37 protein-coding genes are annotated in these 41,484 nt (G+C 73.2%); 15 read left to right on the forward strand and 22 right to left on the reverse strand.

All coding sequences use genetic code 11. The features are described 5' to 3' along the window. Window positions 1-166: 166 nt before the first annotated feature. Window positions 167-1,024, reverse strand: a complete 858-nt coding sequence (locus tag ACWEN6_RS28500) for an LLM class F420-dependent oxidoreductase (RefSeq protein ID WP_452574447.1) — start codon at window positions 1,022-1,024, stop codon at window positions 167-169. A gap of 183 nt (window positions 1,025-1,207) precedes the next feature. Continuing rightward, window positions 1,208-2,380: an FAD-dependent monooxygenase gene (locus ACWEN6_RS28505; RefSeq protein WP_452574449.1), complete on the reverse strand. Its 1,173-nt coding sequence runs from the start codon at window positions 2,378-2,380 to the stop codon at window positions 1,208-1,210. A 185-nt stretch (window positions 2,381-2,565) separates the two neighbouring features. On the opposite strand from ACWEN6_RS28505, the gene ACWEN6_RS28510 reads away from it, so the two are divergent. The 5 genes from ACWEN6_RS28510 to ACWEN6_RS28530 all read left to right on the forward strand — a co-directional run bounded on the left by ACWEN6_RS28510 (window position 2,566) and on the right by ACWEN6_RS28530 (window position 8,746). After that, window positions 2,566-3,528, forward strand: coding sequence for a TetR family transcriptional regulator (locus tag ACWEN6_RS28510; RefSeq protein WP_452574451.1), 963 nt, complete (start codon window positions 2,566-2,568; stop codon window positions 3,526-3,528). A gap of 87 nt (window positions 3,529-3,615) precedes the next feature. After that, window positions 3,616-4,758 (forward strand): carbohydrate kinase family protein, encoded by a 1,143-nt coding sequence (locus ACWEN6_RS28515; protein WP_452574453.1) that lies wholly within the window; start codon window positions 3,616-3,618, stop codon window positions 4,756-4,758. Between the two features lie 185 nt (window positions 4,759-4,943). Further along, the gene (locus ACWEN6_RS28520; protein WP_452574455.1) at window positions 4,944-6,395 is read left to right on the forward strand and encodes an MFS transporter; all 1,452 of its coding nucleotides are present in this window, start codon (window positions 4,944-4,946) and stop codon (window positions 6,393-6,395) included. Between the two features lie 106 nt (window positions 6,396-6,501). Continuing rightward, window positions 6,502-7,272, forward strand: coding sequence for a GNAT family N-acetyltransferase (locus ACWEN6_RS28525; RefSeq protein ID WP_452574457.1), 771 nt, complete (start codon window positions 6,502-6,504; stop codon window positions 7,270-7,272). A 40-nt stretch (window positions 7,273-7,312) separates the two neighbouring features. Next, window positions 7,313-8,746, forward strand: a complete 1,434-nt coding sequence (locus tag ACWEN6_RS28530; RefSeq protein ID WP_452574459.1) for an MFS transporter — start codon at window positions 7,313-7,315, stop codon at window positions 8,744-8,746. A gap of 101 nt (window positions 8,747-8,847) precedes the next feature. On the opposite strand, the gene ACWEN6_RS28535 is transcribed toward ACWEN6_RS28530, so the two are convergent. The 5 genes from ACWEN6_RS28535 to edd form a co-directional block, all read right to left on the reverse strand. After that, window positions 8,848-9,306: a hypothetical protein gene (locus ACWEN6_RS28535; RefSeq protein WP_452574461.1), complete on the reverse strand. Its 459-nt coding sequence runs from the start codon at window positions 9,304-9,306 to the stop codon at window positions 8,848-8,850. After that, window positions 9,303-9,470, reverse strand: a complete 168-nt coding sequence (locus ACWEN6_RS28540; RefSeq protein ID WP_452574463.1) for a hypothetical protein — start codon at window positions 9,468-9,470, stop codon at window positions 9,303-9,305. The genes ACWEN6_RS28535 and ACWEN6_RS28540 overlap by 4 nt, the downstream gene beginning before the upstream one ends. Window positions 9,471-9,942: 472 nt before the next feature. Beyond that, on the reverse strand, window positions 9,943-10,557 hold the full coding sequence (eda, locus tag ACWEN6_RS28545; protein WP_452574464.1) for a bifunctional 4-hydroxy-2-oxoglutarate aldolase/2-dehydro-3-deoxy-phosphogluconate aldolase: 615 nt from the start codon (window positions 10,555-10,557) through the stop codon (window positions 9,943-9,945). Then, the gene (locus ACWEN6_RS28550) at window positions 10,554-11,702 is read right to left on the reverse strand and encodes a glucokinase (RefSeq protein WP_452574466.1); all 1,149 of its coding nucleotides are present in this window, start codon (window positions 11,700-11,702) and stop codon (window positions 10,554-10,556) included. Before ACWEN6_RS28550 ends, eda begins: the two co-directional genes overlap by 4 nt. Next, window positions 11,699-13,801 (reverse strand): phosphogluconate dehydratase, encoded by a 2,103-nt coding sequence (gene edd / locus ACWEN6_RS28555; RefSeq protein WP_452574468.1) that lies wholly within the window; start codon window positions 13,799-13,801, stop codon window positions 11,699-11,701. The genes ACWEN6_RS28550 and edd overlap by 4 nt, the downstream gene beginning before the upstream one ends. 141 nt (window positions 13,802-13,942) lie before the next feature. On the opposite strand from edd, the gene ACWEN6_RS28560 reads away from it, so the two are divergent. Next, window positions 13,943-15,199 carry an ROK family transcriptional regulator gene (locus tag ACWEN6_RS28560; RefSeq protein ID WP_354924369.1) on the forward strand — a complete coding sequence of 419 codons (1,257 nt, stop codon included), beginning with the start codon at window positions 13,943-13,945 and terminating at the stop codon, window positions 15,197-15,199. On the opposite strand, the gene ACWEN6_RS28565 is transcribed toward ACWEN6_RS28560, so the two are convergent. Further along, window positions 15,117-15,839, reverse strand: a complete 723-nt coding sequence (locus tag ACWEN6_RS28565; RefSeq protein WP_452574470.1) for a DUF2470 domain-containing protein — start codon at window positions 15,837-15,839, stop codon at window positions 15,117-15,119. The genes ACWEN6_RS28560 and ACWEN6_RS28565 overlap by 83 nt on opposite strands. Before the next feature lie 145 nt (window positions 15,840-15,984). On the opposite strand from ACWEN6_RS28565, the gene rpsD reads away from it, so the two are divergent. Further along, window positions 15,985-16,599, forward strand: a complete 615-nt coding sequence (gene rpsD / locus ACWEN6_RS28570) for a 30S ribosomal protein S4 (RefSeq protein WP_452574472.1) — start codon at window positions 15,985-15,987, stop codon at window positions 16,597-16,599. Window positions 16,600-16,709: 110 nt separating this feature from the next. Here rpsD and ACWEN6_RS28575 read toward each other — a convergent pair whose 3' ends face one another. The 3 genes from ACWEN6_RS28575 to ACWEN6_RS28585 form a co-directional block, all read right to left on the reverse strand. Beyond that, window positions 16,710-17,579, reverse strand: a complete 870-nt coding sequence (locus tag ACWEN6_RS28575; protein ID WP_452574474.1) for an ion transporter — start codon at window positions 17,577-17,579, stop codon at window positions 16,710-16,712. 222 nt (window positions 17,580-17,801) lie between these two features. Next, entirely contained in the window at window positions 17,802-18,035 is a 234-nt protein-coding gene (locus tag ACWEN6_RS28580; protein WP_452574476.1) for a hypothetical protein, read from the reverse strand. A gap of 52 nt (window positions 18,036-18,087) precedes the next feature. Further along, on the reverse strand, window positions 18,088-19,452 hold the full coding sequence (locus ACWEN6_RS28585; RefSeq protein ID WP_452574478.1) for a S8 family peptidase: 1,365 nt from the start codon (window positions 19,450-19,452) through the stop codon (window positions 18,088-18,090). A 412-nt stretch (window positions 19,453-19,864) separates the two neighbouring features. Between ACWEN6_RS28585 and ACWEN6_RS28590 the strand changes: the two genes are divergently transcribed. Continuing rightward, window positions 19,865-21,913, forward strand: a complete 2,049-nt coding sequence (locus tag ACWEN6_RS28590) for a spermidine synthase (RefSeq protein ID WP_452574480.1) — start codon at window positions 19,865-19,867, stop codon at window positions 21,911-21,913. A gap of 123 nt (window positions 21,914-22,036) precedes the next feature. Here ACWEN6_RS28590 and ACWEN6_RS28595 read toward each other — a convergent pair whose 3' ends face one another. Then, window positions 22,037-23,602, reverse strand: coding sequence for an LCP family protein (locus ACWEN6_RS28595; RefSeq protein WP_452574482.1), 1,566 nt, complete (start codon window positions 23,600-23,602; stop codon window positions 22,037-22,039). A 665-nt stretch (window positions 23,603-24,267) separates the two neighbouring features. After that, a complete protein-coding gene (locus ACWEN6_RS28600) occupies window positions 24,268-25,239 on the reverse strand; it encodes a neutral zinc metallopeptidase (RefSeq protein ID WP_452574484.1) in 972 nt (323 codons plus the stop codon). Window positions 25,240-26,206: 967 nt separating this feature from the next. Between ACWEN6_RS28600 and ACWEN6_RS28605 the strand changes: the two genes are divergently transcribed. Further along, window positions 26,207-27,076 carry a LysR family transcriptional regulator gene (locus ACWEN6_RS28605; protein WP_452574486.1) on the forward strand — a complete coding sequence of 290 codons (870 nt, stop codon included), beginning with the start codon at window positions 26,207-26,209 and terminating at the stop codon, window positions 27,074-27,076. Window positions 27,077-27,162: 86 nt separating this feature from the next. Continuing rightward, window positions 27,163-28,014, forward strand: coding sequence for a dihydropteroate synthase (gene folP, locus ACWEN6_RS28610; protein ID WP_452574488.1), 852 nt, complete (start codon window positions 27,163-27,165; stop codon window positions 28,012-28,014). On the opposite strand, the gene ACWEN6_RS28615 is transcribed toward folP, so the two are convergent. The 4 genes from ACWEN6_RS28615 to ACWEN6_RS28630 are packed head-to-tail and all read right to left on the reverse strand — an operon-like array spanning window position 28,005 to window position 32,222. After that, a complete protein-coding gene (locus ACWEN6_RS28615; protein WP_452574490.1) occupies window positions 28,005-29,429 on the reverse strand; it encodes a pyridoxal phosphate-dependent decarboxylase family protein in 1,425 nt (474 codons plus the stop codon). The genes folP and ACWEN6_RS28615 overlap by 10 nt on opposite strands. A gap of 58 nt (window positions 29,430-29,487) precedes the next feature. Continuing rightward, on the reverse strand, window positions 29,488-30,117 hold the full coding sequence (locus ACWEN6_RS28620) for a TetR/AcrR family transcriptional regulator (protein WP_354924342.1): 630 nt from the start codon (window positions 30,115-30,117) through the stop codon (window positions 29,488-29,490). 55 nt (window positions 30,118-30,172) lie between these two features. Further along, window positions 30,173-31,558 carry an ATP-binding protein gene (locus ACWEN6_RS28625; protein ID WP_452574492.1) on the reverse strand — a complete coding sequence of 462 codons (1,386 nt, stop codon included), beginning with the start codon at window positions 31,556-31,558 and terminating at the stop codon, window positions 30,173-30,175. Beyond that, a complete protein-coding gene (locus ACWEN6_RS28630) occupies window positions 31,548-32,222 on the reverse strand; it encodes a response regulator transcription factor (RefSeq protein ID WP_354836057.1) in 675 nt (224 codons plus the stop codon). Before ACWEN6_RS28630 ends, ACWEN6_RS28625 begins: the two co-directional genes overlap by 11 nt. A 263-nt stretch (window positions 32,223-32,485) precedes the next feature. On the opposite strand from ACWEN6_RS28630, the gene ACWEN6_RS28635 reads away from it, so the two are divergent. The 3 genes from ACWEN6_RS28635 to ACWEN6_RS28645 are packed head-to-tail and all read left to right on the forward strand — an operon-like array spanning window position 32,486 to window position 35,950. Then, entirely contained in the window at window positions 32,486-33,637 is a 1,152-nt protein-coding gene (locus ACWEN6_RS28635; protein ID WP_452574494.1) for a LolA family protein, read from the forward strand. A 2-nt stretch (window positions 33,638-33,639) separates the two neighbouring features. Beyond that, entirely contained in the window at window positions 33,640-34,656 is a 1,017-nt protein-coding gene (locus ACWEN6_RS28640; RefSeq protein ID WP_452574496.1) for an ATP-binding cassette domain-containing protein, read from the forward strand. Continuing rightward, entirely contained in the window at window positions 34,643-35,950 is a 1,308-nt protein-coding gene (locus tag ACWEN6_RS28645; protein ID WP_452574498.1) for an ABC transporter permease, read from the forward strand. Before ACWEN6_RS28640 ends, ACWEN6_RS28645 begins: the two co-directional genes overlap by 14 nt. A 159-nt stretch (window positions 35,951-36,109) precedes the next feature. Here ACWEN6_RS28645 and ACWEN6_RS28650 read toward each other — a convergent pair whose 3' ends face one another. Then, a complete protein-coding gene (locus ACWEN6_RS28650) occupies window positions 36,110-36,868 on the reverse strand; it encodes a YcnI family copper-binding membrane protein (RefSeq protein ID WP_452574500.1) in 759 nt (252 codons plus the stop codon). Between the two features lie 499 nt (window positions 36,869-37,367). Further along, window positions 37,368-37,946 (reverse strand): MFS transporter, encoded by a 579-nt coding sequence (locus ACWEN6_RS28655; protein WP_452574502.1) that lies wholly within the window; start codon window positions 37,944-37,946, stop codon window positions 37,368-37,370. A 320-nt stretch (window positions 37,947-38,266) separates the two neighbouring features. On the opposite strand from ACWEN6_RS28655, the gene ACWEN6_RS28660 reads away from it, so the two are divergent. Continuing rightward, complete coding sequence (locus ACWEN6_RS28660) at window positions 38,267-38,779, forward strand: hypothetical protein (protein ID WP_354836047.1); 513 nt, start codon at window positions 38,267-38,269, stop codon at window positions 38,777-38,779. Window positions 38,780-38,907: 128 nt separating this feature from the next. On the opposite strand, the gene ACWEN6_RS28665 is transcribed toward ACWEN6_RS28660, so the two are convergent. Genes ACWEN6_RS28665 through ACWEN6_RS28675 form a run of 3 tightly spaced genes read right to left on the reverse strand, consistent with a single transcriptional unit; the run spans window position 38,908 to window position 41,189 of the window. Then, the gene (locus ACWEN6_RS28665; RefSeq protein WP_452574504.1) at window positions 38,908-39,684 is read right to left on the reverse strand and encodes an ABC transporter ATP-binding protein; all 777 of its coding nucleotides are present in this window, start codon (window positions 39,682-39,684) and stop codon (window positions 38,908-38,910) included. A 5-nt stretch (window positions 39,685-39,689) separates the two neighbouring features. Then, entirely contained in the window at window positions 39,690-40,487 is a 798-nt protein-coding gene (locus ACWEN6_RS28670; RefSeq protein ID WP_452574506.1) for an ABC transporter permease, read from the reverse strand. 6 nt (window positions 40,488-40,493) lie between these two features. Beyond that, window positions 40,494-41,189, reverse strand: coding sequence for an ABC transporter permease (locus ACWEN6_RS28675; RefSeq protein ID WP_452574508.1), 696 nt, complete (start codon window positions 41,187-41,189; stop codon window positions 40,494-40,496). A 45-nt stretch (window positions 41,190-41,234) separates the two neighbouring features. Between ACWEN6_RS28675 and ACWEN6_RS28680 the strand changes: the two genes are divergently transcribed. Then, a partial coding sequence (locus ACWEN6_RS28680; RefSeq protein ID WP_452574510.1) for a hypothetical protein occupies window positions 41,235-41,484 on the forward strand: 250 nt, incomplete at its 3' end.

Below are 41,484 nucleotides of genomic sequence, written 5' to 3' on the forward strand. Positions count from 1 at the left end.
CCCCGACGCCCGTTTCGCCGCGGTGGAGGTGCGTCAGATCATGGACATGCCGAACGAGCCGATGTGATGACCAGCGGCGAGGAGGCCGAGGATCCACCGCGCCGACCTGCGCGGCGGCTCCCCACCGCTCCGGCGCGTCATCTGGTGAGCGAGAAGCGCCGGCGCGTCATCCCGTGAGAGAGAAGCGTTCGGCGAACGCGGACAGTTCCTCGTGGCGCCGGTCGGGGTCGGCGGCAGTGGGGTTGACGACGACGCGGGTGACGCCTTCGGCGGTGAGGGCCTCGACCTGGGCGGCGGTCATGTCGATCGACCCCCACCGCGTGTACTCCAGGGCGCCTGGGTCGCGGCCCGCCCCGGCCGCGGTCCAGCGGGCGAGTTCCACCTGTGCGGCGCGCTCGGCGGGGTCGAGCGCGCCGCCGGGGAAGTAGCCGTCGCCACGCAGACCGGTCCGCCGGGCGGCCGCCCGGCTCGAGCCGCCGATGTGGATCGGGAGACGCGCGACCCCGTGCGGCTTGGGGTAGCTGCACACGTTCTCGAAGGAGAAGAACTCTCCGGCGAAGCTCACGCCCTCCTCGCCGCCGGCCCACAGCAGCCGCATCACGTCGATCGCCTCGTCGGCCCGCCGGCCGCGGGTGCCGAAGTCGACGCCCACCGCCGCGGCCTCGCCCGGCAGGGTGCCGAGCCCCACGGTCAGCAACCGCATCCGCCCCCGGGACAGCACGTCGATGGTCGCGAGCCGCTTGGCGAGGACCACCGGATGGCGGTACGGCAGCAGCAGCACGCCCGTGCCGAGCAGGATCCGGCTCGTGGCCGCCGCGACGAAGCTCAGGCAGTCGAGAGGGTCGGCGTACGGCAGCGTCGGCGGGATCTCGTAGGGCCCGAGCTTCGCGCCGGGGTACAGCACCAGGTGCTCCGGCAGGTACAGCGACTCGAACCCCCGGTCCTCCGCGTGCCGCGCGAAGGCGGCGATCTCCTCGGGATCGACGCCGTGATACGCCGTGTTGTAGCTGACCCCGAACCTCATCCGCCGTCCCTCCGCCACCCGGCGGCCTTTCTCGGCGGCCGGGACCTGTCAGACCAGGGCAACGTTAGAACCCTGCCACCGGCGTCAAGGCAAGCCGTCCGTCACGGAGAAGTCCCGCCACCGGGAAGGGATGCGGCCGGAGGAGGCGGCGGCTGCCGGTGGTGTGCTCCTCGGGGCCGTTCGTCACGCGGCTTGACGGTGTGAGGTGAGGCGGCGTCTGGTCCAGACGCCGGCCGCCGCAAGCGGCCACAGGCGGGTGGCGAGGTTGCGGGTGAGGATGCCGGCCGAGGTCGCCGGGATCATCATCGCGGCGGCCTGGTCGACCCCCCGCTGCTTGGGCTCGACCAGCATGCGATGCCGGGTCTCGAACCGTTCGAAGGCCGCCGCGTGGTCGGCGGGGGAGGCGGCGAGTTCCTCGGCCAGGGTGTGGGCCCCGGCGATGGCCAGGGTGGAGCCGTTCCCGAACAGCGACACGCACGACGCCGCGTCGCCGAGCACCGCGACCCGGTCGCGTGACCAGCGGGGGAGGTCCACCACGCTGACCGAGTCGAAGTAGAGGTCGTCGGTGGACCGCACCTGCTCCAGCAGCTCGGGCACCCGCCACGAGCCGCCCGCGTAGGCGTCGGCGATCATCCGCTTGTGCTGTCCGGCGTCGCGGTGGTCGAAGTCCGGCACCATGGGCCCGCGGAACATGAACGCCGCCAGGGCGGGGCCGCCCATCGAGGGATGCACGGCGACCGCCCTTCCCGGAGTGTTGTGCATGACGACGTGGTGCGGGTCCTCGGCCGGGCGGTCCAGGCGCAGCGTCGCCACCCAGACCCCGGCGTGCCGCACGTAGCCGGGCTCCGGCCCGAACGCCAGCCGCCGCACGGTCGAGTGCAGGCCGTCGGCCCCGATCACCAGGTCGAAGCGCCGGGGTGCGGCGCGCTCGAAGGTCACCTCCACTCCGCCCGGGTCCTGGCTCAGGGTGGTGATGGAGTCGCCGAACAGCAGCTCCACGTGGTCCCGGCTCGCCTCGGACAGGATCGAGGCGAGGTCTCCGCGCGGCAGTTCGACCTCACGGCTGCCGGCGGCGCGTTGCACGGCGCGCATGTTCACCCGCCCGACGCGCCTGCCCGCGGCGTCGACGAAGCTCAACCCCCTGACGTCCGTGGCCGCCTCGCGCAGGCGGGGCATGATGCCCATCCGCTCGGCGACCTCCACCGCGGGGCCTCGCACGTCCACCGGGCTCCCGCTGGACCTGACCGTCGTCGCGCGCTCCACCACAGTCGGCCGCATGCCGTGCCGCGCCAGCCAGTACGCCAGCGTCGGCCCGGCGATGCCCGCCCCTGATATCAGCACCGTGCGCCCCGCCATCACGCTCTCCCGTCTCCGCGCCGTCATCCGACGGCCGGTCCCCGCCGATCCGCTCTGTGGCGGGCCGGGTCCTCCTCCTCGGCGCCCTGCGGCGCGCGGAGCCCCGGCGGCCATCCGCTGACCATCGGTCAGGACGAGACGCTACCTTCCTGTCCAGCGGTCAGTCAACCGCTATGCTGATCCCCATGGCAGCGACACCGCCGGACACCCGCACCCGCATCCTCCAGGCCGCGCTGGAGGAGTTCGCCGCGCGCGGCTACCACGCCACGTCGATCCGCGAGATCGCCGAACGCGTGGGCGTGACCAAGACGGCGGTGCTCTACCACTTCCCGGGGAAGGCCGAGATCGTCGGCGCACTGGCCGCGCCGATGCTGGAGGATCTCGACGCGGCCGTGGCCGCCGCCGCGCGGTCGGCCGAGCCGGTCGCGGCGAAGTGGGCCGTCATCGAGGGGCTCGTCGAGGTGTGGCTGGCCCACCGCTATCTGCTGCGCATGAACCTCTACGACCTGGCGCTGGCCGTCGAGAACACGATCTTCCACCGCTTCCGCGACGCCATGATGCGGGCGAACGCCCTGGTCGCGGGGCCCGACCCGGACTTCGAGCGGCAGGTGCGCGCCTCGCAGGCGATCGCGATGCTCTCCGACCCGATCGTCTTGTTCGCCGACGCCCCGGCCGGGGCCCTGCGCGCCGCGGTGCTGCGCGGGGTGCGCCTGCTGCTGGACGCCGCGCCGGACCTGTCCGCCGGGCGGACGGAGGGCTCCGCGCCGGACGGCCTCGCCCGCGCGGCGGCGGAGGTCCGCCTGCCGGACGGTCCCGGCCGGCCGGAGGACGGCGGCGCGGCGGACGCCCCCGCCCTGGTGGGGCGCGGCGCCTCCGGCGGCTCCGCCCCGCTGGGCGGCGGCGCGTCCGACGGTCTCGCGCTACCGGCGGAAAGCGGGGTGGGGCAGGCCGGAAACGACGCCGGAGCCGCCGCGGCGACCTCTGGAGTGGCCCGCGGGCGGCGGGGACGGCCGGGAGTGATGAGCCCGGCCATGGCCGAGACGGCCCGCCGCATGCACGCCGCAGGGAGCACCGCCGGCGAGATCGCCGCCGCGCTCGGCGTCTCCCGCGCCACCGTCTACCGGCACCTCCCCGGACCCGGCCAATAATGAGACAGTTTATTGAGACAATTTCGAGACAGCGTCGTCCCGGACGGGGATCAGGGTAGAGAGCCGGAGCGGAAGGGGTGGGCGCACGTGCACCGAGGTGAGCGTCCGGAGGGCGGCGCGCGACAGGAGGGGGCCGCGCGGCGGGCCACGGGGCAGGTGGAGGCCGGGCAGGGCGAGGTGGGGCAGGAGCGCGTGGGGCAGGAGCGCGTGGAGCAGGGGCGCGTGGAGCGGGAGGACGCGGGGGAGCGGTACGACGTCGTGGTGATCGGCGGGGCGGGCGTGGACACGACCGTCTACGTGCCCGAGCTGCCGCTGCCGTACGCCGACACCTACGGCGTGCCGCCCGTGGTCGACCGCATCGGCAACACCGGCAGCGGCGTCGTGCTCGGCTGCCACGCCCTCGGACTGCGGTCGCTGCTGATCGACCTGATCGGCGACGACCCGCAGGGAGCGCTGATCCGCGACCACCTCGCCGCGCGCGGCGCCGGCTTCGCCTGGGCGGTCGTCCCCGAGGGCACCCGGCGCAGCGTGCTCCTCGTCGGCCCCGACGGGCGGCGTACCTCGCTGTACGACGCCCGCGCGGCCGCCGGGCAGCGGCTGCCCGGCGGCCTCTACCGGCCCGCGATCCGCCGTGCCCGGCACGTCCACGTGTCGATCACCGACTTCTCCCGCCACCTGTACCCCGAGCTGCGCGAACTAGGCGTGCCCGTGTCGACCGACCTGCACGACTGGGACGGCGAGAACGACCACCACCGGGACTTCGCCTACGGCTCCGACCTGGTCTTCCTGTCCGCAGCCAAGCTCGCCGACCCCGTCGCGGTGATGCGCGCCATCGCCGCGCGCGGCCGGGCCACCACCGTCGTCTGCACCGCCGGAGCCGCCGGCGCCTACCTCCTGGAGGTCCCCCCAGGCGAGCTTGACGGACCCGCGGCGGTGGGGCCGGCGGGCGCGGGGGAGTGGGAGCGCGCCGCCTCCGCCGACGTGCGGCACTTCCCGGCCGCGCCCCTGACCGGGCCTGTCGTGGACGCCAACGGCGCCGGAGACGCCTTCGTGTCCGGTTTCCTCTACGGCCGGCTGCGCGGCCTGCCCGCCGCCGACTGCGTCCGCCTCGGCACCGTCGCCGGCGCCCACGCCTGCACCAGCGAGGGCACCCACGAGAACCCCATCGACGCGGGCACCCTGGCGCGTTCGTCCGAGACGGCCTGGCCGGGCCCGCTCACCAGCGGCTGACCGGGGGCGCCGTCCCCGGGCGCTCACCGTGCGCGCACCGTGCGCTCACCGGGCCGGGTCGGGGCCCGTTAGGACGCGCTCTCCCCGGGCAGAGGCCGTTGCCGTAGTCGCTGCCGGGGGCGGCCGAGGTTGGCGGCCGGTCCGGGCAGTGCGGACGCTAGGGGCGGGTCAACATGTCAGATGTCGTGCGAACGCTGGTCCCGGCGCGCCTGGACCGGTTGCCGTGGTCGCGGTTCCACACGCGGCTGGTCGTCGCGCTCGGAGTCGCGTGGGTGCTGGACGGGATGGAGATCACGATCGCCAGCGCGATCGGGTCGGTCCTGCAGGACAAGCACACACTCGGGCTGTCGGCGGTTCAGGTCGGGTTCACCGCCACCGTCTATCTCATCGGCCAGGTGGCGGGCGCGCTGGTCTTCGGCCGGCTGTCGGACCGCTTCGGACGCCGCAAGCTGTTCATCCTGACGCTCGCGCTGTACCTCGCCGCGAACGGCATCACCGCCTTCTCGCCGAACCTGGCCTTCCTGCTGGTCTTCCGGTTCTTCGCCGGCGCGGGCATCGGCGGCGAGTACGCCGCCATCCACTCGGCCATCGACGAGCTGATCCCCTCTCGCTACCGCGGCCGGGTCGACCTCGCGGTGAGCGGCACGTACTGGCTGGGCGCCATCATCGGCACCGCGAGCACCTACATCCTGCTCAACCCCGACCTCCTCCCGCTCAACCTGGGCTGGCGCCTCGGCCTGCTGATCGGCCCGGTGCTCGGCGCGGCCATCTGGGTGCTGCGGCGGCACCTGCCCGAGAGCCCCCGGTGGCTGCTCATGCACGGCAGGCACGAGGAGGCCGAGCAGGCCGCCGAGTCGGTGGAGAAGGCGGTGGCCGCCGGCGGGCACCGTCTGCCGCCGGTCGACGAGAGCAAGGCGCTGGAACTGCGCCCGCACGGGTCCCCGTCCTACCGGGAGATCATGCGCGTCGTCCTGCGGGAGTACCCGGGCCGCACCTTCCTGGGCGTGACCATGATGGTCAGCCAGTCCTTCCTCTACAACGCCATCTTCTTCACCTACGTGCTCGTGCTGAACACCTTCTACGGCGTGTCCCCCAACGACGCCTCGAAGTACCTGCTGGTCTTCGCGGTGGGCAACCTGGCCGGGCCGTTCATCCTCGGCCCGCTGTTCGACACCGTCGGGCGCCGGCCGATGATCTCCAGTACGTACATCGTCTCGGGAGTGCTGCTCGCGATCACCGGGTGGCTGTTCAAGCAGGGCGTGCTGACGGCGACGACGCAGACCATCCTGTGGTCGGTGATCTTCTTCGTGGCGTCGGCGGCGGCGAGTTCGGGGTACCTGACGGTGAGCGAGCTGTTCCCGCTGGAGATCAGGGCGCTGGCGATCGCGCTGTTCTTCTCGGTCGCCCAGGGCTTCGGCGCCCTCGGCCCGACGGTGTTCGGCGCGCTCATCGGCGACCAGGCCCACCCCGACCCGACCCGCCTGTTCTACGGTTACCTGTTCGCCTCGGCCCTCATGATCGGCGCCGGGCTGGTGGCGTGGTTCTTCGCGGTCAAGGCCGAGCGCCGGTCGCTGGAGGACCTCGCCCCGTCACTGTCGATGAGGGACGCCAGAACCAGTCCGGCCGCGGCCGGCTGACCCCCGCCCCCTCTGGAGCCGGAGCCCGAGCCGGCCCGCCCGCCGTCCGCGGCGGCGGGCCGAGCCCGGCTCCTGTCCAGGTGAGAGGGCATCGTAGGGTTCTCACGTGCAAACAAGGCAGAACGAGGACACCGCGGCCGCCGTGTGGATGGACGCGATGAAGATGTTCGCGCGGGCGCAGCCGAGCGGCTTCTCCCGCGACGGTGCGCACGGCACCTCGCAGGTGATCTCGGGCGCCGCGATGCCCCTGCTGAACGGGGTGTTCAGCAGCGCCCGGGAGCCCGACGCCGCCGAGATCGCGGCCTTCGCCGGGTCTCCGGAACTGCGGTCGATGCCGTGGAGCGTCCAGGTGCGCGGCGAGCGGTTCGACCCGCGCATCGCCGACACGGCCGCCGCTCACGGGCTGGCGCGGCGGTCCACATTGCCGTTCATGCTCAAGTCGCTGTCGCAGGCCGACGCGGCGGACGCCGAGGACGGCGCGTCCAAGGTGCGCCCGGTCGGCGGGGACGAAAGCGCGCTGTACCAGGCGATGCTGGCCGCCGGGTACGAGGGGCCGCCGTCGCTGTTCACCCCGATGTGCCTGCCGTCCGTCCTGGACCACCCCGCCATGCGCGCCTACGTCGCCGAGGAGGCGGGCGAGCCGGTGGCCACCTCGTTCGGCGTCTTCCTCGGCGACCACGTGGCGGTGTTCAACATCGCCGTCCTCCCGGCGCACCGGCGGCGCGGCCACGGCAGGGCCGCCACCGCGGCGGTGCTGCGCGACGGGTACGCGATCGGGGCGCGCACCGCGTTCCTGCACTCCAGCACGATGGGCGTCCCGCTGTACGAGAGCATGGGCTTCCACATCGCGGAGAACTGGACGACGTTCATCTCCTGACAGGCTCGCCATGGGTGAGTTGTCGCTACGCTGAGTGACCATGGTGAGGGTGGTCCGCAGTCTGGTGCCGGCGCGGCTCGACCGGCTGCCGTGGTCGGGGTACCACACGCGGCTGGTCGCGGCCCTCGGCATCGCCTGGGTCCTGGACGGCATGGAGATCACCATCGCGGGAGCGATCGGATCGGTGCTGCAGGACCGGCGCACGCTCGGGCTGTCGGCGGTCCAGGTCGGCTTCACCGCCACCGTCTACCTGATCGGCGAGGTCATCGGCGCGCTGGTCTTCGGCCGACTGTCGGACCGCTTCGGCAGGCGCAGGCTGTTCATCTTGACCCTGGGCCTGTACCTGGTCGCGAACGGCATCACCGCCTTCTCGCCGAACCTGCTGTTCCTGCTGTTCTTCCGCTTCCTGGCGGGCGCCGGCATCGGCGGGGAGTACTCGGCGATCCACTCGGCCGTCGACGAGCTGATCCCCTCCTACTACCGGGGCCGGGTCGACCTGGCCGTCAGCGGCACGTACTGGCTCGGGGCGATGCTCGGAACGGCGAGCACGTATGTGCTGCTGAACCCCGCGCTGCTGCCCGTCGACCTCGGCTGGCGCATCGGGCTGCTCATCGGCCCGGCGCTCGGCGCCGCCATCTGGGTGCTGCGCCGCCGCCTGCCCGAGAGCCCTCGGTGGCTGCTCATGCACGGCAGGGGGGAGGAGGCCGAGCGCGCGACCGGGGAGATCGAGGAGGCCGTGCGTCGCAGCGGCGGCGCGGTGCCCCCGGTGGACCCCGCCGGCGCGATGGACTTCCGCCCGCACGGCGCGCCGGCCTACCGCGAGATCCTGCGGGTGGTCCTGCGGCAGTACCCCCGGCGGACGATCCTCGGCGCGACGCTGATGATCAGCCAGTCGTTCCTCTACAACGCGATCTTCTTCACCTATGTGCTGGTGCTGAGCACCTTCTACGGCGTCTCCCCGCACGACGCCTCCAAGTACCTGTTCGCGTTCGCGGTGGGGAACCTGGCGGGGCCGCTGCTGCTGGGACGGTTCTTCGACACCCTCGGCCGCCGGGTGATGATCTCCTCCACCTACGTCTTCTCGGGGTTGCTGCTGGCGGTCACCGGGTGGCTGTTCAAGCAGGGGGCGCTGACGGCGACGACGCAGACCATCCTGTGGTCGGTGATCTTCTTCGTGGCGTCGGCGGCGGCCAGTTCGGGGTACCTGACGGTGAGCGAGCTGTTCCCGCTGGAGATCAGGGCGCTGGCGATCGCGCTGTTCTTCTCGGTCGCCCAGGGCTTCGGCGCCCTCGGCCCGACCGTGTTCGGCGCGCTCATCGGCGATCGCGCCCACCTCGACCCGGTCCGGCTGTTCTACGGCTACTCCTTCGCCGCGGCGCTGATGGTGTCGGCCGGAGCGGTGGCCTGGTTCCTCGCGGTGAACGCCGAGCGCAGGTCCCTGGAAGAGGTCACCCGTCCCCTGTCGTCGACCTGACCCGGCTCGCCCCTGCCTGACCCTCCCGGAGCCGGTCCCCCTCGCCGTCGTCCTCCCGCCGAGGCGGGTCCGAGCCCCGCCGCCGGCCCCGGGCGTGCCCGTCAGTCCGCCACGCACGCCTCGGGCGTCTTGGACGGCGTGCCGGTCTTCCAGCTCGTCACCGCCACAGCGAGGTAGTCGCCGAACGCCTCGCCGATGGCGCCCGACTCCAGGGTCGTGCCGAACCCGGTGACCTGGCCGTCCTGCACCGAGTGGCCGTACTCGTGGACGATCATCTCGGCGTCCTCGGCGTCCTCGGCGTCCTCGGCGTCCTCGGCGTCCTCAGCGTCGTCCACGCCGCCCTTGCCGAGCGTGATGTCGGCCTTGTCGTCCCGGAAGAAGGAGTTGTCGCCGCCGTACTGGTTGATCCGCAGTTCGATCTGGCGCTGGTTGACCGGGCGCAGCGTGGAGCCGAAGCCCGGCGACCGGATGTACCTCTGCGCCGTGGTCACCCAGTAGTAGCCCATCACCTGCTCGAACTGGTCGCTGTCACGGTGCCAGGCGGGGAAGGCGCCGTTCACGGTCCTGGCGGCGTTGCCGGTCTCGCTTTCACGCGGACGTAGCGTCCGGTCAGCGTGCCGGAGCCGTCCAGGTCGGTGAGCGCCACGGTCCGGTAGGCGGCGGCGAAGGCCGCGCTGTCGCGGTCCTTGTCGTCGGTGAGGGTCTCATCACCCGAGCTCTGCACGGGGTTGGGAGAGAAGACGGTGGCCGAGGGGCCGGCGGCGTGGGCGGTTCCAGGGGCGAGTAGCGCGGTGGCGGAGGCCAGGGCCAGGCAGGCGACGGCTGTGCGGCGTCGGGGGGGTCACGGAGATTCCTCCTATAGCGAGCGGAACGTCCGTAAATGTACGAGCGTGACCGCGCACTTGTCGCCCACCACTCCGAGCGTGCTCGCGGGCGCCGGGTGAGGCGCCCGCGAGCGGAGTTCCCATGAACGTCGCATCGGGTCGCGACGACCTCCATGGCGCTCGCCCGCCGGCCGAGGGAGGCTGGACGCGGACGAGACGTTCTTCAGCTTCGCACGCTCCCGCGCCGCCGGGCGCACCCGGCGGCGCGACACGCGACCCTCGCCGCGGCCGCCGGCACGCCGCCGATGGGCGTCGCGGCGCCTGCCGCACCGGCCTCTCGGCGGGACGCCGGTACACGCCGGCGGTGCGTGGTCAGGGGCGGAGGGCGGCGGCCTCGGCGGCGAGTTTCTCCACGCGGGCGTAGTCGCCGGTGGCCAGCGCGTCGGCGGGGGTCAGCCAGGTGCCGCCGACGCAGCCGACGTTCGGCAACGCCAGGAACTCGGCCGCGGTCTCGGGCCGGATGCCGCCCGTCGGGCAGAAGCGCACCTCGGGGAGCGGCCCGGCGAGCGCCTTGAGGTAGGGAATGCCGCCGGCCGGCACCGCCGGGAAGAACTTCAGCTCGGTCAGGCCGTGCTCGGCCAGGGCCATGACCTCCGAGGCGGTGGAGGCGCCCGGCAGGAACGGCACGCCGCTGCCGAGCATCGCCTCCAGCAGGGCGGGCGTGCCGCCGGGGCTCACCAGGAAACGCGCGCCCGCCTCGGCCGACGCCGTCACGTCGGCGGGCGTCCGCACGGTGCCGGCGCCGATGACGGCGTCCGGAACCTCCGCCGCGATCCTGGCGATGGCCTCCAGAGCGCACGGGGTGCGCAGAGTGACCTCGATGGCGGGAAGGCCGCCCGCCACCAGCGCCCGCGCCAGGGGGACCGCGGTCTCCACCCGGTCGATCACGACGACCGGGACGACGGGGGCGAGGTCGAGGATGCTCACGAGGCGGTGCTCCTTGCTTCGTGGGACGCCTGCGAGGCGGCGTCCGCGATGCCGGACGAGGATGGCCGGGACGGTGCGGAGGCGTCCGCGGTGCCGGCGCCAGATGGCCGGGACGGGGCGGGGGAGTTCGCGGGGCCGGCCGGGGATGGCCGGGAAGAAGAGGGGGCGGCCGGGGTGTCGAGGCCGGACTTCCGCTGGGCGAGCCAGGCGGCGGCGCCGGTCAGGGCGGGTTGCTCCGCCACGATCGCGGTGGTCGCGATGCCGGTGAGATAGCCCGACAGGACGAGATTGGCCTCGAACCTGCGGCGGAAGTCGCTGCCGTTGATGCGGTTCACCATCCGCGGCACGATCCCACCCCCGAGGTACACCCCGCCGTGCGCTCCCAGCGTCAGGGCGACGTTGGCCGCGAAGCTTCCCAGAAGCCCGCAGAACACCTCAACGGTACGCGCGCACAGCGAGTCGTCCAGCCGGGCCACGATCTCGGAGGCGGGAAGCGGAGCGACGGGGGTGCCCTCGACGAGCGCGAGCCCGTGGCGGAGGCGCACGAGGCCGGGCCCGGACAGCAGGTGCTCGGCGTCCACGAAGCTCATGCCGTCGGCGCGCAGCGCCCGGACGATCTCGAACTCCAGGTCGGTGACGACCGGCGCCGAGACGTGCCCGCCCTCGCCCGGAACCGGCACCCAGCCGCTGCGCGCGGGCACCAGTCCGGCGACGCCCAGCCCGGTGCCGGGGCCGAGCACCGCCTTGACCATGTACGGGGCGGGCTCGGGGCCGCCGAGTGAGGCCAGCTCGCCGGCGCCCAGGTGGGGCAGGGCCAGCGCGAGGGCCTCGAAGTCGTTGAGCAGTTCCACGTGCGCGATGCCGAGGGCCGAGACCGAGCCGGACCAGGAGGCGTTGGTCAGCCGGTAACGGTCGGCGTGGACCGGCCCGGCGATGGCGAGGGACGCGGCGGCCACCCGCACGCCGCCGCCGTGGTGGGTCAGGTAGTGCTCCACCGCCGCCGCGAGGCCGTCGAACTCGGCCACAGGAAGCACCGCGATCCGTCCGGGACGTCCGCCCGGCCGCGTGAGGAGCCCGAAGCGGGCGTTGGTGCCGCCGATGTCGGCGACCAGCCACGGGTGTCCGGGGGTAGGCGCGGCGCTCATGCCCGCGCCTCCCGGCCGCCGGGAACGCCGCCGGCCCCCGAAGCCGCGGCGTTCCCGGCCGCCGAAAGCGCGCCGCCGGCCCCAAGGACGTCGCCCGCCGAGACCACGCGACCGGCCACGAGCACGTCGCCCGTCGCGGTCGCGTCACCGGCCACGAGCACGTCGCCCGCCGGGTGCCCTGCACCCGTCCGGAGAGCGCCGCCGGCCGGGAGCGGGGTGCCGGCGCCTTCGGCGCCGCTGATGGCGAAGATGCCGGCGCCGCGGTCCGCGGGGGCGGCGGCGCGGCGGAACGCGGCGAACAGCTCGCGCCCGGTGCCCACCCACTCGTCGTCCCGCAGAGGCCGGCCCTGCGGCGTGCGGGCGGCCAGCTCCTCGGCGGGGACCAGCACGTCGAGCGTCCCGGCGGCCGAGTCGAGCCGGACCAGGTCGCCGTCGCGGACCAGGGCGATCGGGCCGCCGTCGGCCGCCTCGGGCGACAGGTGGATGGCGGCCGGCACCTTGCCCGACGCTCCGGACATCCGGCCGTCGGTGACCAGCGCGACGCGTTGTCCCCGGTCCAGCAGGACCGCGAGCGGCGGCGTCAGTTTGTGCAGCTCGGGCATGCCATTGGCGCTCGGCCCCTGGTAGCGGATGACGGCGACGAAGTCCTGCCCGTCCAGCGCGCCCGCCTGGAAGGCGGCCATCAGTTCGGCCTGGTCGTCGAACACCATCGCCGGCGCCTCGATCACCAGGTGCTCGGGCTTGACCGCCGAGACCTTGCTGACGGCGCGGCCGAGGTTCCCGCTGACCATGTGGATGCCGCCGTCGGAGGAGAACGGCTTTGCCGCCGGGCGCAGCACGTCGAGGTCGGCGCTGACCGACGGGCGCTCCTCCCAGACGACCTGGCCCTCCTTGAGCTCCGCGCCGCTGCGGTACAGGCCGAGGCCGCGGCCGGCGACGGTGAGCACGTCCTGGTGGAGCAGCCCGTTGTCCAGCAGGTCGCCGATGAGGGCCTGCATGCCGCCCGCCGCGTGGAAGTGGTTCACGTCGGCCTGCCCGTTGGGGTACATGCGCGTCAACAGGGGGACCACGCGGGACAGGGCGGCGAGGTCGTCCCACAGCAGTTCGACGCCGGCCGCGGCGGCGATGGCGACCAGGTGCATGGTGTGGTTGGTGGAGCCGCCGGTGGCCAGCAGCGCGACGGCGGCGTTGACCAGCGCCTTCTCGTCGACCACGTGCGCGACCGGGGTGTACTCCTCGCCGTGCGCGGTGATCTCGACGGCGCGCCGGGCCGCGGCGCGGGTGAGGCCGTCGCGCAGTTCGGTGCCGGGGTTGACGAAGGTCGCGCCGGGCAGGTGCAGGCCCATGACCTCCATGAGCACCTGGTTGGAGTTGGCGGTGCCGTAGAAGGTGCAGGTGCCGGGGGAGTGGTAGGACGCGGCCTCGGCGTCGAGCATCTCACCGCGCCCGATCTTGCCCTCGGCGAACGACTGCCGGGCGCGCGCCTTGACCTTGTTCGGCAGGCCGGACGGCATGGGCCCCGCCGGGACGAAGACGGCGGGCAGGTGCCCGAAGTGCAGGGCGCCGATCAGCAGGCCGGGGACGATCTTGTCGCAGACGCCGAGCAGCAGCGACGCGTCGAACATGTCGTGCGACAGCGCGATCGCCGTGGACATGGCGATGACCTCGCGGCTGTAGAGCGACAGCTCCATGCCGGCGCGGCCCTGGGTGACGCCGTCGCACATCGCGGGGACCCCGCCGGCGACCTGGGCGACCCCGCCCGCCTCCCGCACGGCGTCCTTGAGCACCGGCGGGTAGCTCTCGAACGGCTGGTGCGCCGAAAGCATGTCGTTGTAGGAGGTGACGATCGCGACGCCGGGCCGCTCGGTGCCGCGCAGGATCAGCTTGTCGGCGGGGGAGCAGGCGGCGAAGCCGTGGGCGAGGTTGGCGCAGCCGAGCCCGGCGCGGGCGGGGCCCCGCTCGCGGGCCTCCTCGGCGGCGGCCGCGACGCGGCGCAGATAGGCCGCTCGGGTACGGGCGCTGCGCTCGACGAGCCGCTCGGTGACCTCTTGGACGGTGCGGTGCACGGCAGGTGACGTGGGTGCTGGATCAGCAGACACGGGAGCGGCTCCATAGATCGACCAAGGCGGGACAGAACGGACACTAGCCCGATCTTTGGTCTCCCACAACCACAGTTCTGCCATTTGAGATGAGGAACTTAGGAATTTTGGATTACAAAAGAGGTGTGATTGACTTGCCCGGTGGGTCGACGATCAGCTTCCACGCTCGCCAGCGGCGGTGAGGTGCTTCACCTCATCCGCAGCGGCGAGGCCGTGACCCGGGCCGACATCGGGCGGATCACCGGGCTCTCCCGTCCCGCCGTGGCACTGCGGGTCGCCGGGCTGCTCGACCACGGCCTGGTGGTGGAGCACACCGACGGACCGTCCACCGGAGGCCGCCCGCCGGCCCGGCTCGCCTTCAACGCCACCGGGGGCGTCGTCCTGGTGGCCTCCCTCGGCGCCAGCCGCACCCAGATCGCCCTGTGCGACCTGGCCGGCCGCGAGCTGGCGCGCACCGATCTGGAGATCGACGTCGAGCGCGGCCCCGACGTGGTGCTGCCCCTGCTGATGGACGTGTGGGCCGACCTGCTGGAAGGCCGCCCGATGTCGTCGGTCAAGGGCGTCGGCCTCGGCGTCCCGGCCACCGTCGAGTTCGCGGCCGGCCGCACCGAGAGCGCCCGCGTCATGGCGAGCTGGACCGGCGTGGTGATCCCGCCGGTCATCTCCGCCCGCTACCCCGTGCCGGTCTTCGTGGACAACGACGTCAACGTCATCGCGATGGGCGAATACCGCGAGGCGTACGCGCCGGAGGTCTCCGACCTGCTGTTCGTCAAGGTGTCCACCCGCATCGGCGCGGGGGTGGTCGCCGGCGGCGAGATCCTGCGCGGCGCGCTCGGCGCGGCGGGGGAGATCGGCCACATCCCCGTCCGCGACGGCGGGGGAGTGCTGTGCCGGTGCGGCAACGTCGACTGCGTCGACTCGGTGGCCAGCGGCACGGCCATTCTGCGCGACCTGCGGGCGAGCGGGCGCGACGTCGACTCGCTGTCGGACGTGGTCGCGCTGGTGCGCGCGGGGGACGCCGAGACGATGACCGTGGTGCGCAGGGCGGGACGGCTGCTCGGCGAGGTGATCGCGAGCGCGGTCAACCTGCTCAACCCGGCCGTGGTGGTGCTCGGCGGCGACGTCGCCGAGCGCTTCCAGCCGCTGGTGTCGGGGGTGCGCGAGGTCGTCTACCGGCGCTCGACGGCGCTGTCCACCCGCAGCCTGCGCATCGAGCGCAGCCGCCTCGGCCAGAGCGCGGGCATCACCGGCTGCGCCCTCATGGTCATCGACCACATACTGGCGCCCGAGGCGGTGGACGCCGCCATCGAGGGGGTCAGCGCGGGCACAGCAGCAGGCTCAGTGCCCGCTCCAGCTCATGCGCCCCTTCGACCGGCGCCGGCCAGGGGATCCGGATGAGCGTCGTGTCCTCGGAGTCCGAACGCACCGTCGCGCCGTAGCGGTCGAGCTCCCACAGCCACGGCTCGCGCACCGGCTCGCCCGTCAGCGTCCGGACGGCCCGCGCGAGCTGCTCGCGGTGCGCCTCGTTCACGTGGCGGAGCATGCGCTCGGCCGCGTCGTGCACCGGGCCGGGGCCGGCGGCCAGGTACTCCTCGGCGTCCAGCATTCCCGACTCCCGGCCGGTCAGGTAGATCACGTAGCCGACGTCGACGCGGAACAGGCGCGGGCCGGCCGGATCGCCTTCCACGGCGGCGAACAGCGCCTCGTCCGGGCATCGGGCGGACACCGCCACGGCGGCCTCCCGCAGGCCCTCGGGCGGCACCGCCTGCGCCCATCCCTGCACCTTCAGCAGGCCGCGCGGGTACTCGACCCCGGCCAGGGTCCGGGTCGCCGACAGGTCCACGGTCACCACGGCGTCGTCCCCCGCGCGCAGGCCGTGCAGGGCTTCGCCGGGCTTGACCAGCAGCAGCGGCCGACCCGTGCCGTCGACGCAGCCCCGGGCGGGCCCGGCCGAGCCGTCCAGCGACACATGGGTGGGCGCGGCGGCGTCGGCGAGACCGCGGACGCGCTCGGGAATCGGGGGCACCTTCACATGCATGGGCGTCGGCTCCTCGGTTCGCAGGGGCGGCGCAGGACGCTTGGCGGTGCGTCACGCGCCGGGGCGGGAGGCGGCGGTGGCGCCGCCTCTTCGACTATGGTTAGGCTTGCCTAACTAAGGCTTACCTAACCACAGTGAGGTCGACATGCGCTACACCGGACCCAAGGTCCGCCTGTCCCGCCGTGCGGGCGTCCCCCTGACCCGCAAGGCGGTGCGCTATTTCGAGCAGCGGCCCTACCCGCCCGGCGAGCACGGCCGCAAGACCAGCCGCCGCACCGCCGGCGACTACGGGGTGCGCCAGATGGAGAAGCAGAAGCTCCGCTGGTACTACGACGTGTCCGAGCGGCAGATGCGCAGGTACTGGGCCCTCGCGCTGCGCCGGCCCGGGCGTTCGGGCGCCGAGCTGGTGACGCTGCTGGAGTCCCGCCTGGCCTCCCTGGTGTTGCGGGCCGGCCTCGCCCCGTCCATCTACGCGGCCCGCCAGTACGTCACCCACGGCCACATCGCCGTCGACGGCCGCAAGGTCGACATTCCCAGCTATCTGGTGCGGCCAGGCCAGACCGTCGCCGTGCGCGAGAGGTCGCGCGGCATGCAGCCGTTCGTGGCCGCCGCCGAGGGCGTGTACGCCGACGAGATCACCGCGCCGTACCTGGAGACCGACCTGGGTCAACTGCGCTTCACGCTGCTCGCCACGCCCGAACGCGCGCAGGTGCGCGTCCCGGTCGACGAGCAGCTCGTCGTCGAGCACTACTCCCGCTGAGCCGCCCGGCCGGGTATGGCCGGACACACCACTCGGCGTGGATCCGGCGCGCTCACGTGGCGCTCACCGCAGGTCCGGCCGGTGTGGCCCTCGGCGTCAGGAGTGCGCTGTCAGCGCAGGGTGGGGGCGTCCTCGCGAGAGGGGAGGGCCGCGCGCAGCGCCGCGATCTCGGCGCGCAGCGCGGCCAGCTCGGCGGCCACCCCCGCGACGGCGTCATCCCCCGTGCCCTGGGATCGCGCCACGGGGCCGGCGATGCCCTGGACCGCCTCGTCCGGGGCCTGGACGGGGCTCTCGTCGCGCTCGCGCTGGTGCTCCTCCTCCATCGCGCTCACCACCACGGCGATGAACAGGTTCAGCACGACGAAGGTGCAGATCAGCACGAACACCACGAAGAACGCCCATGCCGACGGGTGCTGCTCCATGACGCGCCGGTTGATGTCCGACCAGCCGTCCCCGGTCATCACCTGGAACAGCGTGAACAGCGACGTCGGCAGGTCGCCGAAATACTCGGGCGCCGTCGCGCCGTACAGCTTGGTGCCCATCACCGAGGCCACGTAGAGCACCAGCCCGAGCAGCATGGCGATCGAGGTCATCCCCGGGATCGCCGTGAGCAGGGCCGCCACCACGCGGCGCAGGCTCGGCACCACCGAGATCAGCCGCAGCGCGCGCAGGATGCGCAGCGCTCGCAGCACCGACAGCCCGCCCGCCGTCGGCAGGAACGACACGGCCACGATCACCGTGTCGAACAGGTTCCACGGATCCAGCACGAACCGCGCCCGGTAGACGTACATCTTCGCCAGCAGCTCGGCGACGAACACGTACAGCGCGGCATGGTCCACCACGTGCAGCACCGAGCCGTACGCCGCCGTCGCCTCCGGCGAGGTCTCCACCCCCAGGGTCGCCGCGTTGACCACGATCACGACGATGATCGCGCGCTGGAACCACGCCGATTCGATGACATGGCGGACACGTTCACGCATAGGGGCGAGCACTCCAGAGGTTCATGGACCGGAATGCGCAAGATCCTAGAGCGTGCGCGGCCACGACCGTGTCCCGCCCGGCGCCGGCACCGTCATCGGGCGGCGCGTGACGACCGCCCTGTTTCCGGTGGGGACGGCGCCCCGCAGCCGGGGCCGGAGGGGTTCGCACGAGACCGATGGCGCCCCCCGCGCCGGGCGGAAGGCCCAGGAAGCCGCCGTGGATCAGTGGGGCGGGCCGTACGGCTCGATCGGGGGGTCGGCGAAGGGGCCCTCGCCGGGCGGGGTGACGCGATGACCCGCCTGCTCGGTGACGCGCACGGCGTACAACCCCTGGCCCGGGTCGAGCGGCACCAGCCCGTAGGCGGTGTCCACCTCCTCCTCGCTCAGGCCGAGCCTGCGCATGGCTCCCTCGAGGGTCGCCTCCGCCGGCGGCAGTTCCACGGTGACCAGGACCATGCGGCCCACGCTACGCGTCCCCGCCCCGCCCGTACACGCCGCCCCCGCCTGGTCACAGCCGGTGACGCTCCGCTCGGCGGCGCAGCGCCGCGACCAGCGCCGCGGTGTCGGCGACGCCGTACCCGTAGTCGTAGTCGAAGCCCACGGTGCTGCGGTCCTCGGCGGTGCGGTGCAGCAGGGTGCGCAACTGGCTCGGGGAGATGCGCGAGGCCGGCCAGCGCGTGCGGATCGCGGCCACCAGGCCCGCGGCGACCGGGCAGGCCGCCGAGGTGCCCGAGTCGGGGACGTCGTCGCCGAACGCCTTGGACCCGGCGAAGTGCGTGTACGCGCAGACGTCGGGCTTGCGGTCGCTGAGCCGCCCCGGGCCCTGGGAGGAATACCCCACCCGTTCGCCGTTGGTGTCGACCCCGCCGACCGACAGCACCTGCGGATGGGAGTTGGCGCCCACGATGGGGCGGCCCGGATAGGCGCACCGCCGGTCCTTGCATTCGGCGCCGCAGTTGCCCGCCGCGAACAGGATGTCCGCTCCGGCCTGCTCCAGGCTGCCGACGATGATGTTGAACGGGTGGGCCGCGTTGTCGGAGTAGTTGCCCGGCTGCCCCGGCGGCAGGTCCCACAGCGGGGAGAACGAGCCCCAGCTGTTGCTGACGACCAGCGCGCGGGAGTCGGCGGGCTGGGCGTCCAGGACTGCGCGCAGGTGGGCGAAGGCCGCCACCGCGTCCGACAGCAGGCCGTCCATGACCGTGCCGCCCTGCCGCCGCGACAGCAGGATCGGCACGTCGACCAGCGTGGCGCGCGGCGCGGCGATCAGCGTGTCGAAGGCGCACATCGTGCCGTGGTCCACCGCGAACCCGCCCGGCTCGCCGGTGACGCCGGAGGGGTTCCAGCTGCGCCCGCGGTCTACCGTGACGTCCTTGCCGAGGTGGTCGCGCACGTGGGCGGCGTTGACGCCGGTGTCGCAGACGGCGAGCGCCACGCCGGCGCCGTCGTAGCCCTCGGCGTGCAGCTCGGGCACCCGCAGCAGGCGGGCCACGTCCTGCCAGGTGCCGACGGGCGGGCTGCCGCCGCAGGTGAGGCTGGTCTCGATGAGCGGGTCGGCGTAGACGCCCACGACGTCGCGGCCGCGGCCGGGCAGCAGCGCCATGCGCGCCGAGCTCTCGTCGTCGGCGATCTCGCCCCGGACCAGGACCGACGCCTCTTCCGGAGCCAGGGAGAACACCAGCGGCTGGTGCAGCGACAGCGGGTCGCCCCCGGCGGAGGCGGGATGGGCGCGGGGGAGGGCGACGGGGGTGAAGGAATGGTCCAGCGCGACCCCGGGGAGGCCGTCGGTGACGTCCGCGGTGGTGGCGGTGAGGTCGGGCGCCGCGACGGCGGCGACCACGTCGGGCGAGGGACGGAGCTGGATCAGGACCCGCATGAGGACACCACCCTGAGATCGCCAAGTCGTGACACCACCACATTCCTGCATCCACGACACCCCCGTCCACCAGCAGAAATACCGTGTCTCCCCGCATTCCCCGCGATTCGCCGAACCAATTTCCGCCACCCGGCCCTCGCCACCGCCCACCGCCCGGCGGCACCTCTCGGCACGCCCACCGCGGCGTCCCCTGCCCGCCGTCCGGTGGCACCTCTCGGTGCCGGGGGCTTCGCCGCGCGGCGGCGCGCGGATGCGGGTGGACGGGAAACGTTCAGCGGGTGTGCGGGCCGAGGGCCGTGCCGGAGCCGGCGAGCTGCGGCGCCGTCGCGCGCGTGCACGGGCCGGCGGCCGGTGGCGGTCCGGTGGCGCGTAAGGCTTTCGCGGAGGGCGGGGGTTGACTACCTTGAGACCCGTGATCGCCGAGGTAGACACCCCATCCCGTCCCGGTTCCGGAGCGACGGGAGAGCACTGGATCCCCGTCCGTGCCCGACTGATCGTGGCCAGCGCCTTCATGCTGTTCCTCGAACTGGCGCTGATCCGCTGGACGGGATCCAACATCGTCCACCTCAGCTACTTCACCAACTTCGTGCTGCTCGGCTCGTTCCTCGGCATCGGGCTGGGCTTCCTGCGCGTCGGCCGCTCCACGAGGCAGCCGTACTACTCGCCGGTCGTCCTGGCCGCGCTGGTGCTGATCGTCTTCTACTTCCCGGTCACCGTGGACCGCCAGACCGAAGGCGTGCTCTACTTCACCAGCCTGTCCACCAGCGGCCCTCCCGCCTGGGCCATCCTGCCGGTGGTGTTCGCCGCCGCGGCGCTGGTGCTCATGGGGCCGGCCGAGCTGGTCGGCCGGTGCTTCCCCGAGCTTCCCCGGCTGGAGGCCTACCGCTACGACCTGATCGGCAGCCTCACCGGCATCGCCATGTTCTCGCTGTTGTCGCTGGCGAGCGCGCCGCCGGTCGCCTGGGGCCTCATCGCCGCCTGCGCCTACGGCGTCCTGCTGCGGCCGCGCTCCATCGGCCGCTACCTGGGGTTGGTCACCTTCCCCTCCCTGGTGGTCATCGCGGCCCTGGCGGTGGAGACCTTCACCGCGGGCGCGCTGTGGTCGCCGTACTACAAGGTCACCTACCAGCAGCACTTCCTCGGCGATGTGCCGATCATGGACATCGCGGTCAACGGCATCCCGCACCAGCAGGCCATCCCCGCCGCCGCCCGGCTGCAGTGGGAGCGCCAGTACGCCCTGCCCTACGAGCGCGCGGCGTCGGCGGCGAACCTGGACGACGTGCTCATCGTCGGCGCGGGCAGCGGGACCGACGTGGCCATCGCGCTGTCCAAGGGCGCCAAGCACGTCGACGCGGTCGAGATCGACCCCAAGCTGAGAGAGCTGGGCGGCGTCTACCACCCCGACCGGCCCTACCAGGACCCGCGCGTCACCACCCACATCACCGACGGCCGCGCCTACCTCGAACGCACCGACAAGAAGTACGACCTCATCCTGTTCGCCCTGCCCGACTCGCTCACCCTGGTGTCCGGCGCGAGCTCGCTGCGTCTGGAGAGCTACCTGTTCACCCAGCAGGCCATGCGCGCGGCGCACGACCACCTCAAGCCGGGCGGCGCGTTCTCCATGTACAACTACTACCGCGAACAGTGGCTGGTCGACCGGCTCGCCTCCACCGCCCAGGCCGCCTTCGGCCACAAGCCGTGCGTCGACGAGGTCGGCTCGGGGCAGCAGGCGGTCATCACCGCGGGCGTCACGGCGGACGCCCAGCGCTGCGCCTCCGAATGGGCCGGCGCCAAGGCCGACACCCCGCCCCCGGCCGTGGACGACCGTCCCTTCCTCTACCTGCACGGGCGCGACATCCCGTCCATCTACCTGATCGCGCTCGGCCTGATCCTGCTGGTCAGCATCGTCGCGGTGCGCGCGGTCGCCGGGCCGTTCCGCAGGATGCGCCCCTACGCCGACCTGTTCCTGCTCGGGGTGTCGTTCCTGCTGCTGGAGACCAAGAACGTCACCGGGTTCGCGCTGCTGTTCGGCACGACCTGGGTGGTCAACGCCATCGTCTTCGCCGGGGTGCTCGTGGCGGTGCTGGCCGCGGTGGAGGTGACGCGGCGCTTCCGCACGCCGCCCCTGCCGGTGATGTACGCCATCCTGCTCGGCGGCCTGGTGCTGGCCGCGCTGGTGCCGAACTCCTGGCTGCTCGGGCTGCCGGTGCCGCTGCGGGCGATCTGCGCGGTGGTGGTCGCCTTCCTGCCCATCTTCGCGGCCAACGTCGTGTTCGCCAAGCGGTTCGCCGACACCTCCGACGCCACGGTCGCCTTCGGCGCCAACCTGCTGGGCGCCATCCTCGGCGGGTGCCTGGAGTACCTCTCGCTCGTCATCGGCTACGAGGGGCTCCTGGTGGTCGCCGGCCTGCTCTATCTGGGCGCCTTCGCCCTGCTGCCCCGCACCGCCCGGGCCCTGTAGGCGCCAGGGCCCCCTGCTCCGCCATGACGGCCGTCCGCTCGGAAGGCGGACGGCCGTCGTCGCATCGGCGGGCGCCCGCGCCGGCCGGGCGTGGCCGACGGCGGGCGTCGGAAGTGGCGGGTGTCAGAAACCGCAGGCTTCCTTGAGGCTTTTGGCGGCCGCCTTGCTCTGCCGGTTGGGCGTCGGCGTCCTCACCGGAGTGGGGGCCGTCGCCGAGCGCGAGGTGGACGGCGTCGCCGAGGAACCGCCGCCGGAGGGCGTCGCGCTCGCGCCGGTGGTCCCCGACGCGGCCGCGGCGGCGGTCGCGCCCGCTGCCACGGCGCCGGACCCGGTGCCGGACCCGGTGCGCTCGGACTCCTTGACCGCCTGCGCGGTGAGCCGCCGGATCTTCACCCAGTCGGCGGCGCCCGGCCAGATGGTGGGCGGCACGAACTGCAGGCTGGTGGTCTTGGCGTCCTTGACCTTCACCGCCAGCGGCACGAGGTGCTCCAGCAGGTCGCGCGGGATGTCGGTGCGGAACAGGTGCCGCGTCGCGGTGGCGATCTTGCCGAAGTTGGCGAGCACCACGCTGGGCGTCGCCTGGTCGAGCAGGGCGCCCATCACGCACCGCTGCCGCGACATGCGCGAGAAGTCGTCGCTGTCGACCCGGGAGCGGCCGTACCAGAGCACGTGCTCGCCGTCGAGCCGCTGGTACCCGGCCTTGATCGTGCCCGCGGTGCCGAAGTGGCCGCCCCACCTGATGTCCTGCTCGACGCGGATCTTCAACCCGCCGATCGCGTCGATGAGCGCGGCGAATCCGTACATGTCGACGATGGCGTAGTAGTCGACCTTGATCCCGAGGGTGTAGCCGATGGCGCTCTTGAGCTCGCGTGGGCCCCTGCCCTTGCCGAGATGGTCCTCGGCGTACTGCCAGACCTCGTTGAGCAGGCCCTGGCCCGAGTCGCCGGTGAACCCGTTCGGGAACCGCGCGGCGAGCGGGTCGCCCTTGGGGAAGTGCACGAACTGCAGGTTGCGCGGCAGGCTGAACATGACCGAGTTGCCGGTGCGGACGTCGACGCTGGCCACCGTCATGCTGTCGGTGCGCACCCCCGTGCGGTCGCCCGCGGCGTCACCGCCGATGAGCAGGAAGTTGACCCTGCGGCGGCCGTTCCACGGGTCCTCCTGCTTGACGGGGGCCACGCTCGTGCCCGGTTCGGGCTGGAAGATGTCGTTGGTGGTCTGCCGCACGGTCAGCATGCCTCCGGCCGTGAGGGCGAAGGGCCCCATCACGCCCACGCACAGGACGCCGACCACGATGCCCGAGATCACCTGCCCCGACTGCGGGAGCCGGTCGGGGCCGAGGGCGATGTAGGAGGTGATGACCAGGGCGAACCAGGCGAGCGCGCCGATCGTGGCGGCGACCACGATGGTCACCCAGACGCCGTCCTTGACGGCCAGGCCCAGGTTGGCGTCGATGACCACCGCGAAGATCACGGCGGCTGCCAGGAGGGCGCCGAAGACGCCGAGCAGGATGAACCCGGTGCGCCGCTGACCGGCCCGCAGGTGCGCCGCGCCCGGGACGACGGTGGACAGCAGTGTCCAGCCGATGACCGAGCCGGTCGTCGGGGGCTTGGCGAAGCGGGGGAGGGCCGCCTTGCGCTCCTCGGAGTCCCGCGCGGAGCCGCCTGTGCTTCCCGCGGAGCCGTCCACCGCGGACGGCCGGGCCGGGGCGCCCGTGGCGGACGGCCGGGTCGGCGCACCCGTGGCGGACGGCCGGGTCGGCGCACCCGTGGCGGACGGCCGGCCTGCGGCGTTCGTGGCGGGCTGCCGGGTCGGGGCGCCCGTGGCGGAGGCCCGATCTCCGGACTCCCCGGCGGGCGGATCCTGCGGGTCGCCCTCACGGCCGGGCCTCGTCCGGGCGCGGCCCTCGGGGGAAGCGGATCGCCTGTGCTCTTCGGAGGAAGCCGGTGGCGCGTGGCCCTCTCGGGAGGCGGGTGGCGCGGAGCCGTTCGCCGGCGCGGGTTGGCCGGAGCCGTCCCCGTCCGCCTCTCCCGCGGTACGGCCAAGAGGCGTGGTCACACGTGCTCCCTCATGACGGTTGGAATCCTCCCGTCAACCAGGAGAAACCCATCATTGGCCCCCCGCCGGTTCACGGATTTCCAGGATTCTAACCCCCATACCTGGACATCACTGACGCAAAGCCAATATTGGGGAATCGGACGGTAACAAGCAGCTGAAGCCACAGCCGTTCGGCGGCCATCCGCGGGCCCTCGGCACGGTCGCCCGTGACGGCGGGCCCATGGCCTCCCGGCGCGGTCGGTCCGCTTCCGCGCAGGGAGGGCCGCCTTTGACGCTCCGACCACCGTGACGTCGGGCTAGGAGGTCGAGGAGGAGGAGGCCAGCCAGGTGTTGCACTGGTAGGCCTTGGTCCGCTCGTACCCCTGCCGGAACCACCGGCCGCTGTTGGGCGGGCTGCCGTGGTCGCGCGGATACCCCGGCCAGTCGCCGACGTTGGAGAAGAAGTAGAACAGGTTGTTGCGGCGGACCGGCGGGATCGGGTAGCTGGTGGCCACCGACCGCATCCACATGCCGCTGAAGCAGTTGGCCTGCAGCTCGTACCGGCGGCTCAGGGCCAGCCTGCCGCTCAGCGTGCGCGAGGACAGCGTCTTGCTCCACCAGGAGTTCGCCAGCCCCGACAACTGCTGCACGTGGTGGCCGTACTCGTGGGCCATCATGCCGATGATCGCCCCGTGCCAGCTCGACAGCGAGCCGTATCCGCGCTGGTTGCCCCGTCCACGCGACATCGCCGACGTCGAGGCGTAGATGGTCGTGTTGCGCGGGCAGTAGTAGGGGACGATGCTGCCCCGCTGCGGGAAGTCGCCGCACGCGCCCCGTCCGCCGCGCGCCGTGATCGCGTAGTGCGGCGGCGCGAAGTCGATGCCGACCCGCCCGAGCGCGGCCGACCACGTGCGGCTCATGCACTGCCCCGTCTTCAGGATCAGCGACTTCAGCTGAGCGTCGTTGAAGACGTTGGTCGGCGTGGCGCGGCAGGCGGTCCGCGGCAGGCTGCCGGCCCGGTAGAGGGTGTTGCCGGTCAGGGTCGTGTTCAGCCGCGGCCGGGAGGTGGTGCCGGTGTCGGAGGACGTCGAGGAGTCGCTGGACGACCTGGTCGGCCGGGGGTTCGAGGTCGGGGCGGAGGTCGAGGTCGGGAACGGTTTGGGGGTGTAAGGGGTGAACGTGGGAACCGCGAACGTCGGGATCGCCACCGGCGAGGGCGGCTCGGCGTGCCGGGCGCTCTTCAACGCCGCCGAGCCGATCACCAGCAGCACGAACACCGCGGCGATCACGCCGAGAAGGCCGCCGGCGACGGCCGCGCCGCTGGACTTGCGCTTGGGCGGGCGCCAGTTCGGCCCGTAGGGCCCGTGCGGTCCCCGGGGCGGCCCGGGCGGCGCCCACCCGGGCGAGGGCGACGGCAGCGGTCCCTGCCCTCCCGGGTGGGGTCCCTGCCCTCCCGGGTACGGCGCCTGGCCGCCCGGGTACGGAGGCGTCCCCTGGAACGGCGGCCGGCCGGTCGGCTGCGGCTGCCCGCCCGGCGCGTACGGCGCCTGGCCGCCACCTGGCGGGTACTGCCCTCCTCCGGGATGCGGGCCCCCTGCGGGGTACTGACCTCCTCCCGGGTACGGCCCTCCTCCGGGATAGGGGCCCCCTCCCGGATACGGTCCTCCGCCGGGATGCGGGCCGCCCCCCGGGGGCGGCGCGGCGGGATGCGGCGGGCCCTGCGGAGGCGGCGCCCCCGGTCCCGGCGGCGGGTACGGCTGACGGTACGGCTGTTGCGGCCCCGGCGGCTGTCCCTGGCCCGGCGCGGGAGGGCCGCCGGGCGCCGGATGCGAGCCCGGCGGCGCCTGCGGCGGGTACCCCTGGGGCGGGTAGCCGGGAGGCGGCTGCCGGGAGTCACGCGGCTGCCACCCGCCGTCCGGGGCGTCCGGGTGAGGGGGCGGCGGCGCGGCGGGGGAGCCGCCGGGCGGTCCGTTCCATGCCGGTTCTTGCGGAGGCGGATACGGATGGCGTCCGCCGGGTGACGATTGATTCGGATACTGACCGTTACTCGCCATTTCCGGCTGCCCCCTTCTCGGCCCCACCAGACCGAGCGTTCTCCCCCGTCACAAGATCCACATTCTGCATCATTTTGGGCAGAACTGTACTCAATTCCCAGTAGTCACGGATGTCGCGGTATCTGGTTACATTCTGAAATCATCCAAGGTGATCTCTGCGATAGTCCGGAATCGCCGGACCGGTCTGCCCTAGCTTCGATGCATGAATCTGCAGCAGCTGCGTTATGTGGTCGCCACTGCGGAGCACCGCACCATGACCGACGCGGCACGATCGCTTTACATCGCGCAGCCCGCGCTTTCCCGCGCGATTCGCGACCTCGAACGGGAACTCGGCATGACGCTTTTCGCGCGTTCCGGCCGGGGAGTGGTCGTGACGGCGCAGGGACGCCGCGTCGTCAAACTCGCCAAGGAAGCGCTGGACGCCGTGCACGAGATCGAGGCGCTGGCCACGCACACCCATCCGGGCGCCGGCGAGCTGCGCGTCGCCTCACCGCCGAGCCTGGAGCCGGCGCTGGCCGGCCGGCTCCTGCCCGCCTACGTCTCCGAGCACCCGGGGGTGCGGGTGCAGATCGTGCGATGCGACGGGCGCGACGGCGTGGTGAACGCGGTCAGGGAGCAGCGTGCCGACCTGGGCCTGACCGATCTGCCCGTGCCGGCCGACCTGGTGAGCCACCCCCTGGAACGCCAGGAGATCGTGCTCATCTCCCCGCCCGGCCTCGACCTCCCCGGGTCGGTCGCGATGAGCCGCCTGAACGGCATGCGCATCGTCCTGCCCCAGCCCGGCAGCGCCCGGCGCCGGGAGTTCGAGCAGCTGTTCGCCACCCACGGAGTGCGGCCGGTCGTGGTCGCCGAGACCGACGAGCGCGGCGGCTGGCCCGTCACGGTCCGCACCGCCTCGGCGTCCCTGCTCGGATACCGCACGATGGCCGACCAGGCACTCAGGGCCGGGCTGGTCGTCCGCTCCCTGGACCCGCCGTTGCGCCGCATCATCGCCCTGGTGCACACGCGCAGGCGCATCCCCGCGATGGCGCTGGACTTCCTCACCGTCGCCGAGAGCGGATCAGCCGTCTGAGCCGTTTTGGAGCGTTCCCGAACGGCCTGCGCCGGCTCCCGCCGGTGCGGACGCGGCCGGTGGGGAGCTGGCGTACGCTTGCGGCGATGCATACTCTGCGCCTGCGCGACCGCGAGTTCCGGCCGGGCGAACACGCCGTCATGGCCGTCGTGAACCGCACCCCCGACTCCTTCTACGACCGGGGCAAGACGTTCGGCTTCGACGCCGCCCTGGCCGCCGTCGGCGAGGCGGTCGCCGCCGGTGCCGACATCGTGGACATCGGCGGGGTGAAGGCCGGCCCGGGCGACACCGTGGACGCCACCGAGGAGATCCGCAGGGTCGCCGGCCTGGTGGCGGCCGTGCGCGAGGCGCACCCCGACCTGGTGATCAGCGTGGACACCTGGCGGGCCGAGGTCGGCGAGGTGGTGGCCGGCGCCGGCGCCGACCTGCTCAACGACACCTGGGGCGGACCGGACCCCGGCCTGGCCGAGGTCGCGGCCAAGCACGGCATCGGGCTGGTGTGCGCCCACGCCGGCGGTGTGATCCCGAGGACCCGCCCGCACCGCATCGGCTACGGCGACGTGGTCGCCGACGTCGTCTCCCACACCGTCGCCCTGGCCGAGCGGGCCGTGCGCGCCGGGGTGCGCGAGGACGCCATCCTGATCGACCCCGCGCACGACTTCGGCAAGAACACCTGGCACTCCCTGGAGGTCGGCCGCCGGCTCGGAGAGCTGGTGGACACCGGCTGGCCGGTGCTGGTCGCGGTCTCCAACAAGGACTTCGTGGGCGAGACGCTCGGCGGTCTCCCCGTGGACGAGCGCCACGCCGGGACGATCGCCACGCTCGCCGTCTCCGCCTGGCAGGGGGCGCGGGTCTTCCGCGTCCACGACGCCGCCTCGGCCCGCGCCGCGCTCGCCACCGTCGGCGCGCTGCGCCCCCGGCCGGGCGGTCAGCTGTAGATCACCGACAGGAACCGGGTCAAGATGGCCTCGCGGGCCGGGGCCGGCAGCGCGTCCAGCACCGCGTTGACCACGGCCATCTCCGGCTGGCCCTCCCCGCCGAGGTCGATGCCGACCGAGGCGGCCAGCTCGGTGAAGGTGGCGTCGTCGATCGCGTCCAGGTCGAGAGTGGCCAGGATCTCGGCCAGGCCCTCCGGCACCCGCGGCGGGCCCGCCGCCCGCGCCGCCTCCGCAGACGCGGCGATCACCTCCAGCATCGCCTCCACGCCCGCCAGGGTCACCCCGGTGACCGTCACGTGCAGGTTGGCCGGGATGCCGGCGTAGGAAAGCTGCGGCTGCAGGAACCAGCCGAGCTTGCGCGCCTCGTCCGACAGCACGAACACGTCCACGTCGTCCCCGGCGAAGGCCACCAGCGAGGCCTCCGGCTCACCGAGCACCCGCAGGCCCGGGATGGCGCCGATGCCCTCGGCCAGCCGCCGGGTCGCGGTCAGGGTGTCGCGGGCCAGGGCCAGGTAGCCCTCGCGGCCCAGGGCGTTCAGCGTCGCCCACGCGCCGCCGAGCGGCCCGGCCGACTTCGAGCTCTGCACGGTCGCGTTGATCACCGTGTAGCCGGGCCAGGCGGCCGAGGCGAAGTAGGCGGCGCGGCGCAGGGCGGGGTCGGAGAACAGCACGACCGAGGCGCCCTTCGGGGCGTAGCCGAACTTGTGCAGGTCGCACGATATGGACGTCACCCCCGGCACCGACAGGTCGAACGGCGGGACGCTCGCCCCCGCCTCCGCCAGCCAGGGCAGCAACCAGCCGCCCACGCAGGCGTCCACGTGGCACAGCACCCCGCGTCCGGCCGCGATCGCCGCGATGTCGGCGACCGGGTCGACGACCCCCTGCGGATAGGACGGGGCCGAGGCCACCACCAGCACCGTGTCCGGGGTGATCGCCTCGGCCACGGCCTCGGGGACCGCGCGGAAGGTGGCGGGGTCCACGGGCACCGGCGCCACTCCCAGGCCGAGGTAGTGCGCCGCCTTGTGGAAGGCGGGGTGCGCCGTGACCGGCACGACCACGCGGGGACGTCCGGCGACGGGACGGGCGTCCCGGGCGGCCTTCATCGCGAGCATGATCGACTCGGTGCCTCCGCTGGTGAAGATGCCCGGCGTGCCGGGCCCCCCGCCGAGCAGGCCGGCCACCGCGCCCACGACCTGCCGCTCCATCGCGACGGCGCTCGGGAAGGCGGTGGGGTCGAGGGTGTTGACCTCGAGCATCTCGAAGTAGGCGCGGGCCGCGGCGTCGTGCACCTCCGGGCGCCCGGTGTCGTAGACGTAGGCGGTGACCTTGCCGCCGCGCACCTGCAGGTCGTGCCGTCTCAGCAGGGAGATCTCCGCCAGCAGGTCTTCGGAGGTCCGGCCGTTCTCGGGAAGCACGCGGTTCTCCCTCGCCAGATGGTGCGGCGTCGCCGCACGTGATCGGCGTGGGACGTTATCACGAGGTTCCGGGCAGGCGGAACAGGCGGTCGATCAACAGGTGCAGATGCCGCTTGAACCGCTCCAGCAGCCAGGCGTCGGGCGGCCCGGGGATGTGCCCCATCACCGTTGCCTGGGTCGTGATGCCCTGCACCATCCAGATCACCGTCCACAGCCCGAGCTCAAGGTCGACCTCCGGGTCCATGTACCCCTTCTCCAGCGCCGGCTGGACCCCCTCGAGCACCATCTGCAAAATCGGCTGGATGAACTGTTCCTCAAGCTCGGCCAGGTCGGCGGCGTCCAGCAGGGAGCGGTGCACCCACAACTGCGTCCGCTCCGGGTTGCTGAGCGTGTACTCCGTATAGTCGTCCAGCAGTCGGTGCAGCGACTCCACCGTCTTCTCGGGCGTCTCGGTCGAGAACTGCGTCATGACCGCCTCGCGCGCGGCCCGCTCCTGCTCGAACAGCCGCCGCACGACCGCCAGGTAGAGATCGCGCTTGTGACCCACGATCTCTTCCACGGTGGCGAGGTCGAACCCGGCGGTGTCGGCGATCTGCTGCAAGGACGTCCCGTCGTAGCCGAAGGCCGCGAACAGCTTGATGGCGGCGCGCATCAGCAGCTCGCGGTCGCTGTCCCGCTCGGAGGTCATAGAACCGACGCTATGCTCACCATCCGTGCCGGGGCGATCGCTTGATGGAACCATGTCATGGTTTTGCGCGCCCTGGAACGGGCCGGCTCAGCGGCAGCCGGACGACCGCACGCACCCCCGGCCCGGCGTCCTCCAGGCGCACCGCCCCGCCGTGCGCGCGCACGGTCTCGCGCACGATCGCCAGGCCCAGGCCGGCCCCGCCGTCGTCGCTGCTGCGGGCGCTGTCGAGCCGGGTGAACCGGTTGAACACCCGCTCGCGGTCGGCCTCGGGGATGCCCGGGCCGTCGTCGGTCACCGTGACCTCGGCCTCGCCGCCGCGGGCGCGCAGCTCGACGGCGACATGGGCACAGGCGTGGCGCACGGCGTTGTCCAGCAGGTTGACCAGCACCCGTCCGAGGTCCAGGGCGTCGCCCTCGACGACCGCGGGCTCGACCCTCGTGATCTTCACCATGGCCGGGTCGTAGCGCCCGGCCGTCGCGCCGACCAGCTCGGCAAGGTCCACCGGCTGCCTGCGGGCCGGGCGGCGGTGCTCGTCCAGCCGCGCCAGCGTGAGCAGCCCTTCGGCCAGGCGGCTCAGGCGCAAGGTGTCCTCCAGCACCCCCTCGGCCGTCTCGCGCCACTCCTGCTCGTCGGGAGGGTGGCCGAGAGCGACCTCCAGTTGCAGGCGGATGCTGGCCAGGGGACTGCGCAGCTCGTGGGCCGCGTCGGAGATGAGGGCCCGCTGCGAGGCCTCCGCGCCCTCCAGCCGGGCCAGCATGCCGTTCAGCGTGATCGCCAGCTCCTGCACCTCGTCGCGCGCCACGGGCACCGGCAGGCGGTGCGCGCGGGCGGTGCCGCTGATCTCGGCGGCGCCCCGGCGCAGCGCGGTGATCGGGCGCAGCGTGCGGCCGATGATCAGCCAGCCGGCCGCGCCGAGCAGCACCAGGAGCATCGGAGTGCCGATGACCAGCATGTGCACGGTCGTGGTGAGGCTGTCGGCGACGTCCTTGAACGAGCGGGCGGCGATCACCGTGCGGCCCTCGTCGGCGTGCACCACCACCACGCGCAGCGGCCCGGGGATGCCGTACAGGTCGCCGTCCACGAACCGGCCCCGCCCCTCACCGGGCGAGGTGGCGCGGTCGCGGGCGCTCACCAGCGGCACCAGCCGGTCGGCGCCGGCGGTCACGTGGGTGATGCGCCCATGCGCGTCGAGCACCTGGATGATCGTGCCGTCCGCGACGGCGACCGGGTCGGACAGCCGGCCGTCGTCGGCGAGGGCGGCCACCTCGCGGGCCCGCTGGTAGGCGATGCCGTCGGTGGAGCCGATCAGCGCCCGGCCGAGCACGCCCACCAGCAGCGACGCCGCCGCCGCCAGGGCCACCGCGAGCACCGCCGAGGCCGCCGCGGTCAGCCGGAACCGCAGGCTCCTGCGCCGCCACCACGCCAGGGGGTCAGCCGCCATCGCCGACCAGACGGTAGCCCGCGCCGCGCACCGTCTGCAGGGCGTTGCGCCCGAACGGGACGTCGATCTTCCTGCGCAGGTAGCCGACGTAGACCTCGACCACGTTCGGATCGGTGTCGTAGGTGTCCCAGACGTGCTCGAGGATCTCGGCCTTGGACACCACCTCGCCGGGGCGGCGCAGCAGGTACTCCAGCAGGCCGAACTCGCGGGGCGTCAGTTCGATGGGCGTGCCGTCGCGCGACACCGACCGCCGGGCCGGGTCGAGGGTGAGGTCGCCCGAGCGCAGCACCGGCGGCCGGCGGCGGGCGCCGCGCCGCAGCAGGGCGCGCAGCCGCGCCACCAGCACCACGTACGAGAACGGCTTGGTCAGGTAGTCGTCGGCTCCGAGATCGAGGCCGTCGGCCATGTCGTACTCGCCGTCCTTGGCCGACAGCATCAGGATCGGCACCCAGTTCTCCTCCGCGCGCAGCCGCTTGCACACGTTGTAGCCCGACAGCCGGGGCAGCATGATGTCGAGCACGACCACGTCGTAGTCGCCCTCACGGGCCAGGTGCAGGCCCTCCTCGCCGTCGTAGGCCAGATCGACCGCGAAGCCCTCGGCGCGCAGCCCGCGCCGCAGCGCGGCGGCCATCCGCCTCTCGTCCTCCACGACGAGCACGCGCATTGCTCACCCTCCCAGCCGATGTGTCCCCCTATCTTGGCCCGTCCCGGCTGAGATCCCGCTGAGAGGCCGGAACGGGCGGTCGCTGCCCGCGAGCTGCGGCGCGGGCCGCCCCGGGCGGCTCCTGAGAAGCCTCTCAGGCCGTCTCAGCCTCGGCACAGGACCCGCGCGGCAGTCTTCCGGTATCGGATCGCGAGCGGCGGGCCCCCCGCCGCCGACTACCGTTGAGGAGTGACATGCCGTCCCAGTCGAGAAGATCACGCGCCGTGAGGTGGGGCGTCCCCATCGCCGCCGTCGTGGTGGTGGGCGCAGCCGTGGGCACCGGGCCGGTGATCGCCGCCGTCCAGGGCGACCCGGCGCTGCCCGAGCGCACCGCCCAGCAGTTGCTCGCCGAGGTCGCCAAGAACGCGAGCCGCGCCGAGCCCCCCGCCATGTCGGGCACCGTCGTGGAGACCGCCTCCCTCGGCCTTCCGGCCCTGCCGGCGACCACAGGCGTGAGCAGCTCCCCGTTCGCCCTGCTGTCCGGCTCCCACACCCTGAAGGTCTGGTACGGCGGCGACGACCGCGTGCGGCTCGCCCTGCCCGGCCAGATGAGCGAGACCGACCTGATCTCCACCGGCCACGGCGAGGCGTGGCTGTGGCAGAGCGGCACCAACACCGCCACCCGCTACAAGCTCGACGGCCCGGCCGGGGCGCACGCCATCCCCACCCCGTCGGTGCTGCCCACCGCGCACACTCCGGAGGATCTGGCCGGCGAGCTGCTCAAGGCGGCCGGCCAGGACACGGCGGTCGGCGTCGAGAACGGCCAGCACGTCGCCGGACGCGCCGCCTACCAGCTCGTGCTCACGCCCAAGGTCGCCACGTCCCTGGTCGGCAAGGTCACCGTCGCGCTCGACGGCGAGACCTACATCCCGCTGCGCGTCCAGGTCTACGCCAAGGGCACCGCCGAGCCGGCGTTCGAAGTGGGCTTCACCCAGGTCGCCTTCACCACTCCCGCGCCGGAGAACTTCGCCTTCACGCCGCCCGCCGGGGCCAAGGTCGAGGACAAGACGCTCGGCGCCGGGGACGGGGGTCCCGGTGACGAGGTCGTGGCCGGCGCCAAGGCCGGCCAGCAGGCGAAGGCGGGGGCGCGCACCCACGGCACCGGCTGGGGCACCATCGCCGAACTGCCGTTCTCCCCTGAGAACCTGGCCCCGTCCACCCCGTCCAAGCGGCTCGGCGCCGGCAAGTTCGGCGACACCGATCCGAGCAAGCTCGCCGACTCGCTGCTGAAGTCCGCCAAGCGGGTCTCCGGGCCGTGGGGGAGCGGCAGGGTGATCGAGAGCAAGCTGGTCTCGGCGCTGCTGACCGACGACGGCCGGCTGCTGATCGGCGCGGTCACGCCCGAGGCGCTGACCGAGGCGGCCGGACGCAGGTGACCATGGTGACGACGGGGGAGGGGGCGCACGAGGCGGCGCCCCCTCGGGCGGCCCGCCAGACGGCCTCCGCGGGCGACTGCGCGATCGTCGCCCGCGGGCTGACCAAGCGCTTCCGCGGCGGCCAGGTCGCCGTCGACGACCTCCACCTCGCCGTGCCCCGCGGCTCGGTGTTCGGCTTCCTCGGCCCGAACGGGTCGGGCAAGACCACCACGATCCGCATGCTGCTCGGCCTGGTCCAGCCCACGAGCGGCGGCTGCGACGTGCTCGGCCGGCCGATGCCGGCCGGTCTCGCCGCCACGCTCCCCAAGATCGGCGCCCTGGTGGAGGGGCCCGCCTTCTACCCCTACCTGTCCGGCGAGGCGAACCTCCGCCGGTACGACGCCGCCGACCCGGCCGCCGACCCGCGCACGGTGTCCGCCCGCGTCGGCGCCGCGCTCGAACGGGTCGGGCTCGGGGCGGCGGCCCGCAAGAGGTACCGCGCCTACTCCCTGGGCATGCGCCAGCGCCTGGCCATCGCCGGCGCCCTCCTCGGGCCGCGCGAGCTGCTCGTCCTGGACGAGCCGACCAACGGCCTGGATCCTCAGGGCACCCGCGAGGTCCGTTCGCTGATCAAGGACGTCGCCGCCGACGGCACCACCGTCTTCGTCTCCTCCCACCTGCTGACCGAGGTCGAGCACATGTGCACCCACGTCGGAGTCATGCGCTCCGGCCGGCTGGTCACCCAGGGACCCATCGCCGGGCTACGGGCCGGCCACGCGCCGCGCGTGCGCGTGGACACCCCGCACGTCGCCCAGGCCGCCGCCGTCCTGCGCCGTCTCGGCCTCGCCGAGGTGCGCTCCACGGCCGAGCCCGGGGAGGCCGAGCGGGTCACGGCGCTGCTCGGCGAGCACGCCCCTGAACGGGTCTGCGCCTTGCTCGTCACCGACGGCGTCGCCGTGCGCGGCTTCACCGTAGAACGGCCGAGCCTCGAAGAAATCTTCGTCAGCCTCACAGGAGAAGGTTTCGATGTCGACGCCTGACGCCACCCCCCGCACCCCCGCCACCCTGTCTTCGCCACACGCCGACACCCCCCACGGGACCAACGCCACGACCCTGCCCCGCCAGGCCGCACCCGCCGCCGGCGCCTCCGCCCCGCCCGGCGCCCCCGGGGGCGGGGCCACCTCACCTCTTCCCCGCCAGCCCCCACCCGCCGCCGACCTGCCCGCCGCGCACGGCGGCTCCTCCCATGCGGCGGGCACGTCGTCCGCCGCCCATGAGGTCGCGGTCGGCGGGGAGATGCCCGCCGTGCCGGCTGATTTCTCCGATGCGGCGGACGGGTCGTCCGTTGCCGATGGGGTCGCGGTCGGCGGGGAGGTGTCCGCCGTGGGTGGTGGTCTCTCCGACGGGGTGGGCGGGTCGTCCGCCGTCCATGAGGTTCCGGCTGCCGCGGGTGTGGTCGGCGTGACCGCGGGCTCCGCCGGTCGTCCGCCGCAGGGGCGTGGGCGGCCGTCTCCAGGGCGGGCGATGCTGCGGTTGCTCGGCTCAGAGCTCGGGCTGACCTTCCGCAAGCCCCGCAACATCGCGATGCTCATCGTGCTGGCCTGCGTCCCCGCGCTCATCGGTGTCGTGCTGCGGGCCTTCGGCGGGGACGTCGACGAGGAGATCCCCTCGCTCATCACGCAGGTCGCCGGGAACGGGCTCATGCTGACCTTCGTGGCCTTGTCGCTGCTGCTGGTGATGCTGCTCCCGCTGTCGGTCTCGGTGGTCGCCGGTGACGCGATCGCGGGGGAGGCCGGAGGAGGCACCCTTCGCTACCTGCTCACCGCTCCCGCCGGGCGCACCCGCCTGCTGGCCGTCAAGTTCGCCAACGTGACCGTCTACGCGCTGGTGGCCACCTCGGTCGTCGCCGCGGGCGCGCTGGTCACCGGGCTGGTGCTCTTCCCGGTCGGCCCGATCACGTTGCTGTCCGGGTCGACGATCTCCGTCGGCGAGGGGCTGGTGCGCGTCCTCATCGTCACCGGGTACACCGCCGCCGGCATGGCGGCGCTCGGAGCGGTCGGCCTGGCCGTCTCGACGCTGACCGAGGTGCCGATCGGCGCGGTGGCGGCGACCATCGTGGGCGTGGTGTTCTCGCACGTGCTCAGCGCCATCCCGCAACTCGAGCCGGCGCGGCCGTACCTTCTGACCTACTGGTGGAGCTCCTTCGACGGCGCTCTGCGCGACCCGATAGCGACCGAGGGAATGACCCAGGGCCTGCTGGTGTACGGCGCCTACACCCTGATCGCCCTCTCGATCGCCTGGGCCCACTTCACCGGCCGCGACATCACCAGCTGACCAGGCGCGCCAGAGGCTCATCCCCCTGGCGCGCCCATCCAGGCTTCCGCTTCTCGACTGCGGTGCCCCTCCCCTGCCCACGGCTCCCGCCCGTGGTTCCATGGCCGACTTGGCCGCGGTCACGGTCACGGTCACGGTCGTGAGCGTCCGGAGGCGTCGTCAGTGTTCGGAGGGGCGGCGGCCGCGGCGCAGGCCGATGACGCCGGTGGCCACGCCGGCCAGGCCGACGGCGATGCCGATGCCGCCGAGCAGTCGCGCGGTCCCGTCAGAATCGGCTTCATCGTGTGCGCCGGGACCGGACGCCTTCACCGCCACGGCCGGGGCGGTGGAGGCCGCGGGGCTCGAGGAGGCCGCCCCGTGGTGGTCATCCTCCTGGGTGCCCGCGGCGACCAGCTTGAGCGTCGGGACGGGGTGCTCGGCCTCCGAGCCGTCCGCCTTCGGCTCGTCGGCCCACTTCACGACCTCACCATTGGAGTAGGTCTGGGTCGCCGGGAACAGCAACTGGTCGGTGTCCTCGGGAAGGAAGCCCATGGACACCTCGAACTCCTGGAACTGCTTCGGGCCGATCTTCCCGCCGCTCCAGGTGATCCTGGTGACGGCCTCGGTGATGTCGCCGTACTTGGACGGCACGGCCTTGGGGAGCTTGGTCTCGGTGACCTCGGCCTTCCAGCCGGGCACCGGGCGGACCGACACGAACGGCAGCGGGTGGTCGACCGGGAGGTCGATCACGAGCTTGGTGGTGGAGGCGTTGTCCCGCTCGTTGGGAACGCGGAAGGCGACCTTGGTGAATCCGCCCTTCTCGGCCGTGCCGGGGTTGATGGTGACATGGGCGAGGGCGGGCAGGGCGAGACCCGTGACGAGGGCGAGTGCGCCGGCGGCGACGACGACGCCGCGACGCGCGACTGCGGTGAACGACATGTGAGGATTCCACTTCATCGAGAAAGGACAAGGGATGCAGGCCGCCGGCGGCACCGGACGGCGCGCGCGGCCACGGTGGCCGAGGAAGACGCCGGACCCTCGACAGCGCCCGGTGGACAGGCGCGCCGTACGGACCACTCCCGGGGCGGCACGATCGAAGTGCCGGACAGGGCGCTCCAAGAAGAGCCGCTCACCCTTGAGGGCCACGCGACGGAGGACCGTCCATGTGTGAGGTCACGGGACGGACGATCCATCTACCGCCCGCGAGGCCACGTGACGGAGGGCCAGTCAGCCGCGTGGCCACGGGATGGCGCCCGGGGGCGACCTATGGCGATCGCGCCGGGTGACCGTTGGGCGAGCCATCGGTGGGCCGGCCGGATCGGGGGCCGATGCCGGTGGCCGGTTGGCTCATCCGTGGTCTGACGAGGTCATGTGGCCGTCAAGGGGGCGGACGGGGCGCCGGTGAGGGTCTTCCGGGCGGTGCCCGGGCCGCGAAGGGTCAGCGGGTGGCGGGGAGTGGTGGACCGCGCCTGCTGACCGTGTGGCGGAGAGCCTCGCCGGCCGGGGGCGGCGCGAGGCGGCGGGGACCGCGTCCGGCCGGCCGGGGGAGGCGGGCGGAGGGGTCCCCGCCCAGCAGTGTCAGCAGCCGGGACAGCCCGAGCAGGGCGCGGGTGCCCATCCGGCGCAGCACCGACCACAGGGCCGACTCGCCCTGGGCCAGCCACCAGCCGGTCATCAGCGTGGCCGTGAGATGGGCGATGACCATGCCGAGACCCGCGCCGAGCCCTTGGCCGTGGGAGACATGGAGGCTGAGAGGGGAACCCGCGCCACCCGAGGCGCCGAACAGTTCGTGCAGGACGACCTGGGCGGCGATCAAGAAGCCGATGATCGTCCGTGGCGAGCGCTCCCGCCCGGCGATCAGCGTCGCGGCGAGCGTCACGCCGGCCGATCCGCCCGCTACCGCCCACGTGGCGGGCCCCGTCCCGCCGGCGGCCCGGTGGCCGAGCACGGCGAGGCCCACGCAGATGACCGTGAAGACGGCCGACCGCGCCAGGCGCAGGGGAAGGCGGGCACGCATGACGCCCCACATCGTGCCATGCCGTGAGTCCGGTTGTCCCCACCCCACCCCAGGACTGGGGTGCCCCCGCCGCCGCGCTCTGCTGGTTTCGTTGGTCCGGCTGACGCGGTCGGACCCGTCTTTCGCCTCGGTGGGGCGGTGTAGGGCTGAGGTTCCTGTGCATACGCCGGTCGCTTCCGGAGTGACGCTCGTCTGTCCGGATGGGTGAGCCCCTGGTGGGCGGGTGAGGGTGCGGCGCTGGTGGGTGGTCTTTCGGTGTGCGTCTGATGTCTGCCGTTTGGCGGTATTTGTCGCTACTGTTGCCCGCGTTCATTGGTTCTGTGAAGGGCGTGGTGGTGGCCGTGCGGCACTTCCTGGGACTTCTGCTCGGCGTCGTCGTGACCGCGGTCCTGCTGGCAGGCACCGGCTGGGCGTCCCAGGACGCGGCCAGGAGCATGGCGGCGGGCGCGGTCGACCCGGTGCGCGACACCCCGGCGCTGGTCGGCCTCGGCGCGATGCTGGTGGCCGGCCTCGTGCTGGGTCTGGTCGTGGCGAGCCGGGTCTCGCCGCTGGCGACGTTCGTCCCGTCCATGGTGCTGCTGGCCTGGACGGTGATCTACACCCTCGACGTGCACCGCGCGCTCGGGCTCGCCCCCACCGCTCCGTCGATGCACCCGATGGTCGTCCAGGCGGGCAAGGGCATGCAGGACCTGCTGGGCAAGGGAGTGTTCGCGATGCTGGGCATCGCGTTGTTCATCCCGGTGCTGATGCCTTCCCGCTGGGCGGGGCGCCGGCGCGACCTGGACGACGGCTACGAGGAGGAGACCCCGCAGGCCGCCGGCGGTTACTACTGACCGGCGGTCGTGGCGCGCTTCCGGGGACAGGCAACTCGGCCATGACCCTCCCCTGACCTGCCGGGCTACGGGCGCGCTGGCGGGCTCGCAGGACGCGGGGCGAACGCGGCCGCAGGTGGCGGGCGGGGTCACAGGGGGAGGCGGCGGGTGTAGAGGCGGGTGACGACGTCCTCGATGGAGGTCTCGTCCGGGGCGGTGGCCATGAGATCGTCCACGGTGCCGTCGAAGGCGAGCCTCCCGTGGTCGATGAGCATGACCCGGCGGCAGAGCCGCTCGATGTCCCCGAGGTCGTGGGTGGTCAGCAGCACGGTCGTCCCGCGCTCGGCGTTGAGGTCGCACAGGAAGCCGCGGACCGCCGCCTTGCTCACCACGTCGAGCCCGATGGTCGGCTCGTCCAGCACCAGGACGGCCGGATCGTGCAGCAGCGCCGCCGCGATGTCGCCCCGCATGCGCTGGCCGAGGCTGAGCTGGCGGACCGGCTTGTCGAGGAACGAGCCCAGTTCGAGCACCTCCGACAGTTCGGCCAGTCGCCTGCGGTGCTCCTCGCGATCTACTTTGTAAAGGTGCCGGATCAGGGTGAAGCTGTCCCGCAACGGCAGATCCCACCACAACGTCGTCCGCTGCCCGAAGACCACGCCGATGCGACGGGCGAGCGCCGTGCGGCGGCGGGACGGATCGAGGCCGGCGACCTCGATCTTTCCGCTGGTCGGGGCGAGGATGCCGGTCAGCATCTTGATCGTGGTGGACTTTCCGGCGCCGTTCGGGCCGAGGTAGCCGACGAACTCCCCGGCGGCCACCTCGAACGACAGGTCGCGGACGGCGTGCACCACGCGCGTCCCGCCGCGCAGCAGTCCCCGTCCGCTCCGGACGGTGAAGGAACGGCCGACGCCGTCGACTGTGATCACTGTGGTCAACTCCCGGTGGAACGGTAGCGGCGCAGCCCGGCGCGCCAGGCGAGCCCGGCCAGGCAGGCCAGCGTGAGAGCGGCGGCCGGGCCCATGAAGCGCAGCCAGTACGGCAGGCCGAGCGGGTCGGCGCGGTCCAGGACGTAGAGGCCGGGCTGCCAGTTGACGAAGGCCAGCGGCACGATGAAGGTCACCGCGCGCACCAGGTCGGTGCCGAAGACGGTGAGCGGGAACTGCGTGAGCTGGCCGCCGCCGTAGGTGAAGGCGTTGGCGATCTCGGGCGCGTCGGTGAGCAGGAACTGGAGCGCGCCGCCGAGGGTCCAGATGGCGGCGAACAGCACGATGCCGCACAGCACCATGAGCGGGATCATCCACGCCCGCTGCCAGGGCACGTGCAACTGGGGGAGCGCGATGGCGAGCACGGTGACCGCCTGGGCGGTGCGTCCGAAGCGCTGGAAGCTGAACCGGTCCACGGCCATCTGCACGAACGGGCTGGCCGGCCGGATCAGCATCGCGTCGAACGTGCCGGCCTTGACGTGCTGGCTCAGCTTGTCCACGTTGCCGAACAGCAGGTCGGCGAGTGCGAAGGACGCGCCCGAGGTGCCGTACAGGAACATCACCTCGGGCAGGGTGAAGCCGCCGAGCGAGGCGGTGTGGGTGAAGATCAGCGCGATCGCCGCGAGCTCCAGGCCGGTGACGAGGAACGAGCCGATGACGAGCATCGCCATCGACAACGGATACTGGGCCGCGGCGCGGATCCAGGTGACCGCGAGCAGCACGTACGTCCTGACCGGTTCTAGCACGCCGCCTCACCCGCCCTGGATGACGACTTTGCGGCGGGCGGTGCGGGTGACCGCGGCACCCGCCGCGAGGAGCGCCGCCACCCAGGCGGCCTGGAAGGCGAGCGCGCCGAGGACGTCGCGCTTGCCGAGGAAGACGTCGGCCGGCACCTGCACCATCGCCGCCCACGGCAGCGCGTCGGCCAGCGTGCCGAGCCAGCCGGGGAACAGCACCAGTGGCAGGGTCATGCCGCTGAAGAACATCGTCATGACCAGCGACAGCGACTGGACGCCACGGTCGTCCACGATCCAGAACGTCGACATCGCGACCAGGTAGCGCAGGCCGAAGCTGACGACGACGCCCAGCGTCATCGAGGCCAGGAACGCCGCCCAGGTCGCCGCGTCGCCGGGGAGGTGGATGCCGAAGACCGCCGCGCCGACCAGAGTGGGCGGGACGCTGCGGGCGACGAACAGGAACACCGCCCGGCCGAGGTCGTCGGAGAGGGCCCACATCTGGAGCGACGCGGGGCGCGACAGGTCGAGGGCGACGTCGCCGGTGCGCACCCGCTGGGCGAGATCGAGACCGCCGCCGAACAGTTCCATGGGGCCGATGAACCCCTGGGTGAGGAAGCAGAAGGTGACCGCGTCGGTGACGTCGTACCCGGCCAGGCCGGGCCGGGCGTGCCACAGCGCGATGAGCACGTACGCGCGCAGGAAGCCGAACACCGTGTTGGTGAAGGCGCCGGCCAGCGCCGCGCCCCAATAGGTGGCGTGACGGCGGAAACCGTATCGGAAGATGGTGAGATAGAGCGCGAAGGCGGCACCTCCGGTGACGGCTGGACTCGCATTGTAACCAGCCGCGCCGCACAGATCATCGGCTTTTCCGCGCCGTCCGCGCCGTCCGCGCCGTCCGCGCCGTCCGCGCCGTCCGCGCCGTCCGCGCCGTCCGCGCCGTCCGCGTCGTCCGCGCCGGACCGCGTGACCGCGTCTACGAAGGTCGCCCGGCCACGAGGGCCGGGGC

This window comes from Sphaerisporangium sp. NPDC004334, assembly GCF_053602655.1.

Coding starts and splice junctions, on each gene's coding strand:
- ACWEN6_RS28500 (WP_452574447.1), bottom strand. CDS start 1,024: ATGAGGTTCGGGGTCAGCTACAACACGGCGTATCACGGCGTCGATCCC.
- ACWEN6_RS28505 (WP_452574449.1), bottom strand. CDS start 2,380: ATGGCGGGGCGCACGGTGCTGATATCAGGGGCGGGCATCGCCGGGCCG.
- ACWEN6_RS28510 (WP_452574451.1), top strand. CDS start 2,566: ATGGCAGCGACACCGCCGGACACCCGCACCCGCATCCTCCAGGCCGCG.
- ACWEN6_RS28530 (WP_452574459.1), top strand. CDS start 7,313: ATGGTGAGGGTGGTCCGCAGTCTGGTGCCGGCGCGGCTCGACCGGCTG.
- ACWEN6_RS28550 (WP_452574466.1), bottom strand. CDS start 11,702: ATGAGCGCCGCGCCTACCCCCGGACACCCGTGGCTGGTCGCCGACATC.
- ACWEN6_RS28565 (WP_452574470.1), bottom strand. CDS start 15,839: ATGCATGTGAAGGTGCCCCCGATTCCCGAGCGCGTCCGCGGTCTCGCC.
- rpsD (WP_452574472.1), top strand. CDS start 15,985: ATGCGCTACACCGGACCCAAGGTCCGCCTGTCCCGCCGTGCGGGCGTC.
- ACWEN6_RS28575 (WP_452574474.1), bottom strand. CDS start 17,579: ATGCGTGAACGTGTCCGCCATGTCATCGAATCGGCGTGGTTCCAGCGC.
- ACWEN6_RS28580 (WP_452574476.1), bottom strand. CDS start 18,035: ATGGTCCTGGTCACCGTGGAACTGCCGCCGGCGGAGGCGACCCTCGAG.
- ACWEN6_RS28585 (WP_452574478.1), bottom strand. CDS start 19,452: ATGCGGGTCCTGATCCAGCTCCGTCCCTCGCCCGACGTGGTCGCCGCC.
- ACWEN6_RS28605 (WP_452574486.1), top strand. CDS start 26,207: ATGAATCTGCAGCAGCTGCGTTATGTGGTCGCCACTGCGGAGCACCGC.
- folP (WP_452574488.1), top strand. CDS start 27,163: ATGCATACTCTGCGCCTGCGCGACCGCGAGTTCCGGCCGGGCGAACAC.
- ACWEN6_RS28620 (WP_354924342.1), bottom strand. CDS start 30,117: ATGACCTCCGAGCGGGACAGCGACCGCGAGCTGCTGATGCGCGCCGCC.
- ACWEN6_RS28625 (WP_452574492.1), bottom strand. CDS start 31,558: ATGGCGGCTGACCCCCTGGCGTGGTGGCGGCGCAGGAGCCTGCGGTTC.
- ACWEN6_RS28630 (WP_354836057.1), bottom strand. CDS start 32,222: ATGCGCGTGCTCGTCGTGGAGGACGAGAGGCGGATGGCCGCCGCGCTG.
- ACWEN6_RS28640 (WP_452574496.1), top strand. CDS start 33,640: ATGGTGACGACGGGGGAGGGGGCGCACGAGGCGGCGCCCCCTCGGGCG.
- ACWEN6_RS28645 (WP_452574498.1), top strand. CDS start 34,643: ATGTCGACGCCTGACGCCACCCCCCGCACCCCCGCCACCCTGTCTTCG.
- ACWEN6_RS28650 (WP_452574500.1), bottom strand. CDS start 36,868: ATGTCGTTCACCGCAGTCGCGCGTCGCGGCGTCGTCGTCGCCGCCGGC.
- ACWEN6_RS28655 (WP_452574502.1), bottom strand. CDS start 37,946: ATGCGTGCCCGCCTTCCCCTGCGCCTGGCGCGGTCGGCCGTCTTCACG.